Source organism: Candidatus Villigracilis saccharophilus (genome assembly GCF_016711665.1).
Genome location: NZ_JADJSO010000055.1, coordinates 113,993 through 156,821, shown reverse-complemented (window position 1 = coordinate 156,821; position 42,829 = coordinate 113,993). Strand labels below are relative to the sequence as shown.

The 42,829-nt window shown below is 51.4% G+C and carries 45 protein-coding genes and 2 pseudogenes (1 of these 47 only partly in view); 28 read left to right on the top strand and 19 right to left on the bottom strand.

Going from position 1 to position 42,829, the window contains the following annotated elements; genetic code table 11:
- Window positions 1-159 precede the first annotated feature (159 nt).
- Both IPL17_RS18120 and IPL17_RS18115 read right to left on the bottom strand, forming a co-directional pair.
- Window positions 160-727, bottom strand: a pseudogene (locus tag IPL17_RS18120) (uroporphyrinogen decarboxylase family protein).
- 187 nt (window positions 728-914) lie between these two features.
- Entirely contained in the window at window positions 915-1,130 is a 216-nt protein-coding gene (locus tag IPL17_RS18115; protein WP_345308492.1) for a hypothetical protein, read from the bottom strand.
- 649 nt (window positions 1,131-1,779) lie between these two features.
- Here IPL17_RS18115 and IPL17_RS18110 point away from each other — a divergent pair.
- The 8 genes from IPL17_RS18110 to IPL17_RS18075 all read left to right on the top strand — a co-directional run bounded on the left by IPL17_RS18110 (window position 1,780) and on the right by IPL17_RS18075 (window position 5,833).
- Complete coding sequence (locus tag IPL17_RS18110) at window positions 1,780-2,328, top strand: AAA family ATPase (RefSeq protein ID WP_345308491.1); 549 nt, start codon at window positions 1,780-1,782, stop codon at window positions 2,326-2,328.
- On the top strand, window positions 2,307-2,600 hold the full coding sequence (locus IPL17_RS18105) for an AAA family ATPase (protein ID WP_345308490.1): 294 nt from the start codon (window positions 2,307-2,309) through the stop codon (window positions 2,598-2,600). The genes IPL17_RS18110 and IPL17_RS18105 overlap by 22 nt, the downstream gene beginning before the upstream one ends.
- 16 nt (window positions 2,601-2,616) lie before the next feature.
- The gene (locus tag IPL17_RS18100; protein ID WP_345308489.1) at window positions 2,617-2,862 is read left to right on the top strand and encodes a hypothetical protein; all 246 of its coding nucleotides are present in this window, start codon (window positions 2,617-2,619) and stop codon (window positions 2,860-2,862) included.
- Entirely contained in the window at window positions 2,783-3,247 is a 465-nt protein-coding gene (locus IPL17_RS18095) for a hypothetical protein (RefSeq protein WP_345308495.1), read from the top strand. Before IPL17_RS18100 ends, IPL17_RS18095 begins: the two co-directional genes overlap by 80 nt.
- 194 nt (window positions 3,248-3,441) lie before the next feature.
- Window positions 3,442-4,125 (top strand): DMT family transporter, encoded by a 684-nt coding sequence (locus tag IPL17_RS18090; RefSeq protein WP_345308488.1) that lies wholly within the window; start codon window positions 3,442-3,444, stop codon window positions 4,123-4,125.
- Window positions 4,126-4,507: 382 nt separating this feature from the next.
- Window positions 4,508-4,705: an AbrB/MazE/SpoVT family DNA-binding domain-containing protein gene (locus IPL17_RS18085; RefSeq protein ID WP_345308494.1), complete on the top strand. Its 198-nt coding sequence runs from the start codon at window positions 4,508-4,510 to the stop codon at window positions 4,703-4,705.
- A gap of 192 nt (window positions 4,706-4,897) precedes the next feature.
- Window positions 4,898-5,326: an alpha/beta hydrolase gene (locus IPL17_RS18080; protein WP_345308487.1), complete on the top strand. Its 429-nt coding sequence runs from the start codon at window positions 4,898-4,900 to the stop codon at window positions 5,324-5,326.
- Between the two features lie 156 nt (window positions 5,327-5,482).
- On the top strand, window positions 5,483-5,833 hold the full coding sequence (locus IPL17_RS18075; protein WP_345308486.1) for a hypothetical protein: 351 nt from the start codon (window positions 5,483-5,485) through the stop codon (window positions 5,831-5,833).
- A gap of 142 nt (window positions 5,834-5,975) precedes the next feature.
- On the opposite strand, the gene IPL17_RS18070 is transcribed toward IPL17_RS18075, so the two are convergent.
- The 3 genes from IPL17_RS18070 to deoC form a co-directional block, all read right to left on the bottom strand.
- The gene (locus IPL17_RS18070) at window positions 5,976-8,408 is read right to left on the bottom strand and encodes an aldehyde dehydrogenase family protein (protein WP_345308485.1); all 2,433 of its coding nucleotides are present in this window, start codon (window positions 8,406-8,408) and stop codon (window positions 5,976-5,978) included.
- Window positions 8,409-8,546: 138 nt separating this feature from the next.
- The gene (locus IPL17_RS18065; RefSeq protein WP_345308484.1) at window positions 8,547-8,849 is read right to left on the bottom strand and encodes a GIY-YIG nuclease family protein; all 303 of its coding nucleotides are present in this window, start codon (window positions 8,847-8,849) and stop codon (window positions 8,547-8,549) included.
- 168 nt (window positions 8,850-9,017) lie between these two features.
- Window positions 9,018-9,977: a deoxyribose-phosphate aldolase gene (gene deoC / locus IPL17_RS18060; protein ID WP_345308483.1), complete on the bottom strand. Its 960-nt coding sequence runs from the start codon at window positions 9,975-9,977 to the stop codon at window positions 9,018-9,020.
- 215 nt (window positions 9,978-10,192) lie between these two features.
- On the opposite strand from deoC, the gene IPL17_RS18055 reads away from it, so the two are divergent.
- Window positions 10,193-12,253 (top strand): S9 family peptidase, encoded by a 2,061-nt coding sequence (locus IPL17_RS18055; protein WP_345308482.1) that lies wholly within the window; start codon window positions 10,193-10,195, stop codon window positions 12,251-12,253.
- A 152-nt stretch (window positions 12,254-12,405) separates the two neighbouring features.
- On the opposite strand, the gene IPL17_RS18050 is transcribed toward IPL17_RS18055, so the two are convergent.
- The 3 genes from IPL17_RS18050 to trxB form a co-directional block, all read right to left on the bottom strand.
- Window positions 12,406-13,737 carry a citrate (Si)-synthase gene (locus IPL17_RS18050; RefSeq protein WP_345308481.1) on the bottom strand — a complete coding sequence of 444 codons (1,332 nt, stop codon included), beginning with the start codon at window positions 13,735-13,737 and terminating at the stop codon, window positions 12,406-12,408.
- A gap of 83 nt (window positions 13,738-13,820) precedes the next feature.
- Window positions 13,821-14,756, bottom strand: a complete 936-nt coding sequence (gene mdh / locus IPL17_RS18045) for a malate dehydrogenase (RefSeq protein WP_345308480.1) — start codon at window positions 14,754-14,756, stop codon at window positions 13,821-13,823.
- A gap of 199 nt (window positions 14,757-14,955) precedes the next feature.
- Entirely contained in the window at window positions 14,956-15,918 is a 963-nt protein-coding gene (gene trxB / locus IPL17_RS18040; protein WP_345308479.1) for a thioredoxin-disulfide reductase, read from the bottom strand.
- Between the two features lie 253 nt (window positions 15,919-16,171).
- On the opposite strand from trxB, the gene IPL17_RS18035 reads away from it, so the two are divergent.
- The 5 genes from IPL17_RS18035 to IPL17_RS18015 all read left to right on the top strand — a co-directional run bounded on the left by IPL17_RS18035 (window position 16,172) and on the right by IPL17_RS18015 (window position 19,574).
- A complete protein-coding gene (locus tag IPL17_RS18035) occupies window positions 16,172-16,636 on the top strand; it encodes a hypothetical protein (protein WP_345308478.1) in 465 nt (154 codons plus the stop codon).
- Between the two features lie 80 nt (window positions 16,637-16,716).
- Window positions 16,717-17,682, top strand: a complete 966-nt coding sequence (locus tag IPL17_RS18030) for an NAD(P)-dependent alcohol dehydrogenase (RefSeq protein WP_345308477.1) — start codon at window positions 16,717-16,719, stop codon at window positions 17,680-17,682.
- Window positions 17,683-17,814: 132 nt separating this feature from the next.
- The gene (locus tag IPL17_RS18025) at window positions 17,815-18,492 is read left to right on the top strand and encodes a response regulator transcription factor (RefSeq protein ID WP_345308476.1); all 678 of its coding nucleotides are present in this window, start codon (window positions 17,815-17,817) and stop codon (window positions 18,490-18,492) included.
- 10 nt (window positions 18,493-18,502) lie between these two features.
- The gene (locus tag IPL17_RS18020) at window positions 18,503-18,778 is read left to right on the top strand and encodes a hypothetical protein (RefSeq protein WP_345308475.1); all 276 of its coding nucleotides are present in this window, start codon (window positions 18,503-18,505) and stop codon (window positions 18,776-18,778) included.
- Window positions 18,753-19,574, top strand: a complete 822-nt coding sequence (locus IPL17_RS18015; RefSeq protein ID WP_345308474.1) for an ATP-binding protein — start codon at window positions 18,753-18,755, stop codon at window positions 19,572-19,574. The genes IPL17_RS18020 and IPL17_RS18015 overlap by 26 nt, the downstream gene beginning before the upstream one ends.
- Window position 19,575: 1 nt before the next feature.
- Here IPL17_RS18015 and IPL17_RS18010 read toward each other — a convergent pair whose 3' ends face one another.
- Genes IPL17_RS18010 through IPL17_RS17990 form a run of 5 tightly spaced genes read right to left on the bottom strand, consistent with a single transcriptional unit; the run spans window position 19,576 to window position 23,775 of the window.
- Entirely contained in the window at window positions 19,576-20,064 is a 489-nt protein-coding gene (locus IPL17_RS18010; RefSeq protein ID WP_345308473.1) for a hypothetical protein, read from the bottom strand.
- Complete coding sequence (locus IPL17_RS18005; RefSeq protein ID WP_345308472.1) at window positions 20,061-21,326, bottom strand: DUF58 domain-containing protein; 1,266 nt, start codon at window positions 21,324-21,326, stop codon at window positions 20,061-20,063. Before IPL17_RS18005 ends, IPL17_RS18010 begins: the two co-directional genes overlap by 4 nt.
- Before the next feature lies 1 nt (window position 21,327).
- Window positions 21,328-22,281 (bottom strand): MoxR family ATPase, encoded by a 954-nt coding sequence (locus tag IPL17_RS18000; RefSeq protein ID WP_345308471.1) that lies wholly within the window; start codon window positions 22,279-22,281, stop codon window positions 21,328-21,330.
- Entirely contained in the window at window positions 22,247-22,876 is a 630-nt protein-coding gene (locus IPL17_RS17995; RefSeq protein ID WP_345308470.1) for a hypothetical protein, read from the bottom strand. The genes IPL17_RS18000 and IPL17_RS17995 overlap by 35 nt, the downstream gene beginning before the upstream one ends.
- The gene (locus tag IPL17_RS17990) at window positions 22,876-23,775 is read right to left on the bottom strand and encodes a DUF4129 domain-containing protein (RefSeq protein ID WP_345308469.1); all 900 of its coding nucleotides are present in this window, start codon (window positions 23,773-23,775) and stop codon (window positions 22,876-22,878) included. The genes IPL17_RS17995 and IPL17_RS17990 overlap by 1 nt, the downstream gene beginning before the upstream one ends.
- 70 nt (window positions 23,776-23,845) lie before the next feature.
- Here IPL17_RS17990 and uvrC point away from each other — a divergent pair, with 70 nt between their 5' ends.
- The 11 genes from uvrC (at window position 23,846) to IPL17_RS17935 (ending at window position 33,019) form a co-directional block, all read left to right on the top strand.
- On the top strand, window positions 23,846-25,723 hold the full coding sequence (uvrC, locus tag IPL17_RS17985; RefSeq protein WP_345308468.1) for an excinuclease ABC subunit UvrC: 1,878 nt from the start codon (window positions 23,846-23,848) through the stop codon (window positions 25,721-25,723).
- Window positions 25,720-26,106 (top strand): response regulator, encoded by a 387-nt coding sequence (locus IPL17_RS17980; protein WP_345308467.1) that lies wholly within the window; start codon window positions 25,720-25,722, stop codon window positions 26,104-26,106. Before uvrC ends, IPL17_RS17980 begins: the two co-directional genes overlap by 4 nt.
- Before the next feature lie 2 nt (window positions 26,107-26,108).
- The gene (locus IPL17_RS17975) at window positions 26,109-26,258 is read left to right on the top strand and encodes a hypothetical protein (RefSeq protein ID WP_345308466.1); all 150 of its coding nucleotides are present in this window, start codon (window positions 26,109-26,111) and stop codon (window positions 26,256-26,258) included.
- A 194-nt stretch (window positions 26,259-26,452) separates the two neighbouring features.
- Window positions 26,453-27,529: a peptide chain release factor 1 gene (prfA, locus tag IPL17_RS17970; protein ID WP_345308465.1), complete on the top strand. Its 1,077-nt coding sequence runs from the start codon at window positions 26,453-26,455 to the stop codon at window positions 27,527-27,529.
- 116 nt (window positions 27,530-27,645) lie between these two features.
- Window positions 27,646-28,416 (top strand): agmatinase, encoded by a 771-nt coding sequence (locus IPL17_RS17965; protein WP_345308464.1) that lies wholly within the window; start codon window positions 27,646-27,648, stop codon window positions 28,414-28,416.
- Between the two features lie 32 nt (window positions 28,417-28,448).
- Window positions 28,449-28,580 (top strand): arginase family protein, encoded by a 132-nt coding sequence (locus IPL17_RS17960; protein WP_345308493.1) that lies wholly within the window; start codon window positions 28,449-28,451, stop codon window positions 28,578-28,580.
- Window positions 28,581-28,587: 7 nt separating this feature from the next.
- Window positions 28,588-30,735: an ABC transporter permease subunit gene (locus IPL17_RS17955; protein WP_345308463.1), complete on the top strand. Its 2,148-nt coding sequence runs from the start codon at window positions 28,588-28,590 to the stop codon at window positions 30,733-30,735.
- Complete coding sequence (locus tag IPL17_RS17950) at window positions 30,728-31,582, top strand: carbohydrate ABC transporter permease (protein WP_345308462.1); 855 nt, start codon at window positions 30,728-30,730, stop codon at window positions 31,580-31,582. The genes IPL17_RS17955 and IPL17_RS17950 overlap by 8 nt, the downstream gene beginning before the upstream one ends.
- Window positions 31,579-32,055, top strand: coding sequence for a HemK/PrmC family methyltransferase (locus IPL17_RS17945; protein WP_345308461.1), 477 nt, complete (start codon window positions 31,579-31,581; stop codon window positions 32,053-32,055). Before IPL17_RS17950 ends, IPL17_RS17945 begins: the two co-directional genes overlap by 4 nt.
- A gap of 104 nt (window positions 32,056-32,159) precedes the next feature.
- Window positions 32,160-32,417, top strand: coding sequence for a hypothetical protein (locus tag IPL17_RS17940; protein ID WP_345308460.1), 258 nt, complete (start codon window positions 32,160-32,162; stop codon window positions 32,415-32,417).
- The gene (locus IPL17_RS17935) at window positions 32,414-33,019 is read left to right on the top strand and encodes an L-threonylcarbamoyladenylate synthase (protein ID WP_345308459.1); all 606 of its coding nucleotides are present in this window, start codon (window positions 32,414-32,416) and stop codon (window positions 33,017-33,019) included. The genes IPL17_RS17940 and IPL17_RS17935 overlap by 4 nt, the downstream gene beginning before the upstream one ends.
- A gap of 295 nt (window positions 33,020-33,314) precedes the next feature.
- On the opposite strand, the gene tsaD is transcribed toward IPL17_RS17935, so the two are convergent.
- The 6 genes and pseudogenes from tsaD to IPL17_RS17905 all read right to left on the bottom strand — a co-directional run.
- Window positions 33,315-34,340, bottom strand: a complete 1,026-nt coding sequence (gene tsaD, locus IPL17_RS17930) for a tRNA (adenosine(37)-N6)-threonylcarbamoyltransferase complex transferase subunit TsaD (protein ID WP_345308458.1) — start codon at window positions 34,338-34,340, stop codon at window positions 33,315-33,317.
- Complete coding sequence (locus IPL17_RS17925; RefSeq protein ID WP_345308457.1) at window positions 34,340-35,590, bottom strand: M24 family metallopeptidase; 1,251 nt, start codon at window positions 35,588-35,590, stop codon at window positions 34,340-34,342. Before IPL17_RS17925 ends, tsaD begins: the two co-directional genes overlap by 1 nt.
- Window positions 35,591-35,690: 100 nt before the next feature.
- The gene (gene selA / locus IPL17_RS17920) at window positions 35,691-37,043 is read right to left on the bottom strand and encodes an L-seryl-tRNA(Sec) selenium transferase (RefSeq protein WP_345308456.1); all 1,353 of its coding nucleotides are present in this window, start codon (window positions 37,041-37,043) and stop codon (window positions 35,691-35,693) included.
- Window positions 37,027-37,443: a hypothetical protein gene (locus tag IPL17_RS17915; RefSeq protein WP_345308455.1), complete on the bottom strand. Its 417-nt coding sequence runs from the start codon at window positions 37,441-37,443 to the stop codon at window positions 37,027-37,029. Before IPL17_RS17915 ends, selA begins: the two co-directional genes overlap by 17 nt.
- 134 nt (window positions 37,444-37,577) lie before the next feature.
- Window positions 37,578-38,471 carry an aldehyde ferredoxin oxidoreductase C-terminal domain-containing protein gene (locus IPL17_RS17910; RefSeq protein ID WP_345308454.1) on the bottom strand — a complete coding sequence of 298 codons (894 nt, stop codon included), beginning with the start codon at window positions 38,469-38,471 and terminating at the stop codon, window positions 37,578-37,580.
- Between the two features lie 100 nt (window positions 38,472-38,571).
- Window positions 38,572-39,741, bottom strand: a pseudogene (locus IPL17_RS17905) (aldehyde ferredoxin oxidoreductase N-terminal domain-containing protein); the annotation flags it as partial.
- A 181-nt stretch (window positions 39,742-39,922) separates the two neighbouring features.
- Here IPL17_RS17905 and IPL17_RS17900 point away from each other — a divergent pair.
- The 3 genes from IPL17_RS17900 to IPL17_RS17890 form a co-directional block, all read left to right on the top strand.
- Window positions 39,923-40,435, top strand: a complete 513-nt coding sequence (locus tag IPL17_RS17900; protein WP_345308453.1) for a nitroreductase family protein — start codon at window positions 39,923-39,925, stop codon at window positions 40,433-40,435.
- 508 nt (window positions 40,436-40,943) lie between these two features.
- Window positions 40,944-42,533: an L-serine ammonia-lyase, iron-sulfur-dependent, subunit alpha gene (locus IPL17_RS17895; protein ID WP_345308452.1), complete on the top strand. Its 1,590-nt coding sequence runs from the start codon at window positions 40,944-40,946 to the stop codon at window positions 42,531-42,533.
- On the top strand, window positions 42,530-42,829 hold the beginning of the coding sequence (locus IPL17_RS17890) for an acetate--CoA ligase family protein (RefSeq protein ID WP_345308451.1). It continues 1,818 nt past the right edge of the window; 300 of the gene's 2,118 nt are visible here — the first part of the coding sequence; it begins with the start codon at window positions 42,530-42,532; its stop codon lies off the right edge, out of view. The genes IPL17_RS17895 and IPL17_RS17890 overlap by 4 nt, the downstream gene beginning before the upstream one ends.

Below are 42,829 nucleotides of genomic sequence, written 5' to 3'. Positions count from 1 at the left end.
AAGATGACCGACGAAACCGTGCTCAAGGTCATGCTGCATTTGGGCGCGCATCCAGCCCTGAGGCTTGATCTCACCAAAGCGCAGCCATTGATACACCTGCGGTTTGATTGAAATTTTGATACGGATTCATAGTACCTGACCCGCCAATTCACGAAGGCTTCACTCTGGGCGGATGTTTTCGGCGGGAGTATCTTCAGGATTTCGCAGCCACCGGGCAGAGATCCAGCGCGAGCCGCCAGCGGCTGCATTGGCAAAAACTCTGACGTACGCATTGGCATCTCCCTGCAAAAAGACGGAGACAGGGTCAAGATTTCCGCACACCGCCAAACCGTCAAACGCTTCGGCCGCCTGATGCAGATCCACCATCCAATCTGTATCATCGATCTGCGCGCCGCATTGCGCCATGTCTTTGAGAAGATGTGGTCGTCTTTCCGCAAATGTGCAGGCGTGGAATGCCGCCCTTGGCTTTGACCGCTTCAAAGATTCGCTGTTCGTATGGCAATGCAAATTCGCGATACATGCGTGGCGAGATCTGCGATGCCACAGCGTCACCCAAGCCGATGATGTGCGCTCCTGCGTCGATCTGCGAGGCAAAGGCGATGGCAATCTCCACACATTTTTCAAGCAATTCTTTCAGCCAGGCGGGATGCCTGCCGAGGTCGATCATCACGTTGGTCATTCCGCGTAGGTCGCAGGCTTCCGCCAATGCCCCTTCCACCCAACCCATCACAGGGACTTCATCCCCCACCTTTTCGCGCAATGCACGAATCCTCCAGGCGGTCTGTCATACGTGGGCCAAAGTTCTGCAACAGGGAATTAAACTTGGAAAGCATTTCCATTTCAGTGATGAGCGGCGTTTTGCTGAGCGGTAGATTGTCCTTGGGAAATTCCACATCCAACCCGCATCGGCGGCTTCACGGTATGGATCGGAGATCGTCCGCACGATGTCGAGGTCGAAATCCTTGAGCACCGCGAGGTTGGCTTGGACAAAGCACACGATAATCGAGATAGTAGTTTGAGAGCGGTGTGCCGATGTGACGCACTGCGCGCGCCATAAAAATATCAAAATTAGGGATGCGGTCAATGGGCTTGCCTGCAAGCAGGTTATGTAATCGCTGGAGTGAGTTCATGGGATTTTCCTTTGATGTATTTTAACCCCCTGCTGAAATTAAGGAATAGTTTGGAACAGCCAAAAGAGCTTCCTATGAAAATATCCGCCTGTGAGGATAATGACAAAGATCAACAGCCTGACAACAAAACTCAGTATGTGAGAGTTAGGTAATAGATCTCCAATGCCGTATTTTGAGCAATATCTTTCAAGAACTGGCAGTTTACTCAGGCTTTTCTTCTTTCCAACTGTGTATATGGTTCTATTGAAGTTATTACGGGACAAACCCTCTTAACGCGATACCATGAAACAGTTTGATGCAATCCGCATCGAATTTTTTATCAAAGTATAAGAGGAGACATGAAACAATCTTTAAATCAAGTATTAAATTTGTTAAAAACCACAAGTATGGCTGGTCCAGTATCCCCTTTTACTCCTTGGACTTGCCATCTCTAGTGCAATGCTCTTAGCTCCTTTATGAAGGAAAAACCAGTCGCCCTGAGCGCTGGCGGCCTGCCATCTCAGACGGGAGAGTAGCAAGAATTGAAGAACTTCAAGGCGGCGCTACTCTGATAATCCACTATAAAGATGGGACGGAGGACACCACGCGGCGCGACCCATCCACTTCCTTTCTGGAGCAAATGCAGTTCCTTGGCGTCAGCAGAAGCCAAATGGCGAAGTTGGAATATGAAGTCGTAGACTCGAAGATGGCCGCCGGTGACAAAGTCACCAGCACATTGGTAAGCATTGCCATGCTCGGCATGATGGGCTTTGCCCTCACACGGATGGGCGGCGGGAATTGGCCGCAAAAATTTGTAGAAGGGGCAATCCCGAACCTCAACTTCAACGATGTCGCGGGCATGGACGAGAACCGCGAGGAATTGGTCGATATTGTCGCCTTCCTAAAAGACAATCAACTGTACGAGCACATGGGCGCGCGTATGCCGTATGGCGTGCTTTTGGCTGGCGACCCTGGAACGGGCAAAACTTTGCTCGCCAAGGCCATTGCCGGGGAAGCAGGCGTACCCTTCTTTAGCACCTCTGGTTACGAGTTCGTGGAGATGTTCGTTGGTATGGGCGCGAGCCGTGTACGTTCATTATTTAAAAAAGCGCTAGCCAAAGCTCCGTGTATCATTTTCATTGATGAAATTGACGCGGTCGGACGCAAGCGTCACGGAGGCGGCGGGGCGGCGGTGAAATGGAACAGGATCAGACCTTGAATCAGCTGCTCGTTGAAATGGACGGTTTCGCCGCCACGGATGGAGTGATTGTCCTTGCAGCCACCAACCGCGTGGACGTGCTCGACCCAGCCTTGATCCGCGCTGGTCGTTTTGACCGCCATGTAAATATCTCCCGCCCCGATGTAAAAGGACGTGTGGCCATTTTGGAAGTGCATGTCAAAGATCGAAAACTTGCAGAGGATGTAAATCTATGGACATCGCAAAATCAACTCCGGGTTAGTCGGAGCGGACCTGGCGAACATCGTCAATGAAGCGGCGATCATCGCAGTGCGCGGCGGCAATGATGTCATCTCTGTGCTGGATTTTCAGGAAGCTGTGGAAAAATCGTTGATCGGCGGCGTCCAACAAAAGAGCCGCGTCATCAGCGAAGGCGAGCGTAATACGATCGCTTATCATGAAGCAGGCCACGCGGTTGTGATGCACGCCACGCCCCATTCTGACCCTGTCTATAAGATCACGATCATCCCGCGCGGGCGGTCGGGCGGCTTACCATGGCGCTCCCGAACAGGATAGCATTCTCATGTTCCGCAACCAGATCATGGCGCGCATCATCGGCCTGATGGGCGGACGTGTGGCAGAGGAGTTATTCTGCCATGACATTACCAGCGGCGCATCCAATGACCTTCAAGTTGCCACGCAATTGGTCGAAGACATGGTCATGCGCCTAGGAATGAGCATGAGCGGCTTACGAGTTTTCCAACGACCTGAGGCCGTGACGGCACAGGCTGGGCAAAAAACATTTGAAGCGCTTGATAAAGCCATCAACGAGATTCTCGACGAGTGTTATCAGGAAGCCAAACGCATCGTCACCGAAAAGCGGGATACGGTGGAACGGGTAACGCAAGCTTTACTCCAAAAAGAAACCCTGTCACGCGAGGAGTTTATCTCACTGACATAGTTTCGCATGAATACTTATTTGATAACAAGAATGCCTCCGAAATTTTATGCGGGGGCATTCTTGTAGATTGCGTGAGTGCGTTGATGGCTGGCGGAAATCCAGAATATACTCAAGGCGGGGACGAATAGCAAATTGAGCAGTGACTAGATGATGACTGTATAATCGGGATTCAACCCTAACCTTTGTGAGGATTCATGGATACACTTTCGGAACGCCGCAAGGCGATTCTTTATCTTGCACTGGCCGCCATTCTTTGGAGCACAAGCGGTCTGTTTGTAAAAATATTGGATTGGCAGCCGATCTCGATCCTGGCGGGACGCAGTCTCTTCGCGAGTATTGTTTTCCTGATCTACCTGCGACGCATCCCCACCCGCTTCAACCGCTGGCAGTTACTGGCAGCAGGGATGTTCATCCTGACTCAGTTCCTGTTCGTCACCTCCACCAAGATGACCACCGCCGCAAACTCGATCTTCCTGCAATACACAGCTCCGATCTATATTGTTTTGCTGGCGTTCTGGCTCTTGCGCGAAAAACCCGCCCGTACGGACTGGATTTCCATGCTTATCATCTTCATCGGGCTGACACTTTTCTTCGCGGATAAACTCAGCATGGACGGCCTGTACGGAAACCTGCTCGCCATTCTCAGCGGCGTGACCTCGGCTGTGATGATGGTCGCCTTCCGTGCTCAAAAGAATGGCAATCCTGCGGAGAGCAACCTGATCGCGTTTCTCATTACCGCCACTTTAGGATTTCCTTTTGTCTTGAAAGAAACATGGACAGTCACCAATTGGTCAATCCTTGCCTTTCTCGGTGTGTTTCAGATCGGTTGTGGCGATCATTTTTTTCACACAAGGAATCAAACACATCCCAGCCCTTGAAGCGAATCTTATCGGCACGCTGGAGCCTGTCTTGAATCCCATTTGGGTATTTTTATTCTACGGTGAAAGTATGGGATCCTGCATTAATCGGCGGATTGGTCGGCGGTGTCATGACTTCCAGCGTCTACTGGGCAGTGCGAGAGCAGCGAAGGAAAGTGAATAGCCTCCTCGAAATTCAGAATACGCTCCCTGTGTAGAGACAGATGTCAAATTGAACGTGTCGAGGCGCAGAGGGTATCTACGTAACCACCCATTAAAAATATTACTCAATAATCAATTTCTCCACAAAATGAATATTGAGTTTAGAGTTGAATTAGTTATACTAGTATAACTAATTCAACTCTTCTGTTTGGGAGGCAAAAAAGGATACAGCTGATGGAAAATTTGCCAGTACATCGTAAAGGTGGGAGAAAAAGGACAGATCGTTATCCCCAAAGCTGCACGGGAAATGTTCGACATTAAGCCCGGAGATACCCTGCTATTGCTTGCCGATACCAAGCGCGGCATTGCCATCGTTCGGCGTGAGCTGTTTGAACAATTTACGGATAGTGTCCTTCAGTCCAACGAGACCGAAGAGTAACTACCTCTGTCTATATTCTGTTGCATGAAAGGGAAAAAATGAAAAAGGTGTTTCATATGATCATTTGGATTTTGGGTGGGGCTTTGACTCTCGCGGCAGTAGGAATTGGAGGGTATATCTTCAACAATATGACTTACTTCGAGCGGGATATGGCAGCTGTATGGCGGGCGTGATTCTGTTGAAAAACAAGTGATGATCAACGGCAGTTCGCTAAACTATGCAGAAGGCCCAAACAACGGCCCCGTCCTTTTGCTGATTCACGGGCAAGCCGTTGACTGGAAAAACTATGCAAAAGTTCTCCCCAAACTTTCTCAGCAATATCATGTCTTCGCCATAGACTGTTATGGTCACGGCAACTCTACACGTATACCCGAAAAATATTCCACAGTTGCCATGGGGACAGACATCTCCATCTTTATAGAAACAGTGATCGGTGAGCCTGTAGTTGTCTCAGGGCATTCATCAGGTGGACTGCTCGCTGCCTGGCTGGCTGCCAATAAGCCAGACCTCGTTCAGGGTGTCGTACTGGAAGACCCGCCATTTTTTACATCCGTTCTGCCGCGTGCCGAAAAATCATGGAACTATGTTGACCTTGCCTTACGACCGCTCACAACTTTTTAGAAAGCGTGAGACAGATTTCGTTTGCATACAACATTATATATGGCAAATTCATCACGCTCTTTAATGATCCTCCAAACCCAAACTAACCGCAGATGTTCTAGAATATCGCGCGAAACATCCTGATGAGGCGGTCAAGATCTACTATATGCCCCTATCATGAACGAAATTTTTCGTGGACTCAACACCTACGACCCGTGCTTCGGTGATACGTTCTATACTAATTCCTGGAACACAGGCTTTGACCACGCTGAGACATTAGCCAATATCCAAGTTCCCGCCGTGCTGATCCATACCAACTGGAGCTACAACGCGGACGGTATCCTCATGGCAGCCATGGACGACAAAGACGCGGAACGAGCCCGCTCTCTCATCAACGATGTCCAGTTCTTTAAAGTTGACTCTGGTCACGGCTTTCACTTTGAGAAACCAGGTGATTTTTCAGATCCTGCTGGATTTCAAGAAGCAGATCCTTCAAATACCCCTTCCTCTCCCCCAACCCCGAATTAACTTTGGAATAATTATTCAGGTTCGTCCATCCGAATTCGGAGAGGAAAGAGTGCGCGCAAATTTTCTTACAACAAAAGACTCTGAAGTCGCAATGTCTTCAGAGTCTAATCACCTAATCTCTAATATCGAATTATCTGCTTTTTCACTCACCCGTTGGCACCCAGATATTCTTGACCTGAGTCGCCTCGTGCAGGAATTCGTGACCTTCGCCCTGCTCGCGGGACATCCAATCGCGGAGTAGACCATAGCCTGTCCATGTGCGTTTCATGTTCGCAGCGGACTCGTTCTCGACGTGGTAACTGCCTTCCGCAGAGCCGAAGTACCAGACCGAGTCCACGTCTTCGTGTTGAACGAGGGTCTTGACCAAATGGTCACGGTCACCTGTGACGATGTTGACCACGCCGCCAGGCACATCGGAGGTGTCGAGCACCTGATAGAAGTCCATGGCGGAGAGCGGGTATTTCTGGCTAGGGATCATCACCACGCTGTTGCCGCGTGCGATGGCAGGCGCCATGAGTGAGATAAAACCAAGCAATGGATTTTCATCGGGGCAGGCAATGCCGATCACACCCATCGGTTCGTTGACCGCGACGGTGATTCCGCGCAGGGTGGTCTCTTGCACCGTGCCGCCGTATTTGTCAGCCCATGCCGCATAAGTGAATAATCTTTCAACAGATGCATCCACTTCAGCTTGCGCGGACTTCTGCGTGCGTCCTGTCATTTCGACGATGCGTTTTACAAATTCAGCGTTGCGGGCATCGAGATTTTCCGCGATGAAATATAAAATCTGCGAGCGGTTGTATCCGTGGCGCATCGCCCAGCCTGATGTCCGTGCTTTGTGTGCGGCTTCGACTGCATCACGAATATCTTTGCGATTACCGTCACCGACCTGACCGACTAATTTCCCTTTCGCGCTCAACACGCTCGAAGTGTATGCGCCGTCGGGGCGAACCTGCTTGCCGCCGATGTACATCTTCGGAGTGCGATCTACCAGCGGAAGAGAATGTCCATTTGCCCGAGCAACCCCAGGCTGAGTCGGAAGCGTTGGAACGTGTTCACCCCACTTCTTCTTTTCATCCAGTACAAACTCAGGGCGTGGACGATCCATCCATGTCGGTCGTAAATATTCAAACAGACCTTCACGCCCGCCTTCGCGCCCGTAGCCCGACTCGCGATAGCCGCCGAAGCCCGACGCGCCGTCGAATTGATTGGTGCAATTGACCCACACCGAACCCGCCTTGATCTTGCTCGCCACATCGAGCGCGAGGTTGATGTTATCGCTCCAGACACTCGCCGCGAGACCATAGCGCGTGTTGTTCGCAAGTTCGATGGCTTCACTCGGCGTGCGGAACGTAAGCGACACAAGCACAGGTCCGAAAATTTCTTCCTGCACAGTTGACGCGGCGGGATCAAGACCAGTAATCAAAGTTGGTTTATAAAACAATCCCTTTTCGGGCAGCGCAATATTCGGCTGAAAACATTCGCCGCCTTCGGCAATGCCCGTCTTCACCCAACCATCGATCGTGTCCCATTGGCTTTGATCAACAATCGCGCCCATGTCAATCGACTTATCGAGCGGGTCGCCCACGCGCATGTGTTGCATTCTATTTTTTAATTTTTGGATAAACTTCGCTGCGACATTTTCCTGCACTATAAGCCTTGACCCTGCGCAACAAACCTGACCCTGATTAAACCAGATCGCATCGACCACGCCTTCAACTGCTCCATCCAAATCGGCATCGTCAAACACGACGAATGGACTCTTGCCGCCAAGTTCAAGCGAGAGTTTTTTGCCTGAGCCAGCCGTCTGCTTGCGGAGCGTGCGCCCGACATCCGTTGAACCCGTGAATGCGATCTTATCCACATCGGGATGTTCAACGATCATCGAGCCTGCGCTGCTGCTTCCAGTGATGACGTTCACCACACCAGCAGGCAACCCCGCTTCTGCAACGATTTCAGCAAATAACAACGCCGTGAGTCTGGTGTACGAAGCAGGCTTCAATACCACCGTGTTACCCATCGCAATCGCAGGCGCGATCTTCCACGCGAGCATCAACAGCGGGAAATTCCACGGGATGATCTGCCCGACCACACCGACAGATTGATAATCGCGCAGTTCGGTTTCCATCAACTGCGCCCAGCCCGCATAATAATAAAAGTGACGCGCCAACAAAGGCACATCTATATCGCGAGACTCGCGGATCGGCTTGCCGTTGTCCATACTTTCGAGCACCGCCAACAAGCGCGAATGCTTCTGAAGGTTGCGAGCGATCGCATAAAGATAACGCGCGCGCACCACACCAGGAGTTTTACTCCACGTTTTGAACGCCTCACGCGACGCCCCCACCGCCGCATCGACTTCTTTTTGTCCAGCCTGTGTGGTCTCGGCTAATAACTCGCCATTCGCAGGGTTGTACGAAGGATAGAACTTCGCACCCTTCGGCGTCACCCACTCGTTGTTGATGAACAAGCCGAACTTGCGTCCATGCTCATCCAGCCACGCTTTGACAGCATCAGGCGCTTCGGGCGCAGGTCCGTATTCCATGGTGTTGAAGATTTCAAGTATTTTGCTCATAATTTCATCCTATCTCGGTGGTCGAGTAGCCCGAATACTCTTTGAGGGCGTATCGAGACCACATATTTCAAGGTCAACTTTTTATATTAAGCCTGCTCGTCATCTTTGGTCTCGATACGGGCTGAAAAAGCACCAGCCCTACTCGGCCAACGGAGGCTCTTTATGAAACTTCTTCTTTGCCAGAGGTGGAAGCATTTCATAATTGCCATTGATCAACGCTTCTCTTTTTGCTCTGCTCCAATTTTGAACTTGCTTTTCTCGATAATAAGCATCTGCAACTCGTTCGTATTCTTCGCCGTAGACCAACTTCACAGGAAGTCGTCCCGATGTATATCTTGAACCTTTCCCTGATTGATGTTGCATGAAGCGTTGGTCAAGATTTTTGGTCGAGCCTACATAATAAGAACCATCAGCGCATTCAAGAATATACATCCATGACATAACTTTTATTCCATATATATTCGGTGGTCGAGTAGCCCCGAATGCTCTTTGAGGGGCGTATCGAGACCACAAATTCCAAGTAAATCTTTTATTTTCTATATACATCCAACTGATGGTCTCGATACGGGCTGGAAAAGCACCAGCCCTACTCGACCATCGGGGTTGTTACTACCCCATCGGCATGTGATGTTTCGCCGCGTAGTGACCTGTGATGTAGTGATACAACTGCCGCTCGATGTCGGTCAATAGGCTGCTTGCACCAATGCGGAACAGATCATTCTTCAGCCATTCGTCGCCGAGTTCTTCCTTCATCAACGACTGCCACGCCAGCGCTTGCTTCGCGGAGCTAATTCCGCCCGCGGGTTTGAATCCCGCCTTATAGCCGAAGCGGTCGAGATAATCACGCAGAGCACGGATCATCACGAGACTCACTTCGAGAGTCGCATTAGTTGGTTCTTTGCCCGTGGATGTCTTGATGAAATCTGTACCAGCCATCATGGACACGAGGCTGGCTTGATATACCTGCTTAAGCGAACCGAGTTCACCCGTGGCGAGGATGGTCTTCATGTGTGCGTCACCGCAGGCTTTGCGGAATTGTTGCAGTTCGTCGTACATGGCTTGCCAGTCGCCAGTCAAGACATAATTGCGGGCAATGACCACGTCAATTTCTTTTGCGCCTGCTTCCACGGCTTGCTCAATTTCCTGAATGCGCTGTGACAGAGGAGTCTGTCCCGCTGGAAAACCTGTCGCGACAGAGGCAACTGGAATATTAGAGCCTTGAAGCGCATGGACTGCATCCGCGACACGGTTGGGGTACACGCACACCGCACCGACGGTGATCCGCTCGCCGCTCAATCCAAGTTTTTCCAGCATATCGGGGCGCAGCGGTTGTTTTGCCTTCGCACACAGACGATGCACACGCCCAGGCGTATCGTCACCTGCGAGGGTGGTCAGGTCAATGTTGGTGATGGCGCGTAAAAGCCATGCCGCCTGCCAGTCCTTTTTCACGGTGCGGCGACCTGTGAGCGTGGCGGTACGTCGCTCCACTGCGCTTTTGTTGACATGCGCGCCCATGACCCAATCAAGGTCAAGGGGCGTGCCGGGGTTACGAGTGTGATTATTGGTCATAAAGTGAGCCTTATTTTTTTGAATACATGCTTGAAAAGCAGCGTAAACGGATATGGTTTCTTTTACACTGTTATTATACAGGGTTTACCCATTCCATCCCGCATATCGGTCTCATGCAGACATCAGTTTGCACCATAATTTCCAAAAATCGAAAACAGACACGCTCATGCTATACTAAAATCAACGCTCGAAATCATGATTACACGGAGAACCACATGTCATCATTCCCAATTGCTTCAAAACGCCCGCACGAGATCACACAGCACGGACATACACGCATGGATCATTACTACTGGATGCGCGACAAGAACGATCCCGAGACGATGAAACATCTGCGCGCCGAAAGCGATTATCTCGAAGAACTCATGCAGCACACCAAGCCGTTGCAGGAAAAACTGTTCCAAGAGATGAAGGCGCGTATCAAGGAGGATGACTCAACTGTCCCTGAAAAAAGAGGCGGATATTTTTATTATGAACGTCATGAGGAAGGAAAACAATATCCCATCTTCTGCCGCAGGCATGGCTCTCTTGATGCGGCGGAAGAAGTCCTGCTCGACCAAAACGAATTGGCAGAAGGAAAAACCTTTTGCAGCGTCGGCGCATTCTCGATCAGCACGGATGGAAACAAGCTGGCCTATTCTGTTGATTTTGGCGGACGGGAAATCTACACGCTCCATATCAAAGATCTAAAGAGCGGCGAGTTATACCCTGAAGCGATCGAAAACACCTCGGGAAGTGCATACGAACATGGCGGCGTGGAATGGGCAAATGATAACGAGACCGTCTTTTATACAACATTGGACGAAGCACAGCGTCCGCATAAATTATTTAGCCACAAGGTTGGGACGGATGCGGCACAGGATAAACTCATCGTCCACGAAGATGATGAAACCTATTTCCTGTTCATGTTCAAGACCCGCGATGACGCGTACATCATGACCTATCATTACAGCACCACTACGCGTGAAATGCGGTTTTTACCCGCGGACCATCCTGCAGAGTCGATGCGTGTGATCCAGCCGCGCATACAAGGGTTGGAATATTTCGCCGCGCACCACAATGGGAAATTCTTTATTGTTCACAATGACAACGCGAAGAATTTCAAATTAAGCGTTACCACTGTAGACCAGCCCGAAAAAGAAAATTGGCGGGAGGTCATCCCCCATCGAGCAGATGTACTCGTGGACGGCGTAGACACCTTTGAAGATTTTATCGTCGTCACAGAGCGTAAAGGCGGACTCAAACAACTGCGCATCAGTGGCTCAGATGGTTTGGAAAATGTGCATTATGTGCATTTCCCCGAACCTGCATATAACGTTTATCTTGAAGCCAACCCTGAATTCAAAACCGATCTTTTACGCTTCAAATATTCCTCGCTCATCACGCCCAACTCGGTCATAGACTATCACATTGCCACTGGAGAATGGGAACTCAAAAAAGAAGATGAGATCCCCAGCGGCTATGATAGAACCCAATATGTATCCGAGAGAATCCACGCCACGGCATCGGATGGCACCCAGGTCCCGATCTCAATTGTCTACAAAAAAGGATTGAAGAAAGACGGGAGCAATCCCGCCCTGCTTTATGGATATGGCTCCTACGGCGCGACCATCGACGCGACCTTTAGCTCCAACCGCTTCTCTCTACTTGACCGTGGATTTGTCTTCGCCATCGGACACATTCGCGGCGGCTCAGACATGGGGCGCGGATGGTACGAAGATGGCAAGATGAAGAATAAGAGGAACACCTTCACTGATTTCATCGCCTGCGCCGAGCATCTCATCAAAGATGGATTCACGTCCCCGCAAAAACTCGCCATCATGGGCGGCTCTGCGGGAGGACTGCTTGTTGGCGCATGTGTCACCATGCGGCCTGACCTGTTCAAAGCCGTGATCTGCAAAGTCCCATTCGTGGATGTGGTCACAACGATGAACGACCCAAGCATTCCCTTGACCACACTCGAATACGATCAATGGGGCAACCCCGAGGATAAGGAGTATTACGAATACATGCTTTCGTATTCGCCATACGATAACATCCGCGCTGCGGAATATCCGCACATGCTCATCACCACCGGACTGAACGATCCGCGTGTGGCGTATTGGGAGCCCGCCAAGTTCGCCGCGAAACTGCGCGAAATGAAGACAGATGATAATCTGATCATGCTTTATACCAACTATGACTCAGGTCACGCCGGTGCCAGCGGGCGTTACGATTTTCTGAAAGAAGTGGCGCAGGATTATGCGTTCTTGATCGACAAACTTGCAGTTAAGTAAATGATGTTACCGTATATTGTTCTGAGCGAAGCGAAAAACCTCGGATTTCAATAGTAGAGACCCTTCGCTTCGCTCAGGGAATCAAGAATAAGATGAATGAAAAAACTTCCGAGAAATTTCTCGGAAGTTTTTTGTTTTATTTCTGAAATTGATTATGCGGGTTGTACAGGAGCAGCGGCGGCAGCTTTCGCGACCACATCTTCCAGCATCTTCGTGGTGAGTGATTTTGGTCTCTCAAGGGGCATGCCAAGCGCGCGCGCCCATACATAGTTGGCTGTCACGCCGAGGGCACGGCCAACGCCGAACAATACGGTGTAGAAGTCGAAATCGCGCACGCCGTAGTAATACTGCAAGGTGCCGGAGATCGCGTCCACGTTCGGGGCGGGATTCTTGGCTTTGCCTTGTTCGCGGAGAACGGCGGGCACTACATCAAAGACCATGTCTGCCAAGCGGACAAGTTCGTCATCGGGGAAGCGCTTCTTGGCAAATTCCATCTGCGCGGTAAAGCGTGGATCAGGCACACGCAAAACGGCGTGACCATAACCGGGGATGACATGTCCGCCATTGAGGGTGTCCCAGGCGAATTTGTACAGGTCTTCGCGGGAAGGAACGCCGCCGAATTTCTTGTGGACTTCCATCAACCAGCCAAGGCACTCTTGATTTGCCAGACCATGCAAAGGTCCAGCAAGACCGTTCAGCGAGGCGGAGAAGGAAAGGTACGGGTCAGAGAGAGCGGATCCGACGAGGTGCATGGTATGGGCGGAGACATTTCCAGACTCATGATCGCTGTGCAAAATGAAATACAGGCGGGCGAGTTCGGAGTAACCCTTCTTGTCAGAGACTTTCATCATCTTGGAGAAGTTTGCGCCGTAATCCAACTTGGGACTGTATTTCGGCTTGGAGGTTTCACCAAAATATTTCATGCGATAAATGAAAGCCGCAATGATCGGAAGTTTCGCGGTAAGGTCAAGGCTGTCTTCGAGGGCGGCATCCCAATACACATCTTTCTTCATGGTGTGATATCTGCTCGCAAAGACCGAGCCGTTCTGCAGAGCAAGCACAGCCTGTGAGAAGAGAGTCATCGGATGAGTCTCTTTCGGCATGGTCTTGAGCATCTTGAAGACATAATCAGGAACGCTCGAGCGCTTGGCCCATTCAGCTTCCACTTCATAAGCCTGTTCTTTGGTAGGAACTTCACCGATCATCAAGAGATAATACAGACCGCCCACCAACGGCATCTTGTTGCCGCGTCCCTTGGGAAGCGCCTTCAACAATTCGGGGATGGACATACCGCGGAAACGAATCCCTTCGGCTGGATCTACATAAGAAATATCTGACAACAAGGATTTGATATCGCGCATACCACCGACGATCTGACCAATGTTGACTTCGGCAACTTTGACTTCAGCATGTTCTTTCGAGAGAGACTTAATTCGTTCGCGCCAGGCAGGCAATTGAGCTGACATTTTTTCGTGAAGAATCATTATGAACTCCTTTTATGAGTATACAAGTAGAAAAAGTAAACACGTACACATGTTTATCTGTGTACGTGTTTATCTGTGTTCATTTATAAACTTACCAAACTCTTCAACGCCTCGTGCGTCTCTTTGACCGACGCGGCGGATTTCTCGAACATGGCCTTTTCGGCATCGTTGAACTTATATTCAAAAATGCGCTCAATGCCCTTGGCGCCCAACATAACAGGCACACCAAAGAACATATCACTCAAGCCGTACTCACCATCCATATAAGCGGCGCACGGAACGATCAACTTCTTATCCTTGAGGATCGCTTCTGCCATTTGTATGCAGGCCATGGAAGGGGCATAAAAAGCGGAACCGGTCTTCAAAAGATTGACGATCTCACCGCCGCCCTTGCGTGTGCGGTTTACGATCGCTTCGAGCTTATCAGCGGCCATGTATTCATTCAAAGGAATGCCGGCGATGTTGGAGTGGCGGGTCAACGGGACCATTTCATCGCCATGTCCACCAAGCACGTAGCATTGAATGTTCTCAACGCTCACGCCAGTCTCCATCGCAACGAAGGCGCGCATGCGGGCTGAGTCCAAAATGCCAGCCTGACCGATGACGCGCTCACGGGGCAGCCCGGTCTTCTTCAAGGTCAGGTATGCCATCGTGTCGAGCGGATTGGTCAATACGATATAAAAAGCATTGGGGGAATATTTCAGAGTCTCTGTCGCAGCGGTGCCGACAATGTCCGCATTGATCTTGAGCAGGTCATCACGACTCATACCGGGCTTGCGGGCAACACCGGCTGTGATAATAATGATGTCAGAATCCTGGGTATCGGCATAATTATTGGTGCCGGTGATCTTGACATCCTTTCCAATAATGGGCATGGCCTGGGTCATGTCCAGGCTTTTGCCTTGCGGCATACCTTCGACAACGTCCACCAACACAACATCTGCGAGTTCGCGTTCGGCGAGCCAATGGGCGGCAGTTGCTCCCGTATTGCCTGCGCCAATAATAGAAACTTTCTTCATTGTGCCTCCAATTTTTTATGTTTGCAAAAATGCAAAATTTTCACTAATTCTATCCGAAAGCATCACAGACCAAAAAGTACAAAATGTCACATGTTTTGACACACAAAATGACAAAAATGGCATGAAAAAAGCCTCCATTTGCCGATTCGGCGGGAGGCTTTTTTTTAGAGGAGAAATTCGGGCGGAAACCGCTTCTTCCTTAACTTTTGGCTGCTTCTTCCAATTCGGCAGTACTGGTCTCGAGGAAGCGGGTCGCCTGAATGGCGGCCGCCGCGCCCATCCCCGCTGACGTGATCACCTGGCGGAAATGCGGGTCAGCGATCTCACCCGCCGCGTACACACCCTCAACACTGGTTTCCATCTTGTCATTGACAATGACATATCCCAGGTCGCTCATTTCCAATTGTCCCTTGAACATCTGCGTGTTCGGAACATGACCAATAAAGATGAACAAGCCATCCGTGTCAAAAGTGGACTCAGCGCCGGTCTTCACATTCTTCAATTTCAAAGTATCGATCTTATCCGTGCCGACGACCTCGGTCACAACGGTGTCTAGGATGAAGTTCATCTTTGGGTGTTCTTTGGCGCGCTTCTGCAAAACAGGACTGGCGCGGAATTCGTCACGGCGGTGAATGACGGTCACAGATGATGCGTAGCGGGTGATAAAAAGCGCCTCTTCAAGCGCAGAGTCTCCGCCGCCGACGATCGCCACTTTCTTATCCTTGAAGAACCAGCCGTCGCAGGTGGCGCAGTAAGACACACCGCGGCCAGTTAATTCAACTTCGCCGGGCACGTTCAAATGTGTCGGGTTCGCGCCTGTTGTCAGGATCAAGGTATCGGCTTTGTATTCGCCGCTGTCTGTTGTCACCTTGTATGGACGCTGTGACAGATCCACCTCATGCGCCATGTCAAACTCGACCTTTGCGCCAAAGTTCTCCGCCTGCTTCTGGAACAACTCACCCAACTGCGCCCCGCCGACCCCTTCAGGAAAGCCCGGGTAATTCTCAATGGTATGCGTCAATGCGGCCTGACCGCCCAACTGCATACCTGTCAACACAACAGGTTTCAGTTCCGCGCGCGCCGCGTACAACGCCGCCGCCAACCCCGCAGGTCCCGCCCCAAGCACCAATACTTTTACATGTTTTTCATTATCGTTGGACATATTTTTTCCTTAGGCATTTCCGCCTGAATCTTATTTTAGAATATTATCAAGACGATTCTTTCAGCCTTGTTATTACCGCTTCGCATTGTATCAGATGCCGTCAGAGGCGAAAAGTTACAGGTTGATTTCTGACATTTCTCTTACACGACCTCCACAAACTCTCCCGCGCTCTTCCACAATTCCTCCACAATGGATTGATACATTTGGGGCGTAAGAACAAACCAAATCAATCAACAACCTACTGGAGGTAAAAATGTTTCGTAATGGTTTCGTATTTCGGCTGATCGGAGTTGTACTGCTGCTCGGCCTCATCGCTGGCGGAGGCGCAATGGCTTTCAAAGCTGGAGAAGCCCGTGGAATCACACAGGCTCCCGCAGTTGCCACAGCGATCTCAAAAGCCGCTGAAAGCGGACAAGTCGCACCCGTCCCGCCGATGATGTACGGCTACGGTCAGCCCTACGGGTATGGATATGGCTTCGGCTATCGCCATCACTTCAACCCGTTCGGCGCGATCTGCGGCTCGCTCATCTTCCTGTTTTTCTTCTTCGGCTTCATGAAGATGATCTTCTTCCGCAAAATGCGCCACGGCTGGGGTCATCATGGACATCACGGTCCGTGGGGCAAAGATTGGAAAGACGGCGTCCCGCCCATGTTCAATGAATGGCACAAGCATGCACACGGTGAAACACCCGCTGAAGAAGGCGATAAAAAAGAATAGACAGTTCCAACAATCTATCCAACCCTGAACACTGGGTTGGATAGATTGTCAAAAAATAAACTTTTCAGGAGAATATCCTTATGAAAGCCGCAGTTTACAGATCCTATGGTCCGCCCGAAGTCCTAAAGATAGAAGAAGTTGAAAAGCCGTCCATTCAAGCGGAACATGATGACCGGGTGTTGATAAAAGTGTACAGCGCATCGGTCAACCCATACGATTATCTGTTTCGAAAAGGATTTCTGCCCACCCGGCCGGATAACGGGGTTCTCAAACCCAAACAACAAATCCTGGGCATTGATGTGGCCGGGATCGTGGAAGCCGTTGGAAAAAATGTAAAAAACTTCAAAGCCGGCGACCGTGTTTTCGGAAGTTGTCTAGGGTCACATGCCGAATATGTACTCGTCCGTGAAAACAGGATCAGCCTGATGCCGAAGAACCTGACATTCAATGAAGCATCAGCAATCCCATGCGCAGCTTTAACAGCATTGCAGGCATTAAGAGATGTTGCCCACATCAAGAAAGGACAAAAGATCCTGATCTATGGCGCATCAGGCGGCATCGGTCATTTTGCGGTTCAATTCGCCAGATACTTTGAAACGGATGTCACCGCGGTATGCAGCACATCCAATCTCAGCTGGGTGAAAAAATTAGGCGCAGACCGCGTAATCGATTACACCAAAGAGGACTTTACCAGGAACGGCGAAAAGTATGACTTGATCCTGGATGCCGTCGGATATTTGACCTATTTCAAGAGCAAGCCTTCCCTAAACAGCACTGGCATCTTCATTACCGAGAACCCGCTGAAAAAAAGATACCTGTTGACACAAATGCTGATCAGCATGGTGACCGGCGATAAACGCATCAAAATGCATCTGGCAAATCCCAACGACAAGGATATGAACTTTTTCCGTCAGCTTGCCGAGGAAGGAAAATTAAAACCTGTGATCGAAAAAACCTATCCCCTGAGTCAAATTGCAGCGGCGCACCGCCATGTTGAGAATGGACACACGAAGGGCAAGGTTGTTATTGAGGTGATCAGGGATTAAGAAACGAGTAATGAGAAACGAGAAATAAGTTGTAGAAGTTAATTTATCGCTCACTACTCATTACTCGTAACCCATCACTCATCGCCACTTTTCCTCCTTCCTCCTTCATCCCTCATACTTTATACTTTCCCCATGTCCGAACTCATTCTCGTTGTAGATGACGAACCCAAGATCGCCCGCCTCGCGCGGGATTATCTGGAGAAGAACGGCTACCGCGTCCTGACCGCAGGCGACGGTCAATCCGCGCTGACAACTGCACGCCGCGAAAAACCAGACTTGATCGTGCTCGACCTCATGCTTCCCAACATTGACGGGCGTGAAGTCTGCAAGATCCTGCGGCGGGACAGTGATGTTCCCATCATCATGCTGACCGCGTTGGCGGAAGAAGTGGATCAGATCACCGGTCTCGAGATCGGCGCGGACGATTACATCACCAAACCGTTCTCTCCGCGCGCGCTTGTGGCGCGTGTGCGCGCCTTGCTCCGCAGAACACGCGGGGAGGTCAAGGCGCCTGCCATCATTCGCATCGGCGCGCTTGAGATAGACTCGGAAAAATACACCGTCACGTTCAACAGCAATCCTGTCAAACTCACGCCAAACGAATTCAAACTGCTTTTCATTCTCGCCGGCCGCCCGGGTCAGACCCTTACGCGCGAACAACTACTTGAAGACCTGCATGGAGCCGCATCCGGCATAGACCGCAGCGTGGACTCACATATCAAGAATTTGCGCAAGAAACTTGAGACCGCATCGGGCGAGTCCATGATCGAAACCGTGTACGGAATTGGATATCGCTTCATCGAGAAATAATTCCACCCTCATGTCCCATAACCCCACCTCTCACTCTCCCAGAAAATGGCGCGGCGGCCGCCGATTTTTTCCGTTCGCCATTTTCTTCTTCAGTTTCATTTTGCTTTTTATCGGCGGCACCGCGGCGATCCTTTATTTGATCTTTTCAGAATATTCAGGGGTGAGAAATATCTGGCTCCTCGTGTGCGGAGCGCCTTCTGCGGTGGTTCTGCTTGCCATCATTACGGCCTTTACTTTGTACGCCCGCTTTGGCAGACCGCTTGGGACAGATATTCAACGCCATTGACTCCGTCGCCGAGGGCGATCTCTCGGTGCGCGTACCTGACGATAACTCGCCGCAGTTTCAAGAGTTGATCAAACGCTTCAATAAAATGGTCAGTGAACTGGAGCGTTCCGACCAGCAGCGCCGCAACCTGACCACCGACATCGCGCACGAACTGCGCACGCCCCTGCATATTATTCAAGGCAATCTCGAAGGGATCATTGACGGCGTTTATCAGCCAACCCCCGAACACATCAACAATACTTTGGATGAAACCAAACTTCTCGCGCGGCTCGTGAATGACCTGCAGACGCTTTCGCTTGCGGAGGCGGGACAACTTCCGCTTCACCCCACCCGATTCCTGCTGGCTGACCTGTTGGCTGATCTCACGACAAGTTTTTCCACCCAGGCCGCAGCCCTCGGCATTTCCCTGCAAACCAATGTTCACGACCCAGCCAAAGAATTCACCGCAGACTATGACAGACTGAATCAGGTACTGTCCAATTTAATTTCGAACGCGCTGCGGCACACGCCCCAGGGCGGGACAATTTCCATCGTCACAGACATCGCCCCCTTAGGGGGATCAGTTGTCAGCGGCATCAGGATCGTTGTCAGAGATACGGGCTCAGGCATCCCCGCGGAGGAACTGCCCTTTATCTTCGACAGATTCTGGCGCGGCGATAAATCCCGTACCGAACGAACGAACAGCGGACTCGGACTCGCCATCGCAAAACAACTTGTCCATGCCCATCATGGGACGATCGAAGCGCAAAGCAAACCAGGTGAAGGAACGACCTTCATGATCGAATTGCCCGAATAATTTATCTTCTCAGCCAGCGCACCAACTGTCCCAGACCAAGCAGGGCAAAGATCACAAAGACCGCGACCCATTCAAAAGTAAACTGCACCCGCACAGACAGTGTGATGGATGCGAGCATAAAACCAAACAGCGCAAGCAGGCTGATGCGTATCAGATGATGGCGTTCGAGTCCGCGCGTGTCATCATCCTTCGCAGATAAATTCAAACGCCGTCGAAAATCTGAAACATCCCAGGCGAAGAGGGCAAGCATTCCGCCAGCGAACATCCAGCTTGAGTTGAACTCGAACCATAAACCAAGCGCCGCAACAACGATGTAAACAAGCAAGGCAATCGATGAATACCAATTCCATTTTCGCCAGATGGCAAGCAGCCAACCCGCGCCAAAGATCAAGATCCAAATTGCATAAAGGCCAAATCCGCTCTGAAAATACCCCCACGCAAGCGATGCGGATGCAAGCACGATGCTTACCAAAAGTGCGGACAAGGTCATAAGACCCTCTTCTGGCGCATCAAAAGCGGACCGACAGCCTGATCCAGCGGAATATCAACATCCCACTCGATAACATGGATGCCCGCGCGCTCAAGGCGCAGGATGAGCAGGTCGCGTTCCACACGGACAACACGCGCCGCCATCTCAACTTCTTTGGAGGGCGGTAATAAACCAAGCTCGAATTTCACAGGGTCAGGACTGATGACCATGACCTGATAACCGCGTCCACGCAATTGGATCAAAACATTCAAGTCAGCATTCAACAATGAACTTACCAAAACGATCTGTGATTCAGGCGGGAACATGCGCGGAGATAAATGCTCCAAACCTGCAAACACAGAACTTACCCCAACCTGGGCGCGCGCCAACGTTTGCATGATGCGCTCGCGTTGAATTTTTCCATACCCGGGCAAAGTCCAACCCAAAAAGCCGCTGTACACAAACAGTCCCACGCGATTGCCCTGTGACAGGAAAGCATCTGAAAGCGCGGCTGCAGCGGAAACCTTGTGTTCGAAAATGGAATGATCGGCATGGAACATGTTCACGCTTGCACGCGCATCCAGAACAACGCCAACATCCGCCACACGCTCCTGCTGATATTCATTTGAATATAAATTCTCATCATGGCGCGCACTCACCCGCCAGTTGATCGTGCGCGGCGAATCGCCGAACTGATATTCACGCACGCCAAAGAATTCGATTCCCGCTCCGCTGACCCGCGCGGGGATCGAGCCGGCGTATAAGCGCGTCCTGCGCGGACGAATGGATATATGTTTTAGTTTTCTGAATTCAGGAAAGATCAACAGGCGCTCATCGGATCGCAGGGTCTGCTCGCGACGGATCAAACCAAAGGTATCTGTCGCTGTGGCGTAGATGGAATCAAACACATACGATCCGCGCGGACCTGTGACAGTGTATGCAAAGGTATGGGAACTGCCCTTGGGAAGCCGAAGCAGGTGACGGTTTGAACCGAGGCGGATCGTCAGATTGGGAGAGATCACATCCTCCAGGGCAAGTTCCTCGATATCCGCGCCTTGATTGGTGATCGTGACCGTCACGATCAATTCCGACTCAGGCGTGATGCGGTCATTGGACAGACTGCGTTCGACATGAAGGTCAAGCGATTCAGGCGCGCTCCAAAATCCGTATAAAAGATAAAGCAGAAACGGGATCGCAAGCGCGATGAATTCACCGCGCAGGGAGATGATCCCTGCCAGCAGCAAGCCATAAATGAACGCGGAAAGAAAAATGGAACGGGACACGTTATCGCGTGACAGGCACGGGGGTTGACCTCAAAACATCGCGGATGACATCGCCGTTAATTTGTTTTGACATCCAATATTCAGGCTGAAGCAACAGGCGGTGGCTGAGAACGGGCACCGCAAAATGTTTAACATCATCAGGCAAAATGAAATCACGGCCTGACAGCACGGCACGGGCGCGCGCCATCTTAAGGAATGCCAGCGAGCCGCGCGGACTGGCGCCCACCGCCACGCGCCGATCGGTTCGGGTGGCATGTACCAAAGCTGAGATATAGCCTTCAAGGTCAGAGTCCACATGCACGGTTTCCAGCGCGGCGCGCATTTCAACCAACTGTTTCGGTTTGGTGACCTGTTTGAGTGTAAGCTCATCCTGCCTGCGTTCGCGGCGGCGCTTCAAAATTTCCTTTTCCTCTTCAAGGCTGGGATAGCCCACCGTGAGCTTGACCATGAACCGATCCAGCTGAGCTTCGGGCAAAGGGAAGGTGCCTTCATATTCAATTGGATTCTGCGTGGCGAGCACAAGGAACGGGTCGGGCAGTTTCAGGCTCTCGCCTTCCATCGTGACCTGTCCCTCCTGCATGGCTTCCAGCAAAGCGGATTGGGTTTTAGGCGATGCGCGGTTGATCTCATCGGCAAGCAGGATGTTGGTAAAGACGGGTCCCTGCCGCAGTTCAAATTGATTCTTGCTGCGATTGAAAATGTAGCCGCCCGTGATATCTCCGGGCAAGAGGTCGGGCGTGAACTGAATGCGTTTGAAATCCAATCCAAGCGCGGACGCGAAACTGCGCGCGATGAGAGTCTTGCCGAGGCCGGGATAATCTTCCAGCAGGACATGTCCGCCCGCCAGAATGGAAGCCATGATCGCTTCGAGCAGGTCGCGTTTGCCGACCACGGCGCGCTCCACTTCATCAATGATCTGGTTACTTAATTGAGATACTTTTGCGATTTCTGTCATGACTTGTCTCCAATTCACTTTCAAGGTAATCGATCACTTCTCGCACATCCACATCCAAAGGCGTGGGCTTCGGCTTGCGCCACCATGCCCACCACGAGCGGAACTGTGGAAAATCTGCGAACGAACCGTTCAGCCCGATCTCAAGATAGGTCTTGATCTCCTGCGGGGGATTCCAATCACTACCTTCCAGCGGACCAAATTTTTTATTGACCGCATGCCCATCCCGTTGGGCCAAAATTTCACGGGCATTCTTTCCCAAACGATTTGCGACCAGCCATTTGTAATAGATGCCGCGCGGTGATTTCCTGACCCAAAGAGCAAGATCCTCGATCGCGCCGACCGATGGCTTATATTCCACTTTTCGTTTGCGGAGAATAATATTTTTTAACGGGATCAGTCGAAGCATAAAAACAAAGACAGCAATGACCAGGAACACCCACAAGATCGCCTGCGGCACAGCGCGATAATATAATTTTATAAGCCACCACAAATAGGCGAGCGGGATGATGATGCCGCGCTGAATGGGGCCGCGCAAATAAAAAGAGAGCGCCAATACCGCAATCACACCTAGACCGATCAACCAGCGGCGCGGCATCACTCCACTCCTCCGCAATACTGAACAATGGACTTAAGACAGACGACCGCTTCATCGATCTCTGCCGTCCCTGAAACGTGCCCTCCGTAGCGGACAGATTCAAAGAGGCGGGTCAGCCGGGTCACAGGTCCGCGCGGAATACCCGCCCGCTCAAGCTGCGATGCGAATTCGGCAGGCGTCATAAAATATTCGCGCTCTAATCCGCGCTTCGCTCCCACCACATGGCTCATGCTCTCATAACATTGAATGATGGCGTCTGTTGCATCCTGCCCGTCTTCAAGTTTTTTCAAGGACAGTCGCGCAATATCCGCGATATCTTTCAACGGCTGGGATGCGGAGTTTAATGCTTTTTGTTTTTCCCACCAGCGGTTCACAATCCATATCAAGGCAATGCCTGCAAGGATCACAATGAACGTGACCAGGAATGACAGGAAAGGCGGTATCTGGGGAGGCTGGAAAACTGGCGGGGGCATATCGCCTGTGGACAAAATATCCGCCGGGGTATTAATATTTTGGAAATTCAAAAAAAAGGGACTCAGAATACCAGGGTTATGTTTTATCAGGTAAAAAAAGACAAGCCCGATCGCTGCGGTCCGCAGGATGGATAGAATTAATTTCTTGCGCAGTTCGGGGGAAAGGAAGAAAGAAAATAGTACAACGACCAGAACAACCATGCTCCAAAAGACCAATTGCTTCCAGAGCGGAACTTCCGCAGCATCCAACAAAATTTGCCCAACCGCCGAGAGGTTGATCGATCGTGGGCTTGTTTCAGCCGACCCAATTGGCTGAGAAGGGCGAAAATCCAGGTTCCTTAGCGCGCCCACCAGCAACAAAAGTGAAACCAGCGCAAGGATAGAAAGAAACACTCCCCAGCGTTTGTCTTCAAATAATTTTCGCATTGTGGAGAAATTTTACCATTTGGAATTGCATACACACTAATTTTCACAACAAGCGGTAGAATTGCCGCCAATGGAAATCTCTGAAAAACTGCAGGGCATCCTTGCCACGCTGCCTTCCAAACCGGGCTGTTATATCTACCGCAACGCCGAGGGGACGATTATTTATGTCGGCAAAGCCATCAGCCTGAAGAACCGCGTGCGGTCGTATTTCCACGCGGACTCAAGCCACGATGGCAAGACGCGCCGTCTGGTGCGCGACATTACGGATATTGAGTGGATCGTGGTCGGCTCGGAGCTTGAGGCGCTCATCCTTGAGATGAACCTCATCAAGAAGCACCGCCCCAAATACAACATCCGCCTCAAAGACGATAAGCGTTACCCATATATCAAGATCCATTTGAATGAGCCGTATCCGCATGTTTCTGTCACACGCCAAATGGAAGAGGACGGCTCGCGCTACTTTGGTCCCTACACATCCGCCTGGGCGGTTTATCAAACACTGGATGTACTGCGCAAGATATTCCCCTACCTGACTTGTGACCGCGAGATCACGGGACTCGATAAACGCGCGTGTCTTTACTTTGACATCAAGCTGTGCATTGCCCCCTGTATCGGAGCGGTCGACCAGGCAGGCTACCGCCAAATGATCTCCGACCTGATGGATTTTCTGGGCGGACACAGCGAAGGTGTGCTGATGCATTTGCAGGATCAAATGCAAAAAGCGGCGGATGAGATGCGATTTGAAAAAGCCGCCGCTTTACGCGATCAGTTGAAAGCCTTGCAATTCATTATTGAACGGCAAAAGATCGTCTTCGCCGCAGATTACAAAGACTCGGATGTGCTGGCAATGGCACGCACGGATGGTGAAGCCTGCGTACAAATATTTTTTATTCGCGGCGGAAAATTGATCGGACGCGAATACTTTATTCTTGAAGGCACGGAAGATACTGATAATCAGGAAGTAATGACGGAGTTCGTCAAGCAGTTCTACACTGAAGCAGCGAATATTCCCGAGCAGGTGATGATTCCAGAAGAAATAGAAATAGAAGAATCAAAGATCATTGCGCAATGGCTCAGGTCAAAACGCGGCGGAAAGAAAGTGGAAATATTCGTACCAAAGGATGGTCAGCCGCACGATCTGGTGAACATGGCCGCCGAGAACGCAACGGAAACTTTGCAGGCTTTGCGCGCGCAATGGCAGGCCGATGCTCACAAGCAGGAACAGGCACTGGGTGAGTTACAATCTGCGCTAAAATTATCCACGCCGCCCAATCGAATCGAATGTTATGATGTCAGTCACACACAGGGCGTGGCGACCGTCGGCGCGATGATCGTGTTCGAGCAGGGTACGCCCGCCAAGAATCTATATCGTAAATTCAACATTGACAGCACCAGCATCGGCGCGCCCGATGACTTCGCGTCAATGGAGGAAATGCTGACGCGCAGATTCAAAAGATGGCGGTCTGCCGAGGAAACGGAACCAAGCCCGGGCGCGAAAAAAGACGCGTCGTTTTCCTTCCTGCCTGACTTGATCATTATCGACGGCGGCAAAGGTCAACTTGGACGTGTGGTCAAAGTCCTCGAAGAATTCGGGCTCTTCGATAAAGTACCCGTGGTCGGGCTTGCCAAACAGGAGGAGGAGATCTTCTTCCCGCATAACAGCCAGCCGTTAATTTTGCCGCGTCATTCGCAGGGACTGTACCTTGTGCAAAGGATACGCGACGAGGCGCACCGCTATGGGATCACCGCGCATCGCGCACGCCGCTCGAAGCAGGGTCTGGCATCACAGCTTGATTCAATCCCAGGCATTGGACCAGCCCGCAGAAAAGCGCTCTTGAAACATTTCGGTTCTATGGATAAGATTAAGGAAGCAAACGTTGAAGAATTGTCCACGGTCAAAGGCATGAACATGAGCGCTGCAGAAAGTATTAAGGCACATCTGGAATGAAACTTATCTGGATCGTTGATGATGACGAAGAAATGGGACGCGCGATCAGTTTGATGCTTAAACTGCTGGACTGCGAAACAAGATACTTCATGAATCCACGCCCCGCTGCCCAGGCGTTACTGGCGGGGGGCAGACCAGACATGATGGTGCTGGATATCAACATGCCCGAAGTCAGCGGCCTGGACATGCTGGAATTCCTGCGCCGCCGCAAAGAGTGGAAGTCCCTGCCTGTCATCATGCTTTCGTCGGAAGCGGCGGACGTGACCGTGGATCAGGCCATGCGATTGGGGGCAGACGGGTATGTCATGAAGCCCGTCACGATCGAAGAGTTGGAAAAGGTGATGGCCCAAGCCTTTTATAATCATATAATCAAGCGAGAGTAAAAATGGCAACAAAAAATACAAAGAACAAGAAACAAACAAAAACATCAGATACAGGCACAAAACGTCAAAACAGGACAGCGCAGATCATGTTCGCGGTCTTTGCGGTCATCCTGATCCTTTCGATGGTGTTCTCTGCTTTTGCGAATTTCTAGGCGCAGGTCAAAATGGTATAATCACGCTTACGCGGCACACTGCCGCGTTTTATTTCGCAAACTACAGAAATATCATTGCGAGGGCGGTGCTCTAATCTCCAACTAATAACGAGATTGCTTGGTCGCGAAACACACTCCTCGTAATGACACACCGCACTGGCCGCATAAGCGCGGCGCAAGCGTAAGGAAATTACATGCTCGACAAATTACAGGCAATTGAAGAACGCTTTGAACAACTTGGCAGCGAACTGCTTGAAGTGGGCGGCGACTATCAACGCGCAGGGGAGATCAACAAGGAACGTGTAGACCTCGAACCCATCTATGTGAAGGTGCGCGAATACCGTCAGGCAGTAAAAAGCCTGGAGGAAGCCAAAGCCCTTATCATTTCCGAGAACGACTCGGAGATGATCGCGCTGGCAAAAGCCGATGTGGATGATCTCACTCCAAAGATCGAAAAACTGGAAAAAGAGATCCGAACCATGCTCGTGCCCAAAGATCCGCGCGATGACAGGAATGTCATCTTTGAAATTCGCGCTGGCGCGGGCGGTGACGAAGCCGCCATTTTCGCGGCGGACTTGTTCCGCATGTACACGCGATACGCAGACGGAAAAAAATGGAAGATCGAATTGATGTCTGAAAGCGCCATTGGCGTGGGCGGATTTAAGGAAGTGATCTTTGAAGTCAAAGGCAAGGGCGCATACTCAAGACTGAAATATGAGTCGGGTGTGCATCGCGTCCAGCGCGTGCCGACCACTGAGTCACAGGGACGGATACACACCTCCACAGCCACCGTGACCGTGCTTGCAGAAGTGGACGATGTGGAAGTGGACATCCCCGAAAGCGATCTTGTGATCGAAGTCTATCGCTCCTCTGGCGCGGGCGGACAAAATGTACAGAAAAACTCCACTGCCGTGCGCCTGTATCACAAACCAACAGGCATGATCATTACCTGTCAGGATGAACGCTCGCAATTGCAAAACAAATTACGCGCCATCAGCATTTTGCGCGCGCGGTTATATGAAATGGAAGAACAGAAACGCCGCGCCGAACTTGAAGCGGACCGCCGCTCACAGGTTGGGTCTGGCGATCGTTCGGAAAAGATCCGTACCTATAATTATCCGCAAAACCGAGTCACAGATCACCGCATTGGATTATCCAGTTACAACCTGCCTACGGTAATGGATGGCTCGATAGATCAGTTCATTGACGAACTCTCCACCAGGGACGAGTCAGAACGACTCGCCGCGACAGGCGTGGAAGACGACGAATAAAATATAATTGAAGACCATTAACCACAAAGGGCACGAAGAACACGAAGGGAAAAATGAAAACTTTAACCTTTGTGAACTTTGTGTCTTCGTGTTTAAAAAGAATTTAGGAGAATACCATGAACGATAATGCCGCATTTGGCGCAGGCTTGCAGCCCTTTATGGGCATCCCATCTTTTATGCGTTTGCCCGTTTCCCGCGAACTCAAAGGTGTGGATGTTGCCATTATGGGCGTCCCCTTTGACAGCGGCACATCCTATCGCACGGGAGCCCGCTTTGGTCCGCGCAAGATCCGCGAGACATCGCTCATGATCTGGGGGCATAACTCCACGCTCAATGTCACTCCGCTGAAAAAGTTAAATGTGGTGGATTACGGCGATGTATCGGTCATCCCCACTTCCATTGAACATACCATGACCGCCATTACAAAAATGGCGAGTGAAATTGTTGATACAGGCACGAAGCTGATCACGCTCGGCGGCGATCATTCCATCGCGCTCCCGCTTTTGCGTTCGCACGTCAAAAAGCACGGACCTGTCTCTCTCGTCCACATTGACGCGCACATCGATACATGGGAATCAGAATTTGAAGGCTCGCCTTACAGTCATGGCACTCCCTTCCGCTACGCATTACAGGAAGGGCTGATCCGCAAGGATGAGTATATGCAGATCGGCATTCGTGGCCCGCTCAGCGGTGCGAATGATTATGCTGACGCCAAGCAACTTGGCGCGCGCACTGTCACCATCCACGAGGTCATGGAAAATGGCGTCAAAGAAATCCTCAAGGAAGTGCACGAGCGCATGAAAGGTCCGCTCTATGTGACCGTGGATATTGACTCTGCAGACCCAGCCTATGCACCAGGCACAGGCACCCCGAAGTCGGAGGATTAAGCAGTTACCAATTACTACAACTCGTCCGCGGACTGCACGGACTCGACCTGATCGGCTTCGACCTTGTTGAAGTCTCGCCGCCCTATGATCACGCCGACATCACCGCCATTCTTGCGTCCAATATTGTTTTTGAATATCTGTCCCTTTTGGCGATAAAAAAATAGAGACATAATGAAACACTTTCAAATCCCATTGCGGATACTTGCAATCCTTCTAGTCATTTTCATTGCATGGACCCTGCGGGCGCGGGCAGTATCCCTGCTCCCGATCGACTTCGATGAAGATGACTATTTGCGCGCAGGACAGGAATATGCGCATCTGATCCGCACCTCGAATTGGTCCGGCTTTCTGGAAACAAATTACCGCCCCGAGCATCCCCCGCTCGCGAAGATCATCATCGGTCTTAGTATCTTATCTGCGCCCGAAGAACCTCTCACCCCAGAAGCCCTCACCTCCGCGGGACCAAATAAATTTCTGGCGCGTGAACTTGTCAATTCGGCACGCACAGTCAATGCGATCCTTGGCACTGTGACTGTAGCCATTTTGGCTTTGATCAATCCATTGGCTGGACTCTTCCTGGCGGGGCATACATTTACGATCAAGTATGTTTCGCAGATCATGTTGGAAGCCTTGCCTGCCTTGACCAGTCTCATCGCAGTGCTCAGCTATCTAAAATGGAAACAGTCCAAAAGGTCAGGGTTTAATGGCTGGTTGGTTCTATCCGCGATCTCACTTGGATTAACAGCCGCATCCAAATATCTTTACTGTGTAGTCGGTATTGCGATCCTCGTGGATTGGTATCTGGATGCCAACGAAAAAGATACCGTCAAAGCATCATTGCGTACCGCGGGACTCTGGGGAGTATTGGCAATTGTCACGTTCTTTATATTTGATCCATTTCTCTGGCCCAACCCCATTACACGGCTTGGAGAGTCGATCTTTTATCACGCCGGGTACGCATCAGGAGCAACCGAGGTTGATAACGCAGGCTATCCGATCTGGCAGCCAATTTTCTGGATATTTTTCTCTCCATCCGTATGGCATAAAGGAGTTTTCGTATTTCCATTCGACCCCTTCATCGCAACTCTGGCTTTCTTTGGCCTGAAACGCTTGTGGACGCGGGAACGACTCTATGTGCTCTGGCTTGGAATCGCAATGCTGTTCCTATTTTTCTGGCCGACGAAATGGCCGCAGTATATTATTACGCTGACAGTGCCGCTTTCGATTGCCGCGGCTGAAGGGATCTTTCTTTTCAAGGACAATCTCGTAACCTGGTGGCAGACGAGAAAAACCCGCGCCAAAATTCATTACCCAAAGGCAGAAATACGCCGTGCGCTCCCCTGGCTTATCCCGGGCTTGATCGCGTTCGCCATACTGACCTTGTTCCCGCTTCTATTTCAATTCGGCGTTTCGCTGACCAACTTCAGTACCGCATCCATCCGTGATGGTTTCAATGGTGGCATCTGGCGCTCCATCTCACAAGGGATCACCGGACAGCTCCCCACCATGCCGGGTGAGATTGGAACACGTGCAGATAAAGTAAATTTTGTGGGATTGAATCTATATCCAAATGTTTTCAGTTTCATCGCATACAATAATAATTGGAGCGTCCTTTTCTTCAACGTCCTGTGGACGGTGCTCTCCGTCCTGCTTCAATGCGGACTTGGGCTGGGAGTGGCGCTCCTGCTCTGGCAGCGCGGCGTGAGACTTGGAAAGTTTTGGCAGGCCTTGTTCATTCTTCCCTGGGCAATTCCCGAAATGATCGGGGCAATGATGTGGGTTAACATTTTCCAAAGGGATTGGGGCTGGTTATACTTGGCGGCGGATAAATTTGGAAAAGAATCTTTCTTTGCGGTCTCTGTTAATGCGTTGGAACAAAGCGCCAGCATGTGGCTGATCGTTTTCCTTCTGCCCGCCGTATGGTATGGATTCCCATTCATGATGTTAGCCGCAAGCATCGGGCTTAAAACTGTTCCAAAGGAAGTGTTGGACGCCGCCGCGATCGACGGGGCAAGCATCTGGCAGACGTTTAAGTATGTGACCTGGCCGCTTCTTTTGCCACTGCTCATCCCCGCCATTATTGTGCGCGGTATTTTTGCCTTTAATCAATTCTATTTGTTTCAAGCGTTTGGCTTTCCAGATTCCACGCTGGCGACCTTGTCCTATAACATCTTCAACCCGACAAATGGATTTGGACGTTTTGGGGGACAATTCGCAGTGTCAGCAACGATCAATATCATTACAGTCATCCTTCTGATGTTTTTTGTCATGCTATTCAACCGCTGGAGCAAAGCTGGCGAAGGAGTTACTTATGCATAAAATATCCTTCCTGCGGCAACTTGCCACACAGCTATCATTGACCTTGATCGGCCTGTTCGTGATGCTTCCCATTTGGGGAATGGCACGCCTGGCATTCGATGGTTCGCTAAAAGGACGCCCGACAGAGTTCCGCTTCCTGCCGAAGACCTGGTCTTTCGATGCCTTAATGCAAGTATTGGATAGACCCTACCAGTCCGTGGATTTTCAGGTATTGCTTAAAAATAGCCTGCTCGTCTCTGCGGGCGCAGCATTGATCGCCATTCTGCTTGGCATGAGTCTTGCTTATGCCTTTGCGCGTTTTCGATTTCCAGGCCGTCAAAGCGGATTGTTCGCCTTGCTGCTCACCGCAGTCCTCCCGCCTGTGGCGTTCATGACACCGCTGTACATCATCCTCAGTCTCTTGCACATCCGCACCACGTTAATGGCACTGGTCATCACCTACGCGGCTTTCGCGATGCCCTTCTGCATCTGGAACATGCGCGCCGCCTTTCAGTCCATTCCAAAAGAGATCGAAGAAGCCGCCTTTCTCGATGGAGCAGGCGATTTCACTTCCTTCGTATTTATCACACTGCCATTGGCTCTGCCATCGATTGCCGTTGCAGGCCTGATCGCCTTTCTGATGGCGTATTCTGAATTCACCCTCGGCTGGTTATTTGTTGAAAAAGCCGAGACCCTGACACTCGCCATGGCCATCTACGCCATGGTCCAAACTCAATATTCGGGCGGGGCGCAACCGTGGAGTTATCTCGGGTCGCTGGCGGTCATCATGTCCATCCCGGTTGTTATCATCTTTCTCATCTTCCAGCGCACCCTGCTTGAGCGGATGATGTTCGGGAATGCCGAATGAACGCAGCTGAATTCCTGGAACAACAAAAAGGCGATTGGACAGACCTCGACGCGCAGCTCATTCTTGCGCACGTGATCGACCGTCCGCGCACATGGATTCTTGCACATTTGGAAACGCAACTAACCCAGTCTCAAATTGATTCCGCCCAGACAGAATTCTCCAAGCTGAAAGATGGCACTCCTCTTCCCTACATCCTCGGTCACTGGGAATTCTTCGGGCTTGATTTCGACATTACCAATGAAGTGCTCATCCCGCGCCCCGAAACAGAACTGCTGGTGGAAAAAGCGATCGCCTGGCTTAAAGAATCTCCAGAGCGCCGCACCATGGCAGATATTGGCACAGGCTCAGGCGCGATCGCCACATCCATTGCCATGCACGTTCCAGACGCGCGCATCCTTGCAACGGATATTTCCCTGAGCGCGCTCCAGGTAGCAAAGCACAATGCCCAAAATTCCACGTCCATCACCGCATAGATTTTTTACAATGCGACCTTCTTCCGCATCCCGTTGACTTTCTGCCCACCGACAGTCACTTTGACCTCATCTGCGCGAACCTTCCCTATATTCCCACCAAGGCATTGCATCAACTTCCCATTTATGGAAAAGAACCCACCCTCGCGCTCGATGGCGGCGAAGACGGGCTTGAAGTGTATCGGCATCTCTTCAAATTAGCGCCCGGCTGGCTTGCTCCGCGCGGCATGATGCTGCTTGAGATCGAATCCACCCTCGGGGTAAAAGCCCTCAGCCTGGCGTTCGATTCATTCGCAGATGTCACCATTCATTTACATCAAGACCTCACAGGCCGCGACCGTTTGCTGGAGATCATGTTCACATGAAAACCGAGATCATTCCTGCCAGTGAAATTCAAACCGCGTTAAAAATCCTGCAAAACGGCGGCATCGTCGCCTTCCCCACCGACACTGTGTACGGTCTCGGCGCACTCGCATTCAACAACAACGCCATTGAAAGTATTTACACCGCCAAGGATCGTCCCATCGAAAAAGCCATTCCCATCTTGATCGGAGACTTGAGCGACCTCGATAAAATTGCAGGCAGCATCCCAGACATGGCTCTCCGTTTTGCAGCCCGCTTCTGGCCTGGACCTCTAACCTGTATCATCCCCAAAAAACAGACTCTCCCCCCGGCAGTCTCTGCCACTTCCACCGTCGCAGTCCGCATTCCCAATCATCCCGATGCGCTTGCACTATTGCGCGCGGCTGGACCGATGGCAGTCACCTCGGCAAATATTTCAGGCGGACAAAATCCCTCAACAGCACAGGAAGTATTTGACCAGCTCAACGGACGAATCCCTTTAATTTTGGATGGTGGAAAAACATTTGGAGGCGTCCCTTCCACGCTGGTGGATTGCACAGGTGACCTGCCGGTGACCCTGCGTGAAGGACCGATTTCATTGCATGACCTGATGGCGGTTTTATAATCAAAACTCTCACCCACTATTTAACTTACATTCAGGCTGCACTAAAGTGGTACCCATATAATATCAATACATTCTCCCCTCAACAAACCCCGTAACAGACTTGGGCAAGTCTGAAATGGGGTTTGGGATTTAATTACCAGCCTCTTAAAACTATTTTCTCTTATCCAATTCTTAGTCATGTTTCAGGTCGCTATTAAGTGCCCGCATATAATAAGCATTACATTCTCCTAATAAGAACCGCCGATGACTTGGGCAAGTCAAAGGCGGTTCTGTTTTTAAGTCAATGTGATTTTTTTTATGAGAGCGGCCAGGTCGGAAGCACATCCATATCCAATTGCGAGATATGCCCGAGCGCAAAACGGTAATATCCTGCCGATGCGATCATGGCGGCGTTATCAGTGCACAAAGACAACGGGGGAATATGAACAGGAAATTCAGTTTGAGCCTTGAATATCTGACGCAACGGACGGTTGGCGGAAACCCCGCCTGCAATGAGTATTTCTTTCGCGCCAAACTCTCGCGCGGCATCCATTGTTTTCTTGTAAAGCACGTCGATAACCGCTTTTTGAAAGGACGCGGCCAGATCAGCGACAGGCAGTGAACCGCTCTTCTTTTGCAATTCACGCACTTCGTACAGGACAGATGTTTTCAACCCGCTGAACGAAAAATCCCAGGTGCCGTCAAGCCATGCGCGCGGGAACTTGAATCGATTCGGGTCGCCCTCTTCCGCGGATTTCTGGACGGCGGGTCCGCCGGGATAGCCGAGTTCCAACATGCGGGCAACTTTGTCGAAAGCCTCACCAGCAGCATCGTCGAGGGTTGAACCGAGCCGTTGATAGGTCAAATGATCGGTCATGAGATTCAGTTCGGAGTGTCCGCCTGAGACGAGCAAAACCATCAATGGGAATTGCGGCTCCGCGGGCGCGCGTTCGTCTGAGTTGTAGACCCAGGCCGAATATAAATGTCCCTCAAGATGATTGACCCCGATCAACGGCAGACCAGAACCAAGTGCGAGCCCCTTGGCCATATTCATGCCCACCACCAGGGAACCCGCCAAGCCCGGTCCTTGCGTGACAGCGATCGCGTCGATATCCTTGAGCGTAAGGTGCGCCTGTGTGAGCGCCTGCTCCACGACAGAGGTAATGCTCAGAACATGCTGGCGTGAAGCCACTTCTGGAAATACCCCGCCATAACGCGCATGGATTTCCATTTGCGAAGCGACAACAGATGAAAGCAATGCGCGGCCATTTTCGAGAATGGCACAGGCGGTTTCATCACAGGAGGATTCAATTGCAAGGATACGGGCGGGTTTAAGAGCCATTATTTTTTCCAATTCTTCATCGGCAGAACAAAATCATAAGGATATTCGGCGAGGGTTTCCATCTTTCCATCGGGCCGCACCCAAAGCGTATCTTCGATGCGGAAGCCCATGCCTTTTTCAGGATAATACAACCCGGGTTCCGAGGTAATGACAACGCCAGGAGCGAGCCGATGATCGTCACCGTTCAAAAGACTGCTGAACGGCCGCTCGTGGATGTTGAGTCCCACCCCATGACCCAGCCCGTGAACATATCCCTCCACCGGGGATTTTGTGTGCAGCGGGGTCTTGTGTCCCTTTGATTCATAATACTCACAGGTCATTTGCTGGTAATTCTTGAACGGCGCATTGAGGTCAAAGTTCTCGCTCAACTTTTCGAAAATTTCCCTGACCTGATCGTAGAGCTCCTGCGCTTGCGGGGTGGCATATCCCAAACTCCAGGTGCGCGTGAAATCGTAGTAATAGCCGCCACCCGCTTCGGCAGGATAAATATCAAAGACAATGGTCTGCCCAAGTCTCATCAAGTCTGACGGAGTTCCTGCTGAATGCGGGACGCCCGCATCGCGGCCGATCGCAAAGATAAACCCAGAGGGAAGTTCCGCGCCTTGTTCGGCGACCCACAAGCGGATCTTTGAATGCACATCCCCAACGGTCAATAAAGACCCATCTTCTTTCAGTAGAACTTCATCCGCGTTTACATTGCAGGAGGTCAGGAATTCCGCGACCTGAGCGACCACATTTGTCGTGATCTTCCCCATTTTGCGGATGCGCGCCACTTCAGATTCATCCTTTGTTTCCATGATACGCATGAAGATCGAATCCTCACGCGCCTCGCCGACAAATTCGATCTGGGGAAATAACTTTTGCAGATGCGAGAGCATTCCAAATACAGCGCTGAGGTCATATGTGCCATAGACCCCCACGCGCCCTGAATTAACTCCGGCATCCTTGAGCATCAATTCACAACGATACGCACCCGCCAGCAGCCCATCACGATTCGCCTTTTTGCTTAGCTCATCAAAATCATATTTACTATACGGGATCAAGCGCAGACCGCTTTTGGCGGCTTCATCGCGTTCCATGTCTCCAAAAAAGAGAATGGCTTTTTCATCACGTTTTTTGATCAAGGTGGCATGGCTGACATGCCCGCCGCCGGTCAAATAGGTCATCGGCGGATTATGCTCGGCATTCCCAAACACGATGATCGCATCCAGGTTTCTGGCTTTCATCATTCCATCAATATCTGATTTCATTGAATCTCCGTTTTATATGTTACACCTGCACTTGCGTCAGGTGTAATCTCCTCTTAAGCAAGAGGCCGTTTCGCAAAAGCGCTCGCAGCGACATTCCACGTTATAACGCATTCTTCAAGCCAGCCAGCAGCGCGCCATCCTGTTCGGGCAAAATAGTGCGCGGGTCAAGCAATATTTTATCGTTTTCTGTGCGCGCGATGATGGGCGGATTCTGATCGCGTAATTTTTTCAGGAATTTATCAGGTGACTTTACATCCAAAGACAACAAATATGTTTTGAAGGATTCACCCGGCAGACTTCCACCGCCCACGGTAGACTCACCCTCCACAACATTTCCCTGACCTACTTCTTTTTTCCACGCTTCCGCCCGCCCTCTGACCTGCTTCAGCGTAAGCGACATCATCTTCCAGATCGGGATCTCCCGCTCCGCGTCATTTTTGAGATAATGCAAAAGTGTGGCGCTGATTCCCGCAAGGCAAACCTTATCCGCGCGGACAGCCCGGGCCAGCGGATGTTTTTTGATCTTATCGATCAAAACTTTCCTGCCCACAATAATTCCCGCCTGCGGACCGCCAAGCAATTTATCTCCTGAGAAACAGACCACATCCGTGCCTGCCGCCAACGACTCTTGTACGGTTGGTTCGTGCGCAAGTCCATATTTGGCGGTATCGAGTAATGCTCCAGAGCCAAGATCATCCACAACGAAAGCGGCAGCTTGATGGCTAACTTCGACAATATCCTTTAGATCGGGTTCTTCAGTAAAACCGATGATCTTAAAGTTGGAAGGATGCACACTCATTACAAGCGCGGTCGGTTCCTGCAAGGCATTTTCATAATCCCGCAAATGGACTCGATTGGTCGTACCGACCTCCACCAGTTTTGCGCCAGATTGTTTCATCACATCCGGCACGCGGAATCCGCCGCCGATCTCAACCAGTTGCGAACGGGAAATGATCACCCGCTTCCTGTTCGCCAACGCGGAGAGTACCAGTAAAACAGCCGCGGCGTTGTTATTAACGACCAGCGCGGATTCTGCACCAGTCAATTTTTGCAATATGGATTCTGCGTGAATCAGACGTGAACCGCGCGCACCTTTTTCGAGATCATATTCGAGGTTGGAATATCCGCGCGAAACCACATCCATTGCGTGGATGGTCGCTGCGCTTAATGGCGCACGCCCTAAATTCGTGTGCAAGATAACACCCGTGGCATTGATGACAGGGATAAGGGTCGGCTTCGTCCACGCGGATAGGAGTGAGTCTGTTTGGGCGAGGATCAGATCAATTGAGGGCAGAGCAGGTTCGGGGTTAAGCTTGAAACGCGCGCGGGCTTCATCCAATGTTGAACGGATGGCAGTCAATGTCAAAGGTCTGCCAAATCGCGCGATCAATTCTGCAGAAGTTTGTGTTTGTAATAATTGTTCAACCGAGGGAAGGTCACGAAGGTTTGTCATCAGGGGTCGCTGGTTTTTTCCAATTCGCTTTTTCACGCAGGCGAATAAAATATTCCGCGGCAATGATACCGGCGGCCAAACCAAACACTACATACAATGTGACCAGACGCCCTAATTGCAGCCACGCCAGCGTGGCAAAATAAACTCCAGCCCAGATCGCCTGCCGAACGATGACATTAGATTCTGCCGGAGGATCGCTTGGAAAACGCTGGTTAAAAAAATACACGATCGGTATGGCTGTGCCTGTGAGCGCCATGATCCCAAAAACGAAGAAGCCCCAGCGAGCCCAGACGTATGGTAGAAAAAAAAAGAATATCGCGGCAAGTCCGCCCCAGCCAAGAATGATGAGGGTGATGGTGGATGGCAGGTAATTTCGAAATGTTGTATTTTGCGTGTCCATTGGACGAATTATACTGTGGAAAAGATGAAGGAGAAAAGTAGAAAGAGAAGAAATAACAACTGAGACACAAAGATACGGAAGAAAGATCTCCGCGACTCTGTGTCTCAGTTGTTTCCTGTTTTAGTCAGCCTGAACTATAGCTTCGCCTTTGCCTGTTCAACTACTTCAATCACTTCTGGCAGGTCAATGCCCAATTCATGCAATTTTTCGAGGGTTGGGATGCTGTTCGAGTCCCAGCCGCGGCGTTGATAAACTGCATCCATCAACTGTTCGTATTGATTCTCGCGATACTTGCGCAGGTGCGCCATTTTCTCCTGTGTGGATAATCCGGCAGGATCAACTTCAACCAGGCGCAGCAATTGCTCATCGTAACGATCCTGGCGCGATTCGTATTCCGCCGCGGTGACTGGCCCCATCGCGCGGTACGGCGGATAATCGTGCTTGCGTCCAACACGCCCCATGCGTAATGCGAAAACTTTTTGGAAGTTATAGACACGCTCCGATTGATTCAACAGATCCTGTGGAACAGTCGGCTTGCCAGTGACACCTTCATGGATCCAGGCATAATTCTCAACATGTTCCTCCACCTTGGCTGGTTCTTTGGTTTGCTTGTTATTCTCAGGTGAAATGTCATTCCACGGAAGTTTGCACAGTCCATGCAGGCTGAACCATGTGCGCCACATCGGGAAGTAATGCAAGGCTTCAGCCTTGTCCTTGAAGGTCGGCAAAAGATTCTGCACCTGATCCATAAAGATCAACCACGCTTCATCGTGCTGCGGACCTTTGGTCGCCAGACCAAACCCGCCCTGCTGGGCAAGTGATTCCTTGGTCAGGTATTCAGAAATTTCCATCCCTTTAATTTCCATACCAATGTCATGCAGGAAGAGCGGGTCAGCGCCGAATTCGCGCACAAAATATTCCTTCATGAAACGCACACCCTGACCGACGATCACACCAAAGCCTTCGCCGCGCGCCATTTGATGGATAAGTTCCAGCGCCGCAGCGCCGTTGCCAAAGTTCAACTCCATACCGCCCGTGTGTTCCTTTGGTGATAAATCCTTCTTCGTAACATTCCATTGCAAAGGCCACGCAGTTGGCAAACGAGATGCTGTCCACGCCATAGGTGTCGCAATAGAAATTGAGTTCCAAAACTTTTTGCGGATCAAAGTTGCCGATGTTCGAACCCAGCCCCGCGGCATTCTCATATTCAGGACCATCCACCAGAACGCATTGCCCAGCATACGGTCCTGTTTGGATCGGGAAATGATCCACGCCATGCGAACAGCTCATGGTGCATCCCAGCCAACAGCCATCGGGCACGCCCTGCGTGAAAGCTTCCTTCCAGACTTTTGAATCGATCAAATGCGTATCGGGATGCGAGCCATAGCGGAAATTATGAGTCGGCAGCAGATCGAAATGATCCATCACTTCAACGATATTTGCCGTGCCAACTTTACGCATCTGGTTCTGTTTATCGTCCAGATTCGTAATTTCCTTATTGATACGCTGCCCCGCCTTGCGAATGAGCGCCATGTCGGCCACACCATTCTTGTCGCCGCCCATATCGGTATAACGCACCACAATGGCCTTGATCTTTTTATCGCGGAACACACGCCCCGGACCGCCGCGCCCCGCCTGCTTAAGGCGCGCTTCCTTGCGGCGTACATCGTACCAGGTGGAATTGATCAACGCGATGCGGATATGCTCCGCCGCCTGCCCAGCGGACAGGACCGAGATTCCGCGCCTGCCTTTTTCATCGCCTCCATAGCGCGCTGTGAGCTGGTTGCCGATCTCATGCGAATCCACTCCTTCGAGAGAGTCAGTCTCGATCGTCACCTTGCCAGTATCCCCGTCAATAAAGATGATCACATCCTCAGCCGCCTTGCCCTGAATTTCGAGCGCATCGAAACCAGAGAATTTCAGGAAGGGCGCGAAGTACCCGCCGACATTGCTGTCAATCACATTCTCCGTCAGCGGACTCAACGTCACAACCGTGGACTTGCCGCTGCCCGGGTACGCCGTGATCCCGCAAATGGGACCGTTGGCGATGACCAGTTCATTCTGCGGGTCATTCCATTTCGTTTCAGGGGTAACCGCATCCCAGAGCAGTTTGAGCGCAAATCCGCGCCCGCCAGTGAACAGGTCTTTCATTTGCTGTGTGACAGGTTTTTCGAGGAAGGTGTTATTTTCCAAATTGATGTACAACGTCCGCCCGGCATAGCCGCGTTCGACGGGACGTTTTTCGTAGGTGTATTCACCCAAAAGAGTAGCTTTTGCAAGATTTTCAGGCAGGGTCATTTTTTAGTCTCCTATGATTCGTTCAATATATTCATTATTACAGAAAGAGTACAGAATGCCTATTGATAATCCTCCCCTTCTTGGAGTGTCAAGAGACAGGGTGATATATAATGAGAAAGTCAGGAAAACCTAAAACCATCCATCAGCCAGCTAATGGAAACCAGAAAAAGATGAGGTAAAAATGAACGTATCCGATGCCATTCGATTAAAACGCGCAGTGAGAAAATTCAAGGACACTCCCCTGCCCGATGATGTGGTGCATGCCATCCTTAACGCGGGACGCAGGTCGCAATCGTCGAAGAATACACAGGCGTGGAAATTCATTGCCATTCGAGACAAGGAAATTTTGAAGGAGCTTTCCACCTGCGGCGAGTGGGCGGGACATTTGGCAGGCGCGGCGCTTGCCGTTGCGATCCTCACGCCTGACCCAACCGAGAAATTCCAGATCATGTTCGATGCGGGTCAAGCCGCGGCATTTATGCAGCTCGCCGCCTGGGAATTGGGAGTCGGCTCGGTGCCCGCCTCATTGTATGAATTTGAAAAATCACGCGCTATTCTAGGTTTCCCTCCCGAATGGCATTTGCGGATCGCATTGTCGTTTGGATATGCTTTGGAGGAAGAGCTATTATCCGCGCCGCCGAAAAAGGGTGGACGCGCGGCGTTGGATGAAGTGGTACATTGGGATAAATGGTGAGATCATGTTGCTGCGAGGCGCTCTTGTTATTTACTAAAGCAGCCCCGTTTGGGGTGGTTAAGGAATAGTGGGGGGGGGGGTGGGGGGGGGGCGGGTGGTGGGGGGGGGATTCGGGTGGAGGGAGGGAGGCATTGCTGCGCGTTTATCTAAGTCATAACGCCTGGGTGCGTTTATTACAGGATGTGTGAGAGAGCAAGCCATGCTGTTTTTGAAGAATGAGGGGGGGGTGGGGGGGGGGGGGGGGGGGGGGGGGGGGGGGGGGGGGGGGGGGGGGGGGGGGGGGGGGGGGTGGGGTGGGGGGGGGGGGGGTGGGGTGGGGGGGGTGGGGGGGGGGGGGGGTGGGGGGGGGGGGGGGGGGGTGGGGGTTGGGGGGGGGGGTGGGGGGGGGGGGGGGGTGTGGGGGGGGGGGGGGGGGGGGGGGGGGTTGGGGGTGGGGGGGTGGGGGTGGGGGGGGGGGGTGGGGTGGGTTGTGGTGCGGGGCGGCTTTGGGGGTGGGTGGGGAAAAGAAATGTTACCAATCCAAAAAGATGCACAGCCCACCTATCCCAGCATTTTCAACGATGTGATCGGACCCGTCATGCGCGGACCATCCAGCTCGCATTGCGCCGCCGCTTTGCGCATCGGGCGGATCGCCAGGGATTTGATGGACGCCAGGATCGAAGAGGTGCTGATCGAGTTCGACCCGCATGGCTCGCTGGCTACAACGCATAACAGTCAAGGCTCTGATATGGGCTTGTTTGGAGGTCTTCTGGGCTGGGAGACTGCTGATGAACGATTGACGCAATCCACTCAGGCGATCCAGGAAGCGGGCATCACAGTCCAGATCGAGATCAAAGAGCTTGAGGTGAAGCATCCCAGCACCTATAAACTAACCCTCAAAAATTCCACAGAGCAGCACACCTTGACCGCCATCTCCACGGGCGGCGGGATGATCGAGATCGTTGAGATCGACGGCATTGAAGTGTCCATGGCTGGCGATTATTATGAAACCCTGATCCATGTAGATTCAAACGGCAGCGAGATCGTAAAATACCTGCGGGAAAATATAGACGCCGACAGGATCCTTCTCTTAAGCGGCATGGATACGCAGATGATCGAGATCAAAGCGCAGAACTTCCTGGAGGAAAGGATCATTTCCGCGCTGCATGCACAATACAATATCAAATACTTGAAGAGCATCTCGCCAGTCCTGCCAGTGATGTCCAGCAAAAACAGCAGCGTGCCATTCATTACCTGCGATGAAATGCTGAAATATAACGCGGACAAGAACCTTGCATTGTGGGAGCTGGCGCTTCACTATGAGAGCGCGCGCGGCAATTTATCCCACGAGCAGGTATTTCAGCAGATGTCTGAGATCGTACGCCTCATGCAAAAATCCATTCTGGAAGGAATTGCCGGGACAAAATACGCCGACCGCATCCTCGGCTATCAATCTGGACTCTTCAAGACACGCATGGAAAATCAGCAGCTGCTCGATGGCGGAATGTTAAATCAGATGATCCTGTACGTGACCGCCATGATGGAGGTAAAAAGCTCCATGGGCGTGATCGTCGCAGCACCCACCGCCGGGGCATGCGCGGGCTTGCCCGGGGCGTGTATCGGTGCGGCAACTTCGCTGGGATTATCCGTGGAAGAAATGACAAAAGCCATGCTCTCTGCGGGAATGATCGGTGTGTTCATTGCGGCTCATGCCACTTTTGCGGCAGAAGTTGGGGGATGCCAGGCTGAATGCGGTTCAGGCTCAGGCATGGCGTCCGCGGCGCTGGTCACATTGGCAAAAGGCACGCTCAAGCAATCCATTGATGCCGCTTCCATGGCGCTCCAAAACACCGTCGGGATGGTCTGTGACCCAGTCGCCAACCGCGTTGAAGTTCCCTGCCTCGGGAAAAATGTAATGGCGGCCAGTAACGCCCTGGCGTGCGCCAATATGGCGCTGGCTGATTATGATGCGGTTATTCCATTGGATGAAGTCATCGAAACATTGGATCGCGTCGGAAAAAGTATGCCCCACGAATTACGCTGCACGGCGCTTGGCGGACTTTCCATCACAAGGACTTCAAAAGAAATCGAGGAAAGGTTGAAGCGACAAAACGAATGACCAATTCCCTCACTCCCTTCTTCAATCCCAAAGGCGTGGTCGTGATCGGCGCGTCCACATCACCAGAAAAATTGGGATACGGCGTGGCGCGCAATTTGATCCAAAGCGGATATCGCGGCGCGATCCATTTTGTCAGCCAGAAAAGCGGCACATTATTTGACCGTCCGCTGTACACAAATCTCGATGATGTGCCCGACCCTGTTGACCTTGCAATCCTCATCGTCCCAACCCAAGTCACACCGCAGACGATTGAAGATTGTGCCAAGCGTGGAATCAAAGCCGCGATCATTGTCTCA

Excerpts from the sequence above, each read along its gene's own strand:
- IPL17_RS18115 (WP_345308492.1), bottom strand. The coding sequence starts at position 1,130 with ATGAACTCACTCCAGCGATTACATAACCTGCTTGCAGGCAAGCCCATT.
- IPL17_RS18110 (WP_345308491.1), top strand. The coding sequence starts at position 1,780 with ATGGCGAAGTTGGAATATGAAGTCGTAGACTCGAAGATGGCCGCCGGT.
- IPL17_RS18105 (WP_345308490.1), top strand. The coding sequence starts at position 2,307 with ATGGAACAGGATCAGACCTTGAATCAGCTGCTCGTTGAAATGGACGGT.
- IPL17_RS18090 (WP_345308488.1), top strand. The coding sequence starts at position 3,442 with ATGGATACACTTTCGGAACGCCGCAAGGCGATTCTTTATCTTGCACTG.
- IPL17_RS18080 (WP_345308487.1), top strand. The coding sequence starts at position 4,898 with ATGATCAACGGCAGTTCGCTAAACTATGCAGAAGGCCCAAACAACGGC.
- IPL17_RS18075 (WP_345308486.1), top strand. The coding sequence starts at position 5,483 with ATGAACGAAATTTTTCGTGGACTCAACACCTACGACCCGTGCTTCGGT.
- IPL17_RS18070 (WP_345308485.1), bottom strand. The coding sequence starts at position 8,408 with ATGAGCAAAATACTTGAAATCTTCAACACCATGGAATACGGACCTGCG.
- IPL17_RS18065 (WP_345308484.1), bottom strand. The coding sequence starts at position 8,849 with ATGTCATGGATGTATATTCTTGAATGCGCTGATGGTTCTTATTATGTA.
- deoC (WP_345308483.1), bottom strand. The coding sequence starts at position 9,977 with ATGACCAATAATCACACTCGTAACCCCGGCACGCCCCTTGACCTTGAT.
- IPL17_RS18055 (WP_345308482.1), top strand. The coding sequence starts at position 10,193 with ATGTCATCATTCCCAATTGCTTCAAAACGCCCGCACGAGATCACACAG.
- IPL17_RS18050 (WP_345308481.1), bottom strand. The coding sequence starts at position 13,737 with ATGATTCTTCACGAAAAAATGTCAGCTCAATTGCCTGCCTGGCGCGAA.
- mdh (WP_345308480.1), bottom strand. The coding sequence starts at position 14,756 with ATGAAGAAAGTTTCTATTATTGGCGCAGGCAATACGGGAGCAACTGCC.
- trxB (WP_345308479.1), bottom strand. The coding sequence starts at position 15,918 with ATGTCCAACGATAATGAAAAACATGTAAAAGTATTGGTGCTTGGGGCG.
- IPL17_RS18035 (WP_345308478.1), top strand. The coding sequence starts at position 16,172 with ATGTTTCGTAATGGTTTCGTATTTCGGCTGATCGGAGTTGTACTGCTG.
- IPL17_RS18030 (WP_345308477.1), top strand. The coding sequence starts at position 16,717 with ATGAAAGCCGCAGTTTACAGATCCTATGGTCCGCCCGAAGTCCTAAAG.
- IPL17_RS18025 (WP_345308476.1), top strand. The coding sequence starts at position 17,815 with ATGTCCGAACTCATTCTCGTTGTAGATGACGAACCCAAGATCGCCCGC.
- IPL17_RS18020 (WP_345308475.1), top strand. The coding sequence starts at position 18,503 with ATGTCCCATAACCCCACCTCTCACTCTCCCAGAAAATGGCGCGGCGGC.
- IPL17_RS18010 (WP_345308473.1), bottom strand. The coding sequence starts at position 20,064 with ATGACCTTGTCCGCACTTTTGGTAAGCATCGTGCTTGCATCCGCATCG.
- IPL17_RS18000 (WP_345308471.1), bottom strand. The coding sequence starts at position 22,281 with ATGACAGAAATCGCAAAAGTATCTCAATTAAGTAACCAGATCATTGAT.
- IPL17_RS17995 (WP_345308470.1), bottom strand. The coding sequence starts at position 22,876 with ATGCCGCGCCGCTGGTTGATCGGTCTAGGTGTGATTGCGGTATTGGCG.
- IPL17_RS17990 (WP_345308469.1), bottom strand. The coding sequence starts at position 23,775 with ATGCGAAAATTATTTGAAGACAAACGCTGGGGAGTGTTTCTTTCTATC.
- uvrC (WP_345308468.1), top strand. The coding sequence starts at position 23,846 with ATGGAAATCTCTGAAAAACTGCAGGGCATCCTTGCCACGCTGCCTTCC.
- IPL17_RS17980 (WP_345308467.1), top strand. The coding sequence starts at position 25,720 with ATGAAACTTATCTGGATCGTTGATGATGACGAAGAAATGGGACGCGCG.
- IPL17_RS17975 (WP_345308466.1), top strand. The coding sequence starts at position 26,109 with ATGGCAACAAAAAATACAAAGAACAAGAAACAAACAAAAACATCAGAT.
- prfA (WP_345308465.1), top strand. The coding sequence starts at position 26,453 with ATGCTCGACAAATTACAGGCAATTGAAGAACGCTTTGAACAACTTGGC.
- IPL17_RS17965 (WP_345308464.1), top strand. The coding sequence starts at position 27,646 with ATGAACGATAATGCCGCATTTGGCGCAGGCTTGCAGCCCTTTATGGGC.
- IPL17_RS17955 (WP_345308463.1), top strand. The coding sequence starts at position 28,588 with ATGAAACACTTTCAAATCCCATTGCGGATACTTGCAATCCTTCTAGTC.
- IPL17_RS17950 (WP_345308462.1), top strand. The coding sequence starts at position 30,728 with ATGCATAAAATATCCTTCCTGCGGCAACTTGCCACACAGCTATCATTG.
- IPL17_RS17945 (WP_345308461.1), top strand. The coding sequence starts at position 31,579 with ATGAACGCAGCTGAATTCCTGGAACAACAAAAAGGCGATTGGACAGAC.
- IPL17_RS17935 (WP_345308459.1), top strand. The coding sequence starts at position 32,414 with ATGAAAACCGAGATCATTCCTGCCAGTGAAATTCAAACCGCGTTAAAA.
- tsaD (WP_345308458.1), bottom strand. The coding sequence starts at position 34,340 with ATGGCTCTTAAACCCGCCCGTATCCTTGCAATTGAATCCTCCTGTGAT.
- IPL17_RS17925 (WP_345308457.1), bottom strand. The coding sequence starts at position 35,590 with ATGAAATCAGATATTGATGGAATGATGAAAGCCAGAAACCTGGATGCG.
- selA (WP_345308456.1), bottom strand. The coding sequence starts at position 37,043 with ATGACAAACCTTCGTGACCTTCCCTCGGTTGAACAATTATTACAAACA.
- IPL17_RS17915 (WP_345308455.1), bottom strand. The coding sequence starts at position 37,443 with ATGGACACGCAAAATACAACATTTCGAAATTACCTGCCATCCACCATC.
- IPL17_RS17910 (WP_345308454.1), bottom strand. The coding sequence starts at position 38,471 with ATGGAGTTGAACTTTGGCAACGGCGCTGCGGCGCTGGAACTTATCCAT.
- IPL17_RS17900 (WP_345308453.1), top strand. The coding sequence starts at position 39,923 with ATGAACGTATCCGATGCCATTCGATTAAAACGCGCAGTGAGAAAATTC.
- IPL17_RS17895 (WP_345308452.1), top strand. The coding sequence starts at position 40,944 with ATGTTACCAATCCAAAAAGATGCACAGCCCACCTATCCCAGCATTTTC.